The sequence below is a fragment of the Bradyrhizobium sp. 23 genome, assembly GCF_023073295.1.
Lineage (GTDB): Bacteria > Pseudomonadota > Alphaproteobacteria > Rhizobiales > Xanthobacteraceae > Bradyrhizobium > Bradyrhizobium canariense_D.
Window position 1 is genome coordinate 1 of the sequence record NZ_JADPJF010000039.1, and the last position, 57,671, is coordinate 57,671.

The 57,671-nt window shown below is 58.9% G+C and carries 51 protein-coding genes and 1 pseudogene (1 of these 52 running past the window's edge); 13 read left to right on the forward strand and 39 right to left on the reverse strand.

The features are described 5' to 3' along the window. Positions 1-1,391 precede the first annotated feature (1,391 nt). Both IVB32_RS08600 and gmd read right to left on the reverse strand, forming a co-directional pair. Complete coding sequence (locus IVB32_RS08600; RefSeq protein ID WP_346731095.1) at positions 1,392-2,333, reverse strand: GDP-L-fucose synthase; 942 nt, start codon at positions 2,331-2,333, stop codon at positions 1,392-1,394. Next, a complete protein-coding gene (gene gmd, locus IVB32_RS08605; protein ID WP_247410117.1) occupies positions 2,314-3,384 on the reverse strand; it encodes a GDP-mannose 4,6-dehydratase in 1,071 nt (356 codons plus the stop codon). Before gmd ends, IVB32_RS08600 begins: the two co-directional genes overlap by 20 nt. A 429-nt stretch (positions 3,385-3,813) precedes the next feature. Between gmd and IVB32_RS08610 the strand changes: the two genes are divergently transcribed. Then, positions 3,814-4,416, forward strand: a complete 603-nt coding sequence (locus tag IVB32_RS08610; RefSeq protein ID WP_247410119.1) for a hypothetical protein — start codon at positions 3,814-3,816, stop codon at positions 4,414-4,416. A 312-nt stretch (positions 4,417-4,728) separates the two neighbouring features. After that, positions 4,729-4,980 (forward strand): hypothetical protein, encoded by a 252-nt coding sequence (locus tag IVB32_RS08615; protein ID WP_247410121.1) that lies wholly within the window; start codon positions 4,729-4,731, stop codon positions 4,978-4,980. A 67-nt stretch (positions 4,981-5,047) separates the two neighbouring features. Here the strand turns inward: IVB32_RS08615 and IVB32_RS08620 are convergent, their stop codons facing one another. From IVB32_RS08620 to IVB32_RS08685, 14 genes are all read right to left on the reverse strand, one after another. Continuing rightward, entirely contained in the window at positions 5,048-5,998 is a 951-nt protein-coding gene (locus IVB32_RS08620) for an NAD-dependent epimerase/dehydratase family protein (RefSeq protein WP_247410124.1), read from the reverse strand. A 26-nt stretch (positions 5,999-6,024) separates the two neighbouring features. Continuing rightward, the gene (locus IVB32_RS08625) at positions 6,025-7,191 is read right to left on the reverse strand and encodes a glycosyltransferase family 1 protein (RefSeq protein WP_247410125.1); all 1,167 of its coding nucleotides are present in this window, start codon (positions 7,189-7,191) and stop codon (positions 6,025-6,027) included. Then, positions 7,188-8,108 (reverse strand): SDR family oxidoreductase, encoded by a 921-nt coding sequence (locus IVB32_RS08630; RefSeq protein WP_346731096.1) that lies wholly within the window; start codon positions 8,106-8,108, stop codon positions 7,188-7,190. Before IVB32_RS08630 ends, IVB32_RS08625 begins: the two co-directional genes overlap by 4 nt. Positions 8,109-8,110: 2 nt before the next feature. Continuing rightward, on the reverse strand, positions 8,111-9,007 hold the full coding sequence (locus tag IVB32_RS08635; protein ID WP_247410127.1) for a class I SAM-dependent methyltransferase: 897 nt from the start codon (positions 9,005-9,007) through the stop codon (positions 8,111-8,113). Beyond that, positions 9,004-10,071: a glycosyltransferase gene (locus tag IVB32_RS43015; protein ID WP_247410128.1), complete on the reverse strand. Its 1,068-nt coding sequence runs from the start codon at positions 10,069-10,071 to the stop codon at positions 9,004-9,006. The genes IVB32_RS08635 and IVB32_RS43015 overlap by 4 nt, the downstream gene beginning before the upstream one ends. A gap of 14 nt (positions 10,072-10,085) precedes the next feature. Further along, positions 10,086-10,673 carry an acyltransferase gene (locus IVB32_RS42915; protein ID WP_276576774.1) on the reverse strand — a complete coding sequence of 196 codons (588 nt, stop codon included), beginning with the start codon at positions 10,671-10,673 and terminating at the stop codon, positions 10,086-10,088. A 177-nt stretch (positions 10,674-10,850) separates the two neighbouring features. Further along, on the reverse strand, positions 10,851-12,203 hold the full coding sequence (locus IVB32_RS08650; protein ID WP_247410129.1) for an O-antigen ligase family protein: 1,353 nt from the start codon (positions 12,201-12,203) through the stop codon (positions 10,851-10,853). A gap of 92 nt (positions 12,204-12,295) precedes the next feature. Continuing rightward, positions 12,296-13,477 carry an N-acetyl sugar amidotransferase gene (locus tag IVB32_RS08655; protein WP_247410130.1) on the reverse strand — a complete coding sequence of 394 codons (1,182 nt, stop codon included), beginning with the start codon at positions 13,475-13,477 and terminating at the stop codon, positions 12,296-12,298. Next, positions 13,474-14,241 (reverse strand): HisA/HisF-related TIM barrel protein, encoded by a 768-nt coding sequence (locus IVB32_RS08660; RefSeq protein WP_247410131.1) that lies wholly within the window; start codon positions 14,239-14,241, stop codon positions 13,474-13,476. Before IVB32_RS08660 ends, IVB32_RS08655 begins: the two co-directional genes overlap by 4 nt. Then, positions 14,242-14,856 carry an imidazole glycerol phosphate synthase subunit HisH gene (gene hisH, locus IVB32_RS08665; protein WP_247410132.1) on the reverse strand — a complete coding sequence of 205 codons (615 nt, stop codon included), beginning with the start codon at positions 14,854-14,856 and terminating at the stop codon, positions 14,242-14,244. It abuts the gene before it with no gap. Beyond that, positions 14,856-16,247, reverse strand: a complete 1,392-nt coding sequence (locus IVB32_RS08670; protein ID WP_247410133.1) for an oligosaccharide flippase family protein — start codon at positions 16,245-16,247, stop codon at positions 14,856-14,858. Before IVB32_RS08670 ends, hisH begins: the two co-directional genes overlap by 1 nt. A gap of 31 nt (positions 16,248-16,278) precedes the next feature. Beyond that, positions 16,279-17,388 (reverse strand): DegT/DnrJ/EryC1/StrS family aminotransferase, encoded by a 1,110-nt coding sequence (locus IVB32_RS08675; RefSeq protein ID WP_247410135.1) that lies wholly within the window; start codon positions 17,386-17,388, stop codon positions 16,279-16,281. A 32-nt stretch (positions 17,389-17,420) separates the two neighbouring features. After that, positions 17,421-17,885 (reverse strand): acyltransferase, encoded by a 465-nt coding sequence (locus IVB32_RS08680; protein ID WP_247410137.1) that lies wholly within the window; start codon positions 17,883-17,885, stop codon positions 17,421-17,423. Next, the gene (locus IVB32_RS08685) at positions 17,882-18,943 is read right to left on the reverse strand and encodes a Gfo/Idh/MocA family oxidoreductase (RefSeq protein ID WP_247410139.1); all 1,062 of its coding nucleotides are present in this window, start codon (positions 18,941-18,943) and stop codon (positions 17,882-17,884) included. Before IVB32_RS08685 ends, IVB32_RS08680 begins: the two co-directional genes overlap by 4 nt. Positions 18,944-19,329: 386 nt before the next feature. Here IVB32_RS08685 and IVB32_RS08690 point away from each other — a divergent pair, with 386 nt between their 5' ends. The 3 genes from IVB32_RS08690 to IVB32_RS08700 are packed head-to-tail and all read left to right on the forward strand — an operon-like array spanning position 19,330 to position 22,405. Next, on the forward strand, positions 19,330-20,175 hold the full coding sequence (locus tag IVB32_RS08690; protein ID WP_247410141.1) for an FkbM family methyltransferase: 846 nt from the start codon (positions 19,330-19,332) through the stop codon (positions 20,173-20,175). 18 nt (positions 20,176-20,193) lie between these two features. After that, positions 20,194-21,657, forward strand: coding sequence for a glycosyltransferase (locus tag IVB32_RS08695; protein WP_247410143.1), 1,464 nt, complete (start codon positions 20,194-20,196; stop codon positions 21,655-21,657). 4 nt (positions 21,658-21,661) lie between these two features. After that, positions 21,662-22,405, forward strand: a complete 744-nt coding sequence (locus IVB32_RS08700; RefSeq protein WP_247410145.1) for a class I SAM-dependent methyltransferase — start codon at positions 21,662-21,664, stop codon at positions 22,403-22,405. Positions 22,406-22,636: 231 nt separating this feature from the next. Here IVB32_RS08700 and IVB32_RS08705 read toward each other — a convergent pair whose 3' ends face one another. Together IVB32_RS08705 and IVB32_RS08710 are read right to left on the reverse strand one after the other, a co-directional pair. Beyond that, positions 22,637-24,259, reverse strand: coding sequence for a hypothetical protein (locus tag IVB32_RS08705; RefSeq protein WP_247410146.1), 1,623 nt, complete (start codon positions 24,257-24,259; stop codon positions 22,637-22,639). Between the two features lie 127 nt (positions 24,260-24,386). Then, on the reverse strand, positions 24,387-26,210 hold the full coding sequence (locus IVB32_RS08710) for a hypothetical protein (RefSeq protein ID WP_247410148.1): 1,824 nt from the start codon (positions 26,208-26,210) through the stop codon (positions 24,387-24,389). Between the two features lie 744 nt (positions 26,211-26,954). Between IVB32_RS08710 and IVB32_RS08715 the strand changes: the two genes are divergently transcribed. Further along, positions 26,955-27,134, forward strand: coding sequence for an NAD-dependent epimerase/dehydratase family protein (locus IVB32_RS08715; RefSeq protein WP_247410150.1), 180 nt, complete (start codon positions 26,955-26,957; stop codon positions 27,132-27,134). A 501-nt stretch (positions 27,135-27,635) separates the two neighbouring features. Here IVB32_RS08715 and IVB32_RS08720 read toward each other — a convergent pair. From IVB32_RS08720 to IVB32_RS08765, 10 genes are all read right to left on the reverse strand, one after another. Continuing rightward, positions 27,636-28,013: a hypothetical protein gene (locus IVB32_RS08720; RefSeq protein ID WP_247410152.1), complete on the reverse strand. Its 378-nt coding sequence runs from the start codon at positions 28,011-28,013 to the stop codon at positions 27,636-27,638. 33 nt (positions 28,014-28,046) lie between these two features. Then, complete coding sequence (locus IVB32_RS08725; protein WP_247410154.1) at positions 28,047-29,285, reverse strand: metallophosphoesterase family protein; 1,239 nt, start codon at positions 29,283-29,285, stop codon at positions 28,047-28,049. Further along, positions 29,282-30,325 carry an ATP-grasp domain-containing protein gene (locus IVB32_RS08730; protein ID WP_247410156.1) on the reverse strand — a complete coding sequence of 348 codons (1,044 nt, stop codon included), beginning with the start codon at positions 30,323-30,325 and terminating at the stop codon, positions 29,282-29,284. The genes IVB32_RS08725 and IVB32_RS08730 overlap by 4 nt, the downstream gene beginning before the upstream one ends. 2 nt (positions 30,326-30,327) lie before the next feature. Continuing rightward, complete coding sequence (locus tag IVB32_RS08735) at positions 30,328-30,996, reverse strand: class I SAM-dependent methyltransferase (protein ID WP_247410158.1); 669 nt, start codon at positions 30,994-30,996, stop codon at positions 30,328-30,330. A 13-nt stretch (positions 30,997-31,009) separates the two neighbouring features. Further along, positions 31,010-32,113 carry a class I SAM-dependent methyltransferase gene (locus IVB32_RS08740; RefSeq protein ID WP_247410160.1) on the reverse strand — a complete coding sequence of 368 codons (1,104 nt, stop codon included), beginning with the start codon at positions 32,111-32,113 and terminating at the stop codon, positions 31,010-31,012. Positions 32,114-32,178: 65 nt separating this feature from the next. Continuing rightward, positions 32,179-32,910, reverse strand: coding sequence for a WbqC family protein (locus IVB32_RS08745; RefSeq protein ID WP_247410162.1), 732 nt, complete (start codon positions 32,908-32,910; stop codon positions 32,179-32,181). Beyond that, entirely contained in the window at positions 32,907-33,980 is a 1,074-nt protein-coding gene (locus IVB32_RS08750) for a DegT/DnrJ/EryC1/StrS family aminotransferase (RefSeq protein ID WP_247410164.1), read from the reverse strand. Before IVB32_RS08750 ends, IVB32_RS08745 begins: the two co-directional genes overlap by 4 nt. After that, positions 33,961-34,929 (reverse strand): glycosyltransferase family 2 protein, encoded by a 969-nt coding sequence (locus tag IVB32_RS08755; RefSeq protein WP_247410166.1) that lies wholly within the window; start codon positions 34,927-34,929, stop codon positions 33,961-33,963. Before IVB32_RS08755 ends, IVB32_RS08750 begins: the two co-directional genes overlap by 20 nt. A 13-nt stretch (positions 34,930-34,942) precedes the next feature. After that, complete coding sequence (locus IVB32_RS08760) at positions 34,943-35,977, reverse strand: GDP-mannose 4,6-dehydratase (RefSeq protein WP_247410168.1); 1,035 nt, start codon at positions 35,975-35,977, stop codon at positions 34,943-34,945. Between the two features lie 4 nt (positions 35,978-35,981). After that, positions 35,982-37,145: a DegT/DnrJ/EryC1/StrS family aminotransferase gene (locus tag IVB32_RS08765; RefSeq protein ID WP_247410170.1), complete on the reverse strand. Its 1,164-nt coding sequence runs from the start codon at positions 37,143-37,145 to the stop codon at positions 35,982-35,984. Positions 37,146-37,207: 62 nt separating this feature from the next. On the opposite strand from IVB32_RS08765, the gene IVB32_RS08770 reads away from it, so the two are divergent. Further along, entirely contained in the window at positions 37,208-37,489 is a 282-nt protein-coding gene (locus IVB32_RS08770) for a hypothetical protein (RefSeq protein ID WP_247410172.1), read from the forward strand. 284 nt (positions 37,490-37,773) lie between these two features. On the opposite strand, the gene IVB32_RS08775 is transcribed toward IVB32_RS08770, so the two are convergent. Next, positions 37,774-38,664 carry a class I SAM-dependent methyltransferase gene (locus IVB32_RS08775; protein WP_247410175.1) on the reverse strand — a complete coding sequence of 297 codons (891 nt, stop codon included), beginning with the start codon at positions 38,662-38,664 and terminating at the stop codon, positions 37,774-37,776. A gap of 512 nt (positions 38,665-39,176) precedes the next feature. Then, positions 39,177-41,738: a M10 family metallopeptidase C-terminal domain-containing protein gene (locus IVB32_RS08780; protein ID WP_247410177.1), complete on the reverse strand. Its 2,562-nt coding sequence runs from the start codon at positions 41,736-41,738 to the stop codon at positions 39,177-39,179. A gap of 199 nt (positions 41,739-41,937) precedes the next feature. On the opposite strand from IVB32_RS08780, the gene IVB32_RS08785 reads away from it, so the two are divergent. The 3 genes from IVB32_RS08785 to IVB32_RS08795 all read left to right on the forward strand — a co-directional run bounded on the left by IVB32_RS08785 (position 41,938) and on the right by IVB32_RS08795 (position 44,360). Next, entirely contained in the window at positions 41,938-42,243 is a 306-nt protein-coding gene (locus IVB32_RS08785) for a hypothetical protein (RefSeq protein ID WP_247410178.1), read from the forward strand. Positions 42,244-42,388: 145 nt separating this feature from the next. After that, positions 42,389-43,582 carry a CoA transferase gene (locus IVB32_RS08790; RefSeq protein WP_247410179.1) on the forward strand — a complete coding sequence of 398 codons (1,194 nt, stop codon included), beginning with the start codon at positions 42,389-42,391 and terminating at the stop codon, positions 43,580-43,582. A 388-nt stretch (positions 43,583-43,970) separates the two neighbouring features. Further along, the gene (locus IVB32_RS08795; protein ID WP_247410180.1) at positions 43,971-44,360 is read left to right on the forward strand and encodes a hypothetical protein; all 390 of its coding nucleotides are present in this window, start codon (positions 43,971-43,973) and stop codon (positions 44,358-44,360) included. A 25-nt stretch (positions 44,361-44,385) separates the two neighbouring features. Here IVB32_RS08795 and IVB32_RS08800 read toward each other — a convergent pair whose 3' ends face one another. The 5 genes from IVB32_RS08800 to IVB32_RS08820 form a co-directional block, all read right to left on the reverse strand. Then, a complete protein-coding gene (locus IVB32_RS08800) occupies positions 44,386-45,885 on the reverse strand; it encodes a tripartite tricarboxylate transporter permease (protein ID WP_247410181.1) in 1,500 nt (499 codons plus the stop codon). Between the two features lie 12 nt (positions 45,886-45,897). Further along, positions 45,898-46,440: a tripartite tricarboxylate transporter TctB family protein gene (locus IVB32_RS08805; protein WP_247410182.1), complete on the reverse strand. Its 543-nt coding sequence runs from the start codon at positions 46,438-46,440 to the stop codon at positions 45,898-45,900. A 154-nt stretch (positions 46,441-46,594) separates the two neighbouring features. After that, a complete protein-coding gene (locus IVB32_RS08810; protein WP_247410183.1) occupies positions 46,595-47,569 on the reverse strand; it encodes a tripartite tricarboxylate transporter substrate-binding protein in 975 nt (324 codons plus the stop codon). Between the two features lie 152 nt (positions 47,570-47,721). Further along, positions 47,722-48,519 (reverse strand): enoyl-CoA hydratase/isomerase family protein, encoded by a 798-nt coding sequence (locus tag IVB32_RS08815; RefSeq protein WP_247410184.1) that lies wholly within the window; start codon positions 48,517-48,519, stop codon positions 47,722-47,724. Between the two features lie 93 nt (positions 48,520-48,612). After that, the gene (locus IVB32_RS08820) at positions 48,613-49,812 is read right to left on the reverse strand and encodes an aminotransferase class V-fold PLP-dependent enzyme (protein ID WP_247410185.1); all 1,200 of its coding nucleotides are present in this window, start codon (positions 49,810-49,812) and stop codon (positions 48,613-48,615) included. A gap of 231 nt (positions 49,813-50,043) precedes the next feature. Between IVB32_RS08820 and IVB32_RS08825 the strand changes: the two genes are divergently transcribed. Together IVB32_RS08825 and IVB32_RS08830 are read left to right on the forward strand one after the other, a co-directional pair. Further along, a complete protein-coding gene (locus IVB32_RS08825) occupies positions 50,044-53,055 on the forward strand; it encodes an FAD-binding and (Fe-S)-binding domain-containing protein (protein WP_247410187.1) in 3,012 nt (1,003 codons plus the stop codon). Next, a pseudogene (locus tag IVB32_RS08830) lies at positions 53,048-53,476 on the forward strand (heme-binding protein). Before IVB32_RS08825 ends, IVB32_RS08830 begins: the two are co-directional and overlap by 8 nt. A gap of 220 nt (positions 53,477-53,696) precedes the next feature. On the opposite strand, the gene IVB32_RS42760 reads toward IVB32_RS08830, so the two are convergent. Beyond that, positions 53,697-53,831 (reverse strand): hypothetical protein, encoded by a 135-nt coding sequence (locus IVB32_RS42760; RefSeq protein ID WP_256466567.1) that lies wholly within the window; start codon positions 53,829-53,831, stop codon positions 53,697-53,699. Between the two features lie 335 nt (positions 53,832-54,166). Between IVB32_RS42760 and IVB32_RS42765 the strand changes: the two genes are divergently transcribed. Further along, a complete protein-coding gene (locus tag IVB32_RS42765; protein WP_256466568.1) occupies positions 54,167-54,292 on the forward strand; it encodes a hypothetical protein in 126 nt (41 codons plus the stop codon). A gap of 272 nt (positions 54,293-54,564) precedes the next feature. On the opposite strand, the gene IVB32_RS08835 is transcribed toward IVB32_RS42765, so the two are convergent. From IVB32_RS08835 to hisD, 3 genes are all read right to left on the reverse strand, one after another. Continuing rightward, positions 54,565-55,332, reverse strand: a complete 768-nt coding sequence (locus IVB32_RS08835; protein ID WP_085360051.1) for an SDR family NAD(P)-dependent oxidoreductase — start codon at positions 55,330-55,332, stop codon at positions 54,565-54,567. Next, on the reverse strand, positions 55,329-56,765 hold the full coding sequence (locus tag IVB32_RS08840; RefSeq protein WP_247410189.1) for an MFS transporter: 1,437 nt from the start codon (positions 56,763-56,765) through the stop codon (positions 55,329-55,331). The genes IVB32_RS08835 and IVB32_RS08840 overlap by 4 nt, the downstream gene beginning before the upstream one ends. 90 nt (positions 56,766-56,855) lie before the next feature. Further along, positions 56,856-57,671, reverse strand: the 3' portion of a protein-coding gene (hisD, locus tag IVB32_RS08845) for a histidinol dehydrogenase (protein WP_247410193.1). Its footprint extends 492 nt past the window's final position; the window shows 816 of its 1,308 coding nt (coding positions 493-1,308); its start codon lies off the right edge, out of view — the gene reads right to left on this strand; the stop codon is at positions 56,856-56,858.

The window sequence follows — 57,671 nt, forward strand, 5'->3', positions numbered from 1 at the left end:
ACGGTCCTTCCTTTGTGGCGCCTCTCTACGCGACCACGTTAGGCACTTTTGATGCCGGTTCGAAGGGCCGTTCCACACCATCACCTCTGATGAGTTCAAGCGCCGGCTCGCGTTGGTATCACAAAGGAATCAACCTGATGCAGCGAGCCCTACGTCCGTCCGTCCTGGTTCCTCGCAGGTTTGATGTGGAGAGCGCCGTCTGTGACGGCGCCGCGACCGTGATCACCATCCGTCCCACGAGCGGGACGAGTTTCTGTCCTGGATTCGGAGCCAGTTTTCTGACCACGACTGCACCAAAGTTCCATCAGAGCCCCCTTTGAACGCGATCGGGGTCCCAGTCCAACGCCCATTGACGTGAAACAGCCTTGTACCGCTGTCGGGAAGCTTTTCTTCGTCACCTTGCATCTCTCGATATCAGTGACGCTTTGCATGCTATCATCGAAACATGGAGTGCGCAGCCTAGCTCGGACCGAAAATCAAATAGAGCATGATGAGGCCCACGAGCACGGTCCAGGCAATTGATGTGGCGACAGTGCGTATCTGCGCTGGCATCGACGCCCCTCCCGCAAAAAGGGACCGCTTGCACTGAAGAAACGGCCTCTTGAGCCTGGCTTAAAAAATGTCCGGATGAAATCTCTTCCCCGGGTCGGCCATCATCAAAGGCCGAATTCGGCACCCTGTGAAGTCACAAGCGGTTCGACGATCGACGGAACAATTCTGGTGTTGCGAGAGAGACACACTTGATCATGCAGTATCGTTCAAATGGGCTCTGTTGTATGTCCAACCAGGATCGGTCGGAGATCTCATGTCCTCGATTCGACGGGACCCCACCAGCCATTGCTGCCGTCACTGGTCTGGTACCCTGTTCGCGATCGCAGTCGCTGCAATTGGCAGCCTGTTCATCCATTGCCGACCCCCCGCAGCTTACCCAAACAAGCCCCCCAGATCTATCGGCCCCAACTGTGATCAACTATCTCAAAGCCGCAGCAGCCCAGGCGAAGCTTCAACCACCGCTCGAAATATCGCCACCAATCCCAGCGCCCGCGAACTCGTCCATCCCGTGGATCGTCTGCCTGCGAAGCGGAGCCACGGAGCAGACAAAACGCTGGGCTTACAGTGGTTTCTTCAAAGACAACGAGCTGGATAACTTCCGATATTCAGCCACCGTCGAACGTTGCGAGTCGCAGACCTTCCGTCCGCTTTAAACAACGCGTGCGCGATGGTCTGGAGCTCCGCGCGATCAGAGTCATCTGCTTGGGATCGAAGCCGCCCGAGCTCGACGTCAGTCGACTGTATGGGCCGCGACCTCTGCAACAGCTCCAGCATGGCCAATTGAATAGCGGCTCGCCAGCGAACAGAGGGAACAATGATATGGCGGAGACGGACGCAACCTATCTATGTGACAAGTAGGCCTCGTAAGCACAGTTCACCCCCTCCGTGAGTGACGTCGTCGCGCGCCAGCCGAGATTGGCGAGGCGGCTGACGTCGAGCAGCTTGCGCGGCGTGCCGTCGGGCCGCGAGCTATCGAAGCTGATCTCGCCGCTGTAACCGACGATTTCGGCGACCACGCGCGCGAATTCGGCGATGGTGATATCCTCGCCGGTGCCAATGTTGACCAGCTCGGCACTCGAATAGGTCTTCATCAGATGTACGCAGGCATCCGCCATGTCCTCGACATAAAGGAACTCGCGCCGCGGCGTGCCAGTGCCCCACACGGTGACGCTCTTCGCGTCCGTAACCTTGGCCTCGTGGAAGCGCCGGATCAGGGCCGCCACGACATGGCTCGTTTCGGGGTGATAATTGTCGCCGGGACCGTAGAGATTGGTCGGCATCACGCTGATGAAGTCGCTGCCGTACTGGCTGCGATAGGCCTCGGCCATCTTAATCCCGGCGATCTTGGCGATCGCGTAGGGCTCGTTGGTCGGCTCCAGCGGACCGGTGAGCACAGAGTCCTCGCGCAAGGGCTGTGCGGCGTGCTTCGGGTAGATGCAGGAAGAGCCCAGGAACATCAGCTTCTCGGCGCCGTTCCGATGCGCGGCCTGGATCACGTTGGCCGCGATCGCGATGTTCTCATAAATGAATTCGGCACGCAGCGTGTTGTTGGCGACGATGCCGCCCACCTTTGCCGCGGCGAGGAAGATGACCTGCGGCCGCGTCTTCGCGAACCAGTCGAACACCGCGGCCTGGTTGCAGAGATCGACCTCGCGCCGGTCCACGGTGACGAGCTTGACGTCCTCACGTTCCAGCCGGCGCGCAAGCGCGCTGCCGACCATGCCATGATGGCCGGCAACGTAGACGGTCTTGCCCGTCAGCTCAAACGGCGCGTTTGCCACTTGCCGCGTCCCGTTTTGCGTCCGTCAGATCGCTCGCCATCATCTCCGCGACGAGCTCTGCAAAGCTTCGCTTCGGCGTCCAGCCAAGCACCTCGCGCGCCTTGCTGGCGTCCCCGACGAGGAGATCGACCTCGGTAGGGCGGAAATAGGTCGGATCGATCTTCACCACCGTCTTGCCAGTCTTGGTGTCGACGCCGGTTTCGTCGACGCCCGCGCCGCGCCATGCGATGCGGCGGCCTACTTGGGCGAACGACAGCTCGACCATTTCTCGCACGGAGTGCATCTCGCCGGTGGCGAGCACGAAATCGTCGGGCTTGTCCGCTTGCAGGATCTTGTGCATGCCCTCGACATAGTCGCGCGCATGGCCCCAGTCGCGCTTGGCCGAGAGATTGCCGAGATAGAGCGTCTGCTCCAGCCCGACCTCGATGCGAGCGACAGCGCGCGTGATCTTACGCGTGACGAAGGTCTCGCCGCGGATCGGGCTCTCGTGATTGAACAGGATGCCGTTGCTCGCGAACATGCCATAGGCCTCACGGTAGTTCACCGTGATCCAGTAGCCGTAAAGCTTTGCCACGCCGTAAGGCGAGCGCGGATAGAACGGCGTGGTCTCCTTTTGCGGAATCTCCTGAACCAGACCGTAGAGCTCGGAGGTCGAGGCCTGATAGAACCGCGTCTCTTTTTCCATGCCGAGGATGCGGATCGCTTCCAGCAGGCGCAGCACGCCGATGCCGTCGGCATTGGCGGTGTATTCCGGGCTCTCGAAGCTGACGGCGACGTGGCTCTGGGCCGCAAGATTGTAGATCTCGGTCGGCCGAATCTGCTGCACCAGGCGGATCAGATTCGTAGAGTCCGTCATGTCGCCGTAGTGCATCAGGAATGGCACCTCGCCGACATGCGGGTCCTTGTAAAGATGATCGACCCGGGCGGTGTTGAACGAGGACGAGCGCCGCTTGATGCCGTGCACGACATAGCCAAGTGACAACAGATGCTCGGCCAGATAGGCACCGTCTTGGCCGGTCACGCCGGAGATCAAAGCCACACGCTCCGTCATACGTTCCTTTTCCTCCACTCGGGCAAGGCGTCAATACGATGGCAAATCTGCCGCTGCTACCATTTGAACATTACTGCGCTCTGGTCAACCCGCGGAACCGCCGCCCGATGAACTCACGAGCTACGGAACCGCAGAAAAAAAAGGACGGCCGAGGTCAACAACCAGATTAACTGGGCTAAGCTGATCTCTCAGCTTTACTCGAAGAGAAATGGCACGTTTCGAAACCGGTTGGAGATCTGAAGATTTGAGAGACGGCCCCGAGCGAGGCCTAAGACCCCGATACGTGCCGAGAGAACTGGCGCTGGCATTCGGCGATTCAGCACAGGTTGCAAGAAGTGTCATGATCCTCAAGGAACGTCCTCAGACCTGCTCAAAGCGGAATTGCGGCAGCAGCTTTCTTGGTTGAAGTTATGGTGATAGGGATACACAATGCGATGGGTATGGGTTGTGATAGCTCTAATCGTCTCGAACTTGGCGACGGGTTACTTCGTCAATAAAAACTCGATTCCGAAGATCGATCCTTATCGAGATATGAACGAAGCGATGACGGCAATGTCGCAATCATCTCGATACGTGGTCATTCTCGGCGACAGCGTCACGAAGCGCGCCCGCTGGCCTAAGCAAGTCTGCGGTTACAGTTTAATCAACATGGGCATTGCCGGCGCCAGGGCTTCGACATTTATTCAGTATAGCCAAGAGATGAAGCTTAGAGGCCTGAAGCCGTCGCTTACCGTCGTTGCTTTGGGCACCAATGACGCCCTTCAGATGAAGGGAATCGACTTTGATAGTTCATTCGAGCTATTGCTCCGCAATCTCCATCAGCCCTTATCGCTGGTGACCGCTTTCCAACCTGCGGTCGCGGAGGTCAACAAGAAAATAAGAACTTGGGCGGATCGAGAAGAAGCCCTCGTTATCGAAACGGAAGGCCTCCCGATCCCGACAGATGACGGCATCCACCCCGCTAAGGCCACATTCAACAGTTGGACTGACGTCGTCTTGGCGGGAATACGGAAAGGCCTCGCTTGCCCTTAGATAATCCTGATAATTGAATTGCAGGCGATCAGCGGGGGATTGTCCTAGTCACGGCTTGCGAGCCGTTCGTGTAGGCTACGCTTATCGAATTGGTCCCGGAAAATACGCTGGTAGTGCCGGAGCGGATCCGCGCGCATACGGCTGCACGCTGAGTACCGTCATTGGCTTGAAATGCTGCCTAAACGGCGGTTGAAGTTGGGACGCTGAGGTTCGCCGCGCCAGCAGAAATACTAATAACCTGCGAAGCGTTTACCGAAGTCAGAGAAGGGATTTAGTTGTCCGCCAACCGCTGAACATCATCCGCGCGGCACCGTGTTAAAGCTTGCCCTGCTCGTGCTTGATTACATTTTCGTCGCGTCCAGCATCCGAGGAGGTGTCGCCTTCGGCAACGTGTTGATCGTCTACTCGTTGCTCGAGATCTCCTTTCTCAGCGCGTTAGGCCGAGGCTGCGCTGACGTGGTGGAGAACGGGCTGGGCTGGGTCGTGACGCCGGGCCGCCCCGATCAGCTCGCGGAGGCGGTCCGCGGCGTCGCAGCGCGCGCAGTGGGCCGCAGGGAAGTTTGACCGCGCCGCCGCGATGAACGGCTATGCCGAACAATCTTTCGGCGGTGTCAGCGAGCAGCTGCCAGGCTCACCAAGGCGTGTGGGGCGAGGAAGATGTGCCCACGGCCAGCCGCAACCCCTGCGACATGCTGAGCGGCGGCGTCCAGCCCGTCGAAAGCGCGGCGGAAGTGTCAATCTCCATTGATCCTACCAAGCTGTGGCGCAGCTCCGGCCTTATCGCTTGGAGCGCAAGCGTCAGCACGCTCAATGGCACCGGTAACAGGATGGGGGTCCGGTTCATCGCCTGTCCGATTCGACGGACGAAGGCAGCGGTCGAAATCTGCTCGCTGTCGGAGACCAGATAGATCCCATACGGAGGCGCCGCCGGCAGGCCCAGCAGGTGAACGACAAAGGACGTGAGATTCTGCACGCTGATAAATGCACGCTTGTTATCGACAAGGCCAAGAGGAAGTGGAACTCGTCTTCTGATCGCGCCTGCGAGATGACGGAAGTTGCCGAGCGAATCGCGGCCATACACCAATGGTGGGCGCACCACAGCCACCCGCATCCTAGAGTGAGAGGCCAGACGCTGCAGGGCGGTCTCAGCCGCCGCCTTGGATTGTCCGTAAACGCCGCGCGGCACCACCTCGTCTTCTGGCGTGAACGGGCCTCGCCCGTCGGTCGAGCTTCCATTGACCAGAATCGTGCTCAGGAACACGAACTCGGACACCCCCGCCCGCGCGGCTGCTTGCGCCAATTGTATTGTGCCTTGGGTATTCACCGCGTCGTAAAGCTCACTGGCGTGCTCTTCATTGCGGTGGTGCACCCGGGCCGCCAGATGGATCACCGAATCCACTCCCGCAACCGCCGCGGCCCAATCGGTGGTCGGTCCGATGGAACCGACCACGACATCGTCCCCCCGGTCCCGTCCGTCGCGCAAGGCCCGGCGCACGTGATAACCCATGCTATCAAGCAAGGAGACCAGATTGCGCCCGATAAATCCAGTTGCACCGGTGACGAGAACGACCCGTGGATTCATGGCCGCGCGCACTCCATGGGTACCGGTCAATGTGGATGTGCTCGGACGACCTGCTTGATGGTCGAGACGAAACTTTCGGCAAATTCCCGCACGCGCTCGCCCACTTGATCGTTCATCTCGCGCGCGACGAAGGCAGAATGCTCAAAATCTCGAAGGTGGGCGGCGAGCGCGGCGGCATCATCCGTGCCGAAATAACGCGCCCGCTGTTCTGCCTGTTCACGGTGCACGTCGATGTCAGACAGTATCATCGGGACGCCGAACGATTTGGCTTCCTCGACCGTTGTGCTCCAACCTTCGAAGCGCGACGGATTGATCAGCGCTGTGCTGGCGCGCAGAAGGGCGTAGACATCGCCGAGCGGGATCATGCCGAGATATCGGAACTGCTGCGCCAGACCACGGTCCGCCGCTTCGCGCAGAATTTGCTCAAGATATTCCGGTTCATGCGGATCGCCCCCCCCGGATGCCACGACGACCGGCCGGACGTCGTGCTGCGCAAGCGAAGCAAGTGCGTCCAGAACGATCCAGTGATTTTTGTGGCGCCAAAACTGGTTGGGAACATAGAAGTACGTTCTCGGCAAATCGTACTTCTGAATCACCTCAACCGGATCCAGCTTGAGCAGCTCGGCCGAAGGCTCGCAGGCGAACCTCACGACCGCGGTTCGGCCCTTCGTACGCGGGTAGTAGGAAAGGCAATCCCGCTCGGCACTGCGGCTGCTCAGAACGATGGTGCGGCCGGACAGGACCTGCAGCTGAAAACCCAATTCACGTCGTCGTCTTGCGTTACTGGAGAACAGGTGCGGCAAGTGCCGATGCTGAAAATCAGGGATCCAGGCAACGGTCGGATAGGGAGTTTTCCAGCCGAAGAACCGAGCGTTCTCCCATACCGCATCGATCCGATGACTGCGAAAGGTGGAGATCGCACCGCGATCCTGCGCGAACATGGTCGGCAGCAATGAGGTTAACGCGGGGCGATCGAAATTTGCGGAGCAGACGATCTCAGCAGCCGGGACCTGTCTGATCAGGGCGAGTTCGCGGGCGTCGTGACCTTCGCTCGCAAACACCACGGCTGTGATAGCGCTCGGGCAGTATTTCGCAAGCGCATGGAACAGGTTCAGTTGATAGTTATATCCACCCGCCCAAGCCTTGCGAGAAATCAAAGTGAAGGCGAGCCGGATGGTGCGAACGTCACTCAATGGTCCTGTCCCTTGAACCAGCTTACATACTGAGCAATACCGTCCGGAACCGGGATGCGCCAACTGAAGGGAATTTCGGACAGCTGACCCGCATCGGCGACAAGGCTGAAAGGATCGCCCGCACGGACCAGACCCGAAAAACGCGCGGGAATATCGCCGCCCCAGGCTTTCGTTACCAAACGGACAATCTCCGCGACGCTGGTCGGAACGCCGCTGCCGCCATTCAACACCTTCAGGGGCACCCCGTCAGTTCGCGCGAGCCCCGCAAGCAGCCGCACGACATCCCGTACATCGATCCAGTCACGCGCTTCGTTGCCGGTGCCGTCGAGCACGAGTTCGCGCCGGCCTTGTTCAAGCCGCACGCAGAGGTCCCACAACAGCTGTTTGCGCAACGCGGGACCGTAGACCGAAAACAATCGGAGGATGGTCGCGCGGATGCCGAACGAATCCGAGTAGCTGCGGCAAAGCTGCTCCATGATCAGCTTGTGATGACCATAGGGCGACATCGGCTGCGTTTCGGCCTCCTCCGAAATCGCGCCGGCATGATGGGCGCCATAGACCGCCGCGCTGGACGCAACGATCAGCCGACAGTCCGGCGCGGAGCCTCGCAACCATTCTAGCAATCGGGCCGTACTCGAAACGGTGCGCGAAAAATCCTCGAAGGGTTGCGCGATGGATAATCCAACCGATGATCCGCCTGCAAGGTGGAAAATTGTCGATGGCAACCCAGACCGGCCCGCGAGCGCGTTGAGATTAGCTGCGTCGATCTCACCGTTCAGCCATTCGCTCAAACCGATGCGTTCGCGGTCAGTATCTTCGATAGAGCCGTGGCCGATGCCATGGACGGCGCACCCTTGATCCGCCAACACCCGAACCAGGTGTCGACCAATGAACCCACTGGCGCCGGTTACCCACATTATCATGATCGCGCCTTGCGGCAGATAAACGAATAGAGTCGCCCCGGGCGGTTATCGAAACGCTCCGCCACGGATAGCAATGAGGTGAAGACGCGCTTTGATCCAAGTGCGACGCGCCAGAGAGGCCTCATTGGAATTTTGCGCGAGAGTTCTTCCACGATGGCATCACGCAGACTATCTATTGTGTATGGGAAGAGATTGATTGGACTCTTTAGTGGTGGAAGAATCTCGACACTATCAAAACCTGCACCACTGAGCGCGCTTATATATCGATCAAGAAGAAATGCGTGCTCCCCACCATAGAGGTGGTGCAGCGGATGCTGATCGAGAAATTGCCTAAGATCAGCTTCCTTGCTGATCACATGCTCGCGCGCTGCGATAAACATTCCACCCGGCCGTAGTACGCGATACGTTTCGCGGCACGCGCTTTCGAGATCGCGGGTATGATGCAGGACGGCGCGCGCAAACACCGCATCGAAAGTGTCATTAGCAAACGGCAAGCGTTCGGAAACTTCCTCGACTACATTAATTTGCAGCCCGGCCTCGGCGGCGAGCGCTCGAATAGCCGCAGCGCCAACGATCTCGCTGGGATCAGGTTCTAGCGCCGTGACACTGAACCCTTCGCGCGCTAGCGCATAGCTAGCGATGCCCCGTCCGGCCCCCACGTCCAGTGCGGCGCCAGTCCGTCCGTCCAGGATCTGCGAGACAGCCTGCCATTCATCGCTAGAGAAATAGCGCTCTGCTGCTGCGATCAGGGGATCATCGTAAAACGCATCCAAAACAAGCTGCCGCTGATTCGGCTGGTTGCGTAGCCAGACCACAGCGTTTTCCCACGTCTGAAAGCGGGTGGAATCCGCTACGTCAATCTTTACACTTGGTAGCCCTTGGGAACCGGTCATACCAATTCTCGAAATTTCGTCCATTGCCGCTGCTTGCTATAGCGGTCTTTCACCATGGCGCAACCCGCCTGGGCGATAGATGCTGCCAAAGGTACGTCAGCGGCCAGCTTTTGGATTAATTCCGGTATTTGATGAGGAGAAGAATAGGTCAACATTGTTTCGCCCGAAACAAAGCCGTCCGGATAGCGCCCCGCATCCGTGAGCAGGACTGCGCCACAACCCGTTGCCTCAAAGCATCTCATATTCCCGCGATCTTCCCCCGCCATATCTACTGCGCCGTTGAATACGATTCGGGTTTTCGCGAACGCCGCGTAGACGTCTCGACCATACAGCGGACCTGAGCGGACGGTCCGTATTTCCTCCGGATGGCGGTAAGAACCAAGGCCAGGAAAGAGAGGCATAGAGTTAGCGACTCTCGTAAGACGTGAATCTTCAAGATAGAAGCGCGCTCGGATACCCGGCGTCGATGCGGCTGCCTTTAGTGCTTCGGCCCGCTTCAAGTGATGGCGTGAAAATCCGCCGACGAAAACAAGATCAAACTCAGGACGCCGCGCCGAAGCATAAACATCCATCACGGGATCATGCGCAGGGAAGAAATAGGCCGTCCTGCAGCCTTTCTGTTGCCAGTCGTCGAGTATCGATGGAAAATTGCACACAATAAGGTCATACTTCGTGAGATTGATGCTCCCAGAAGGTGCGGCCCTCCAACCGATTGTTTTTTTTACGCAGCCGGGCAGCTTGGCAACGAACCCACTGTCGAATCTCATGGGGTCGAGATTATAAAAGACTTCAGTGCGGTGATGCTCGATCTGCGCAAGTAGAATTTGTTCAAGGCTGTCCGTTCTCAGGCCGTTCTCCCTCGCCCAAAGCATCTGCAATTGCTCATCATCACCATTGGTATAGAACGCTTCTGGGCTATCTGACAGAATTGGCAAAAGGATATGAGAGGCAGTAAACCTTGTATCCAAAAACTGAGCTCGTCCGGCGGCAAAGGTGTGGTACGGCACTTTCGGACGGTGCTTACGGAAACCGCGTGACAAACCGTTATTTTGAAATAAGCGCACCTGATGATCAACTCTTAGGGGGCCAAATTTGGTGAAGCGCTTAATTCGCGTACGACTCGAGCCGGATTCCCAACTGCCACAGCATACGGCGGAATGTCACGAGTAACGACCGAACATGCTCCGACGACAGCTCCTTCGCCAATGGTAACTCCTTTTAGAATGCTCACGTTGAATCCGATCCATGCCTTGTCCCTGACGACAACCGGTGCGTGTGCGACCTGTTTCCAGTTCTTTTGACTTTTTTTCCAGTCACGAACGTCGTTGCGGCGTTTTTCCCAATCGACGCTGTGGGAATCGTGATCAACGATCGTAATCCCCCACGACATGATCACATCATCACCGATGACGACACTCCGATAGCAGACGAGATTGCTCCTCCCTATGAAAGTTCGACTTCCGATTCGAACCTCGCCACCCTCGTCTTCGAAATTGATGTTCGCATGGACGATCGATTGATCCCCGACCAAAAGTCGATTTCCCGCGATACCCGCAATCCGCCGCCAAGTCAGCGCTGTTTCGCGGCCAATCAGGATTCTTCCTGAACTCCAGCCGCGCCAGCCAAGCGCCTTATCAATTAGTCCATTTATTAACGCTTGTACCATTCGTTCCAAAGGCCCTCAAAGCGGACATGTGACCAACTCTCAATACGATCAGCGTCGGCGGCCCTGTGAATCCCGAACGCAGCAACGCACGCAATTGGACGCCAAAATTAGCTAGATGGCCGGACATCCCCAGAAGATGCAAACCGCCCTTTCAAATTATTATTACAACTTTGCCTCCTATGGGAATTGAGTTTCACACTTCGGGCCACTCAATTTCAACGTTGCTTTTTCCGGTGATATGTTCCGCCATCGCGCAATGCCGCCGGAGATCGCGCCGATAGTGAGAAAAAATGTAAGCTCCCGGCTTAGTGTGCCATGGGCCAGCCCCAACAACGCGGCAAAACCGAAAGTTGCGATCAGGAACATCAATGGCGGAAGCTCAGCCGGATCGGTCCTTCTAATCAGCCCCGGCAGGAATAAAAAGGGGAACAATGTCAATGCTAACAAAGCGGCGCCACCAAGCCAGCCCGCCTCGATCAGTCCTTGCAAATAGATATTGTGGACCTGATGACCTTTTACGCATGTGAGCTTTTTGAAGCTGTCCAACCCCAGCCCAAAAAAACCAGACCTAGGCACCAAATAGAAGGCGTCCTGGTACAAGGCTCGCCGAATTGAAACCGAGTTGTAGGTACTCACCTCGCCTCTGCAGCTAGGCGGCAATTGCTCCGGAACAGGAATGCCGCTAGCGGGATTAACAATCCGCTTCAAGATTCCGGAATTCGACGACGACAGGATTAATTCCGGCGTCTTCGTGAACGCGACTTCCCGCAGGCTCGCCGACGACTCATCGGCTTCGTCAAGCGCGGCGGTCGCGAAATTATACACACTTTCATATCGAACTATGAGCCCGCTAGAAATCCCGAGAAGGACAATAGCCATTATCATAGCGAGGCGCCACGTGCGCGCGCGGTCCCGCATGCCGATGGAAACGACCATCATGAATCCTATCGACACAAAGACCACAACAAACGTATAACGCACCAGCGATGCAACGAACAAAGTAGTTGCCAGATAAACTAATATCATCAAAGGCCAGGATTGTATCTTTCGGTCCGCTCGAGAATACACGAATCCAAAGATCAGCGGTCCCAACGTCATAGCAAACAAGTTCACGGCGTGTTCAAACCCAAAGACGATCGGCCGCTTTTCTGCAACTCCCCACACTCTATAGAGCTCGGGAATGGTAGCGGCACATGTCAGAGCAACAACTCCGACAGAGGCAATAAGTGCGTAGCGCGAAAGCGCCGCCAATTTCTCCAGACTGGTCAGTCGTCCTGCGACATACGCAAGAATGCCGCACACAGCGAATAACGCGGCTTCTTTGAGTTCTGTAAAATTCCAATACTTCACACCGGCGACCACAATCGAAATTAAAATGACAAAAAACAGACCATCCAGCACTGATAAATGAAAAGGAGACCGACTCAGGAACCCTAGGCTGCAAAGACCAATCACTAGAAAAGCCAGTACCGAGCCGGTCGCAAGGGAGTTGCCCGACAAACCCAACCAGCCGAAGATGAGCAGAAGCATCGGGAATATCACAAGCGCGATCGCAAACAAAATTGACGGCGCCCTTAGCAGCCACTTGTCGCCGTTCAAATTCTTTGAACGAGGATCATGCATTATTCTGACCTGTCGTTCTGTGCAGGATTTGCCGGTTCTGCGAATGCATTTCGGATTTTCTTCAAAGCATTCCGGAGCGTGGTGTTGAGCTGATACAGGGCCTTATTGCTTGCGTAATCCTCATGGCGTGCCAGCGGCAACTCAATCAGGCGGTCAAGCTCGAGGACCGTTATACCCAGCTTCTTTGCGATATATTTTTTGTCACGGGATGCCTGTTCAATTGTCGTCATCGGAGCGCTAAGCTCTTTCAGGGCTTCGTCGCGGGAGATTTGCCCAGAGACGATCAACGCCGAATAGTGCAGGCGCCGCTTGTCAAAGCCATAGCGCGCCGGCAGATAAATTTCCTGATAGAATTTTGTAAATCGGCTTTCCTGATGCTTGCTCCCATAGTCGACGAAGCCGTAAGTCTCGATCAACTCCCGCTTCGCCGCTTCCTTGTCGTACGGCAGAAAATTCAGAGGTTTCACTATTTGAATTTGCTTGCGAATGCGGGTCAGCCACAGATAGTTCATTGACCCGATCAGCGGAAATGACTTAAGGGGCCTCGAACCATGTGCTGCGTGGATAGCACGGAGATTGCGTGCATCCATAGCCGGGTAGCCACCCTGCGGAATATGAACGCTTTCGCTGCTGAAGTTGACGCCGCTGAGAAAGTAGTGCTGTTCGAATTTTGTGGCGAGGCGATAGAGTGTAGAAAAAAATGCGTGATCCTGCGGGACATCCTGATTGAGGACGGATGCTTTGAGGTAGGCAAGCTGAAGATCCCGCATTTCTTCCCACTCGACCACGTAAGTATGCAGGTCAATATCAAGCTTGCGAACCAACAATTCAATATTTCGCACCGCGGCCTCGGTGTTCCACCCACCATCGACGTGAACCGCCAGAATCCGCAGGCCGAAGTCGCGCCGAAGTAAATGTGCGAGATAAGCGCTGTCCACCCCGCCACTTAGACCAATCATCACGTCGTAGGGCTTGTCCGCCATTTCCCGTTTGATCTGCTCGATCTTCGCATCGAGCCGGCTTCTGCCTTCCGGCGTCGGCCACCATTCGTGAGGCTTGCGCGCCAGCGCATCCCGACAGCAGAGACACTGCCCGTTTCCATCGAACAAAACGCCGGAATTGCTATTGTCCATTACGCAGAATGAGCACACGTGGTATTTTACGGCTTTGTTCCCCATCATCGTTGCGTCTTTGCGGACTGGCGCGACTCTAGATCGCGCATCGATGGATAGGTTATGAGAACGGCTCGCAACCGACCGATAAAAACGAACGCACTTCCCGACGCTACCGCACTTGCTCCCGCGCGCAGACCTTCGAGCAGATGTTCCAGATTGCCAGCGCCGCCGAGCGCCACAACCGGCAAATCGACAGCGGCCGACACCCTCGATATCAGTTGAGTATCATAGCCTTGTCGCTCGCCGTCGCGGTCAATGCTTTGCAGCATGATCTCACCGGCACCAGCTTGCTCGATCATTTCTGCGTACGTCACCGGATCAATCGATGTAAGGGTCCGACCGCGGTCCAAGGCCACGCGCCATCCATCGTTCACACGCCTGCAATCGATGCACGCAGCCACTGCCTGGGATCCGAAACTGCCCGCTAGCTCCTTGATTAATGTGGCTTCCGCGGCGGCACGACCGATGACCACCTTTTCGACACCGGCTGCCAGAATTGGAGCCACGTCAGCAGCTGATCTGATTCCCCCGCCATAACTCATCGGCATAAAGCATTCGCTGGCAAGTTCCGAAATAACGCCGAGATCAGGAGATCGGCCCTCTTGCGATGCGTCGATGTCCAGCACGCAAATTTCGTCGACTTCCTTTTCGTTGAAGATGCGGATGACGTTGAAAGGGTCGCCGATATATACTTCTTCACTGAATTGCCGCGTCTTCACCAGACGCTTCCTGCTATCCAACAACAACACCGGAACGAGGCGCGAACGCATTTATCGCGTTCTTTCGATAAAATTGCGCAGCAGCTTCATTCCGGACCGGTGGCTCTTCTCGGGATGAAACTGAACGCCGTAAATGTTATCGCGCTGAATCGCGCAAACCACGGCTTCATCAAATTCATAGGTCCCGGCGACGTCAGCCTGATTGTCACAGCGCATTTTGTAGCTATGCGTAAAATAGAACCTGAACTCGGCCCCAGCGTCGAATAGCCGTGCCGTTGGTGCGGGATGAATGTCAGCCCATCCCATGAACGGCACCTTGAGACGTGCAGCGGGATTAGGCCTCATTCTGATGGTGTCTGCGGCAATCCAGCCAAGGCCGGCCAAGACACCTTCTTCACTGCGGCGGCCCAACAGTTGCATGCCGAGGCAAACCCCGAGTAGTGGAACCTTGCGGCTCATTACAGCATTCTCGAGCGACGGCAACAGCCTCGAACTCGACAGCCGCTGCATCGCGGCATCGAACGCGCCGACCCCCGGAAGCACCAAATGGCTGGCTTCGCGAACCTCCGAAGGATTATCCGTAATCCTGGCATCGAACCCGATGAAATCCAGCATATTCACAATGGCGCCGGGATTACCAACCCCATAATTGACGATCGTAATCATTACGCGCCTCTGCGCGCGATCAGAAAGACGGCAATGCCTGCCAAAGCCACCAAAGTCGCGCCGGTCAACAAGACTTGAAATTGTGTCAGGATCAAAGATAGCACGACCAAAAATAGATATGTCGAAATGATTATTGCAATGGCGCCCAACAATGAGAAAACGAGACCAACGCGGGGCCACCCCGCGACCCGGTAGCACGTCCAAAGGAACCACAAATAGCTAGCCGACAACGCGACACACTGCAGGAATACAGCCGTCATCAGAGATGAGCCGGCGCCGAGCGCTCCCCAAAGCGCCCCGATCGAACTGAGCCCGGCGATTACTTCAACCTTGAGGTTCACGTCCTGACGTCCGACTGCGTCGAGCAACCGGTCCATCCAATTGGTGATCGTGAACAATGCCGCCGGGAACACGAGCATGGCTGCCAACTGGCCCGCCCCCCGCCACCGCGGACCTAGCAATGTTTCCGCCAAGGCGTCATTGCCGAAAGCGACAAAGCCGATCGCGGGGCCGCTTGCCAGCAAGAAAGATCGCACCAAACGGTCAATTGCGGCACCCTGGGCTTCTAGCCCTTCAGAGGCGGTCCGGTGGAAGAACACTGGCCTAAGCGCTGCGCTCGTCAATCCAGACGGGAAGTGAGTCAGGCGCCAGGCCTGACTGTAAAGCCCGACCGCTGCCGATGGAGCGAACAGGCCGATAATAAAGATGGGCGCGCGCTCACGCAGCAACGAAAGAATTGTAAAGGGAAGGGAGATTTTTGGAAAGCGCCGGTTCCTTTGCAGCATTGAAAGCATTTTATCGAATTTGAGTAGTTTCGGGTCGGGCCGATGAGTTGACCGCATGACGATCCAAACATTGAACATCAGGGCGGCGGCCTGCCCCGCGACGCTACCGGTAACCAACCAAGAGCCATGTCCGAACAGCCCTCCACCTAGTTGCACCAGGTTGGTGACTATCGCGTTCAGAACAACACCGATCGAGATTTTGGCGAATGCCCCTTCCCTCATCAACCAACCCTGGAAAACCACCCCGAGACCGACCAGCAAAAGCCAGCACCAGCCCATCGCCGCCGATAGGCCATCGATCCCAAGAGTTTCGAGATATCCTGCAGAAAAAACGATGGCGAATCCTGCGGCGACGGAACACGAAATCACCACGGCCACCACGGCGAACAGCAACTGCTCGGCTGCCCTGGGGTCGCGCTCCATAACCAAAGCCAAATCGAACCGCAACGAAGCGAGCGACCCGGCCCCAATTGCAATCACCTGGATCACGGCCCAAGCGCCGAAATCCTCCGGCGTATACAGCCGGAATAGTACCGGCACCAGAGCCAGCGTAAGCGCCTGCGACAGAACCGGCCCTATACCGGACGAGAGCAGACTTTGCGCCAACCCCCCTTGCGGTACCCGCGTCTGCAATTCGCTAACTTTCAGCAAAGGCGCGGATGAGGTTCACAACAGTATGTTGCTGATCGCGGGTGATTTCCGCAAACATCGGCAGCGACAAAATGCGGCTCTGCTGCCGATAGGCATTGGGAAACTGCTGAGGACGATGAGCGAATCGGCTATATGCCGAGAGAAACGGCAATGCCGTCGGATAATTGACTGCCGTTTGCACGCCATTAGCGCCGAGAAAAGCTGCCAGCTGGTCGCGCCGCGGATGCTGAACGGTATAAAGATGATACACATGCTCCCGTCCGGCCGCGACTCGGGGCACCTCAATGTCCTCGATCTGATTCAAACCTGCATCGAACACAGCAGCCGCAGCTTGGCGCGCCCGCGTCCACTGCGGGAGATGGGGCAGCTTAGCCAACAGAATCGCCGCCTGCAGACCGTCGAGGCGGCTATTGATACCCTCGATGACGTGCTGATGCTTGGTTAGGCCGCCGTGCCGCGCAAGCATTGCCATTCCGCCGGCGAGTTCCGGATCATTAGTCACGATCGCGCCCGCATCTCCCATCGCGCCCAGATTTTTCCCCGGGTAAAAGGAATAGGTCGCCGCATTCCCAAAGGTGCCGACTAGGCGACCTTTATAGCGAGCGAGATGAGCCTGGGCGCAATCCTCCACAACCCATAAATTATGTTTGCGAGCGATCGCCATGATCGCATCCATGTCTGCCGGTTGCCCATAGAGGTGCACAGGAATTATCCCGACAGTCCGAGGCGTTATGGCGCTCTCGACCGCTACCGGGTCAATCGTGTAGGTGTCCTCATCCGTATCACAAAACACCACGGTGGCGCCAGCATGGGTGATCATCGCTGACGTGCTAATCCATGAATGCGCAGTCGTTATGACCTCATCGCCTGCGCTCACATTGAGTGCTGCCATGGCTACGTAAAGCGCGTCAGTGCCATTGGCGCATGAGACGCAGTGATTGGCTTCAACGGCGGCGGCAAATGCCGTTTCGAACGAGTCTACATATGCCCCCCTGATGAAAGCGCTGTCCTGAATCACAGCCGCAATTGCGCTATCAATATCTGCTTTGATCGATTGATACTGGAGATTGAGGTCCGCGAAAGGTACTGTCAGCATATGATTCCTAACTGGGTTGACCCCGATCACCCTTACTTGCGCGCTAACCTGCGCGCGGGATTTCCGGCGTACGTACCGGAGACGGTTATGTCCTTTGTAACCACGGCGCCGGCGCCGATCACCACATCGTCGCAGATGCGAACCGGAAGAATTGTGGCATTTGAGCCAATCGACACGCGGTTGCCAATGCTGGTTGCGCGCCAGATTTCTTTTTGACCCCGCGCCGGGGCTCCAATGGAGAAGGTGTCATTAATGAACATTACGCCATGACCGATGAAGCAGTCCTCGCCGATAGAGACCATCTCACAAATGAAGGCATGGGATTGAACCCGAGTCCGCGCCCCGATACGCGCAGTTTTCTGGATCTCGGTAAATGGTCCGATGAAGCAATCATCACAAATCTCGCATCCGTAGAGATTGCAAGGTTCGATAATTTTGACACGCGCGCCAAAGGTAACATCCTTCACACTGATATGCTGGACGTCTAATGAGGTCATGGGACCACCCCGAGACGGCAAAGACGCGGGCTAAATTGCAATGAAACTTCCTTACCCGTTTCAATCGACTCGTAGAGAGCTGATATTAATTCAAGGCTTTTACGGCCTTGAAACCCATCAACGAGCGCTGGACTTTGATTCTCCAAGCAATCAACAACATGCTCATAGTAAGCCTGATGACCGAAACCATAAACGTTAGGTGGATTCACCGAGTAGTTCGCAACGACTTCCTTATCCGAGTCGAGCTCGTCTACAAAACGCCAATGCCTGATCTGATTTACGGCAAATCCCGCAATTTCAACTGCTCCCTTTTCTCCCAAGATTGAGAGCGAGCCTTCCAAATCCTTTGGTCGCACGGCTGTGGTCGCTTCGATAACCCCTAACGCGCCACTCCGAAATTTCAATGTTGCAATCGCGGTATCTTCAGCCTCGATCTTGACCAGCGCTGTAGTTGCGCGGGCATGCACGCTAACAACGTCGCCAAAAAACCATTCGAGCATGTCGATGTGATGGCTGGCCTGATTTGCAAGAACCCCGCCGTCGTACGCCCATGTACCGCGCCAAGCGTCTTGGTCGTAGTATAACTGGTCGCGACACCACCGAACGCGTACCGTACCTAGAACAAGACGCCCGAACCTGCCAGCGTCGAGAGCCTCACGAGCTTTCACCACCGGAACATTAAACCTATTCTGTTTAACGACGAATAGCTTGACACCGGCCGCGTCGCAGGCCTCGATCATTGCATCCGCATCCTCCAACCGCAGAGCCATGGGCTTCTCAACAACCAAGTGTTTCCCGGCCTTTGCGACAGCGATCGCATGAGTCGGATGCGACCCGCTCGGCGTGAGAATTGACACGACGTCGATTTCTGGCCGCGCCAGCAACTCTGCTAGATCATAGTACGCCGGAACATCATATCGGGAACCGATCGCATCCGCCCTTTCGCGAATTACGTCACAGACGCCGGCTAATTTTGCACCCTTGATGTGCCCACCACCGAGCAAATCAGAATGTCGTTTTGCGATGCGCCCGCATCCAAGAAGGGCGATCCCGATCATGGACAACGACCCGTATTCACTCCACGCACATCCAGTCGCAACGATCCAGTCATAAATCTGCCCTCTCTGTCGGAAGTCGGAACGAAAATCCTGTGGAAGCAGGTTGTGTAACAGCTAATATTCTTGTCATGCAAGGGAACATAAGGCTGGTTTTCAGCCATGAATTGGCAAGAGCGGTCGACGGAGGCCGCCCGACCAAGTTGTATCTTGGCAACGGCCAGCTCTCACAGATGCGGTCTTGGCCCCCTCTCGCAGACCTAATTCTGACTGGCCTCGATGTTCTCTGCTGTTCAAAAGTCAAAACTTTTCGATTTCTTTCGCTCTCAGCCGTGTTGTTTTTGCCGAAAAACCCTTATGTGTTCTGGCTCAAATCCCTTGGAATGTTCATGAAAACGGCCAACAAAATTGCCATCGCGAGAGCTCTGCATTATTTGGTCCGATCCGGCCGGGGCGTTGTGGGTCGGCCGGACATCGGTAAATTTTCAAGGCGGGGCGTGGTGTACGAACTGGACCTTTCGCAAGGAATCGATTTTGCCATTTACCTGGGCGGCATGTTCGAGCGGAGCACCGCAGTCGCGTTGGCCAAGCTTACAGAGCCGTCGTCCCTCGTGCTGGATATTGGCGCCAATATTGGGGCGCACACGCTAACGCTGGCGGGTCTCGTCGGCCCGAGCGGCCGGGTAATGGCATTCGAACCGACAGATTTTGCCTTCCGCAAGCTTCGGCGCAATCTGGATCTCAATCCATCGCTTGCCTCTTGGGTGGAGGCGTTCCATTGCTTCCTGACGGCTAACGATGGGGACAGCGTACCGAACGCCGTCTACTCAAGCTGGCCCCTCGCAGCCGAGACCGGGTTGCATGCCAAACATCTTGGTCGCCAAATGCAGACAGAGTTCGCACAGGCGCGAAGTCTCGACAGCATTCTGAACGAACGTGCGGACCGCAAGGTGCAGTTGGTCAAGCTTGATGTCGACGGCTACGAGTGTGATGTTCTTCGTGGCGCAACCTCCATGCTTCGCAATGCGCGCCCCATCTTTGTGATGGAATTGGCGCCTTATGTGCTCGAGGAGCGAGGCGCTTCGTTGGATCAGCTTCTTTCTTACTTCATTCCGAATGGCTATGCTTTTTATGATGAGCGCTCACAGAAGCGGTTGCCGTCGGCGGCGAAAGAATTGCAAAAACTGGTTGCCGACGGCGAAAGCATGAACGTGATCGCGCGCGCCGCCCGATAATTTGACGCCGAGGCCCCAATGTCTTTCCTGCAATCCGGTCTTCCATCGCAATTTGACAATTCGCGTAAAAAAGAATTCGTCGAATACACCGAAGCTCATTTGGATGAACAGGGTCGCCGGAACAGGTTCAATGCCGCTTATCGCGACGATGATTGGAAATTCATGCGATTTCTAATCCCCCCCGGTAAGCGGGTGTTGGAACTAGGCTGCGGCCGCGGAGATTTGCTCGCCGCGCTTGAGCCGTCGTACGGCGTCGGCGTCGATTTCGGCGCCAAGACCGTAGCGAAGGCCCATGAGCTGCATCCCGATCTTCATTTTGTCTTTGGAGATGCAGAAGACCCTGCGACGCTGACCTCGATCAAAGGCCCGTTCGATTACATAGTGATCGCCGATACTATCGGCATGTTCGAGGATATCGATGGCACACTAAAATTGGTGCATGATCTGTGCGCCCCGTCAACTAGGATAATCATCTCTTATTATTCCCGCTTATGGGAGCCGATCCTAAAGCTAGCTGAAGCGTTACGTCTGCGGAATAAACCACCGAAGATCAATTACGTCGCCACGGCCGACTTCGTGAACCTGATGGATCTGGCGGATTTCGAAATGATCAGTCAGGAGCAACGGCAACTGATCCCTTTCCGGTGGTTCGGATTTGGGTCGTTCATCAATCGATACATTGCTCCGTTGCCCGGGGTCCGGCGGCTATGTCTGCGGACCTACATCGTCGGGCGTCCGGTGCGGCAATTTCTTGATCGAAAATTCTCCGCGAGCATTCTCATTCCCTGTCGCAACGAGATAGGCAATATCGAAAACGCGATTTTGCGGATGCCTAGATTTGGTAGCTCACAGGAAATCCTGTTCGTCGAGGGGAATTCCAGTGATGGCACATTCGAAGAATGCGAACGCGTCCGCAACGCTTATAAGGATAGCTGGGATATCAAGGTCCTGAAACAGGATGGCAAGGGTAAGGGAGACGCGGTACGGAAAGGTTTTGCGGCGGCGACGGGTGACGTCCTGATGATTCTCGACGCGGACCTCACGATGCCACCGGAGGCGCTACCTAAATACCACACAGTGATCGAGACGGGAAAGGCAGAATTCGTGAATGGGACCCGACTAATTTATCCCATGGAGCAAGATGCGATGCGCCCGCTCAATCTGATTGCCAACAGATTCTTCGCCTATCTGTTCAGCTATCTCGTTAACACCAGACTGACGGATACGCTCTGCGGCACCAAGGTATTGTTACGCAAAGATTACGAAGCGCTGGCGCGAGAACGCGCTTTTTTCGGAAACTTCGATCCTTTTGGCGATTTCGATCTAATCTTTGGTGCAGCGAAACAGAATCTCAAGATCATCGAGACGCCCGTGCACTACAAGGCGCGCACTTTTGGCGAGACCCAGATCTCACGCTTTCGCGACGGATGGCTGCTCTTGAAAATGGTATGGTTTGCATACCGCAAGCTCAAAGCAGTTTGACAGCATGAGCGCTTCCGCCTTCGATCAACGCCAAATTAATCATCGCAGCCAATGGGAGAAGAAGGAATCGGTCCGACTACTGTATCGGGATTTTCATCGACAACTGCTCGAGAATTGTCCTGATGGCAGTGTTCTGGATATCGGTGGAGGAACGGCCCACGTCAAGGATTTCAGGCCTGACATAGTCTCTACAGACATTCTGTTCTTTCCGGGTATCGACGTCGTAGCCGATGCACACCGGTTGCCGTTTCGAGATGGGTCTTTCACCGGCGTGGTAATGCTTGACGTCCTGCATCATCTGGAGCGTCCGATTGAATTTCTCCAGGAGGCTTCGCGCGTGCTCAAACCAGGCGGACGCCTCGCGATGATCGAGCCGGCGATGACTACCATCGCTCGCAGATTCTACCATTATTTTCACGCCGAGCCGGTAGATATGAATGCCGACCCATTTGCGCCGATTACAATCAACCCTAACCGGGATCCATTCGACGCAAATCAGGCAATTCCAAGCCTTTTGTTCGGGACGCCGGCAGCCCGCAGGCGAGTTGAAAAAGTACTTCCTTGGTTGCGCGTCCGAAATCTTAAGTGGCTAAGCTTGTTTGCATATCCATTGAGCGGAGGATTTCAGAGTTGGTCCTTAATGCCTCCGGCGCTCGTTCGCTCCACGTTGGCTTTCGAGGAGAAAGTACCGGAAGCAATTCGAAGGCAAATTGCGTTTCGAATGATGGTCGTCCTGGAGCGCCTCTAGCGATAGACATTCGACCGGGAGATATCATGTCGGCCACCAGGTGGAGATTGAGCTTACTAAGCCACATCCACGAAAATGCTGATCCGGACTCACAGATCGCAGCATCGGCAGCCACAACGGCTTTTTCGACAGCGAAGAGCGGAGGTCCTGCTAACCAATTCGGCGGCCGCGCAAATCGATTGCTGGCAATGATACCCGCCACGTCACGCTGACTGCGCAATCAAGGCACCTCTAGGTGCTATTGTACGTATCAAGAAGCTTGCGGCACGAAATGCCCAGCGTATAGACATGAATACGATCAATTACACAGCGATCAGGCTTCAGCTCGAGTAAGCCGCTCGATGTCTCCGACGTAAGCTCGTTGAATGTGCGCACCACAACGCACGGATACTCCTGGAAGAGCTGCTCATAGGAGTATGGCTGAAAGTTTTTAAAAAGGCCGTTCCGATAGAGGTCGTGATCCAGCAAAGCGTTCTTGAAAGACCTCACGTAACTATCAGAGAACCTCTTCACCATTTCTGGAGTTGCCAACGTGAATATGTCCCCGAAACTCAACGGATGCTCGGGCGCTCGAACAAACATGCCGGTGACATTCGCGCATGATCCGGCCGCGCTCAATATAGTATTGGACAGCTTCGCCCCAATTTGATCTTGAGCAATCTGCTCCACTGCATCGTTCCGCGCTCGAACAATTGTCGTGCCACAAATTGCAACGCAGAAAAAGATGGCGGCTTTTGTTATAAATTGCGGCGCCACGCGAGGAAAAAGCCGCCGAATCTCTATAACCGCGAGAACGACTACTCCGCTCGTAGCAGCCCAATTGGCAAGCATGTAATGAAGGTTGAAATGCTTCGCGGTAGCAAGAAGATGCGCGCACATCGCAAGAAATGACGCAACCAGCGTAATGCTGATTGGATCAAGGAAGCTCCTGCTCTTGATCATCCTCGACAATGCTAGAATAGCTCCAGCTGAGAATATGCCAAAGATGATCGGTTCGGCAACAACGATCGCCTTCATGTTGAGCCAAAACGTATCGCCATCAATTAAACCTGCCTCTCCATGGCCGTACTGTCCCTTGTGGCTCGCGATAGAATAAAGCCAGGCATAGCCGTCATATAGTACACGAGGATGAAACAGGAAGTGAATCACGTAAAATGCCGAAACTGCGACCACACCGGACACTGCAAGCGCCAAGCGATTTCTAAGCAACGCCGCAATACCCACAACAGCCAGAGGCATGTACAGAAATTTTGATGACATTCCGAAAGCACATACTAAACCCAATACGAGTCCCAATCGAGTAGATGGCGGCTGGTCGCCCAGCGCTGCCTTCAGAATTAGAGCCATCCCGAGAATGACACTTGAAACCAAAAGACTTTCGGGCATTAGAATGGATGGAAAATGAATCGTCTGGAGGCTGACAAACGGCGCCACCTGAAAGAGCATCGCGGCAATTGAACTACGCGCAGCCCTCTTCACGATCAAACCTGAAACGAATAGCACGCTGGTAAGTATTGCAATCTCTACAGAGCGGGCGGCGTAAATGATGCTGTCAATGTTCTTGAGGCCAGATCCTATTATGTCTGTTTGACCATCAATCAGGGCCCATAGCTTGAATATGCTGCCTACAAGAAGCAGCGTTGTCGTGCCGGGGTGCTGAAAGAGTTGGAACGAATAGCCGCCGGCCCAAGCGAGACCGTTCATCGCATAAGCGTATTCTGGATCGACCTCTCTTCCCCACGGCGCTGTGCTGGAGCAATACAGAAGAGCCGTTGCGAGAAACATCAGGGGGATCGGAAAGACCGAATACCACGAATTACCCTTGCCAATCGACTCATCTGGAAAATAATGCATGCTTGTGGCTCTCGATAGATTCTATAGACGACCCTAGGGCTGACGCTTTACCCAGCAATAACGAGTACCGGATGTGCCGGAGCAAGCGCTTGGTGTAACATGACATCACCAAGAGAAAGAGACGCCATCAGCGCAGGCTTTTACAAGCCGCTGCGGCTATGTCTGGTGCCCTTTTTGGCTTCAGCAAATGCTGCCTATAACTCGCCGAGACTGATCCGGTTGTAGAATCGACAACTCCCACCTCGACATAGTCGCGGCTAATGTCAATTCCATAATCCAGCAATACGTCAACAGACAAATGGCGGTGACCATCAGGCTCCGTCAAAACCCAGGCCCGCCCTAACTCATCGCAAGGTACCCGGCTAAGTAGCGCTGCGGTCCAATCGTTACTTCCTGGATAGCCGCCAATAAGCCAAGGTGCGCCGATGGCTTTTGCACCAATGGCATACAAAGCGCCGGGATTTTGTCCGGTGAGGTCAATCATCGGGTCGCCAATCTTGAATCCCGATTCTTTCGCCATGCGGTCAAGCTGGCCGATGTAGTTTGCAGACTGCGCTGATACACGGAGTTCCCCGCCTGAGCGCGCAAATCGAAGCGTACCGGTAAAGTCGTATAGGGATTGGATCTGGCGATATGGATGCTGAATGCCGACATCAATCAGCATCGTTGTTACGATTAGTGACGTCACCGCAATTGGCAGGAGACTCCGCCAAGCTGTCCGTTGGTTTCGAATGCCAAACAGGATCGCGCTTGTCAAAACCCAAAAAACTCCGGCCTCCCCGCCGGCGATCCAGTAATTTCCGCCGGTGCCGAAGGCGTAGACGTGGGGCATTGCTACAAAGTAGACGGCCGAGCTCCAGCGATCTCGGGCGAATAGATGTATCAATTGACCCCGTTCCGCGACCGCTGCGCCGGCCAATCCCCCAAGAAACGTGCACCAGAACAACATCGCCTGAAATGGCGAGCTGTGAAATCGTGGAGATGCAAAACCGAAGACCATGGACACGCAACCCGCGCCAACCGCGATCAATATGCAAGCTCCGAATGTCCGCGAGGTATCCCTCGGCGAACGGATCAAATAGGTCGAAAACGCAACAACAATTGATAGAATAGAAATCCATGCTTGCTCGCTCGGACCAATGCTAAAGCTGTCCGCGCGAAAGATGCGGTCGATGGTATGACCCGCACCTAGACGCGCGGAATCCGCTAAACCTGTTTTGTAATGCTCAATGAAGTCGACGATCGACCCGTCGATCATCCAAATCGTCACCAATCCCAATACAATCGCCCAGGTTGTCGAAAGAAGCAGAAAACGCCAGTTCCACTTCTGCGAGGCGAGAAGATATAAGACGATCACGAAACCCAGCGCCGCGGCGGTTGTCGGCTTCGCCATAAAGGCGAGCCATCCCCCCGTTCCAATTAATATCCATCCCCCCATACTTGCGCGGGAGAACGCGGCGTCTGCGATCATCACACCGATTCCCGCGATGAACAACGCCTGTAATCCGAGTGTGTTGTAGTTCGGTGTGGGAATCCATGTTTGTAGAAATCCGAGCGAACCCGTCGCCAGAATGAACATGATGCCGATGTTAGCCTTCCGACAGTCAAGCCAACTCGATCCGTCGTCGGTCTTGATCGATTTTACCACCGAAAGACATAACAGCCATGCGAGAAGAACGGTAATGAGAATATTCGCCTGCCGCAGTCGTGGAATATCTTCTCCCATCAACCAATAGATCGGGTGATAGATAAACCCGAACTGGGAGATCGAAATTGGGTAGTCCCACGGACGCGCAATCCAGGCAATGTCGAGGCTCTCGTCGGTGAGATCGAGGCCGTATCTGCTCAGCCAGAGCATCTTTCCGATCAACGTGGCACTCGCGATGATGCCAATGGCAAGGGCTAGGCGTTCTGCTTGTCGTGCTACCAAAGGTCTCAACTTTCGGTCCATTGGATCGTCGCTAAGCGGTTCCGAGGGCGGCTATCCGATCAGCCTCGGAATAGCGCCAATTCTGCATAGCAGCGGCGAGAGTTGTGGACGGAGATTCTTAGGAATGTTTCAAACGTAAAGTCTCTCTCGATCAAGCACCGCCAAACGAATCAATGTTCGGTCAATCGTATTTCGCACATAGCGCATCTATCCCGATCAGGCTCGATCGAAAGCCAAAGAATTTTTTTACCACAATAGCATGACTGCATAATGGCGGTATGGATGCCGAATGGACCTGTTGTTGACATGCACTGCCCGCGTAATTTGAAAAAGCTTATGGAAGGTCAGATATTGTCACACTTGGTGGATCGCAGTCTAGTTGCAGCCAGCACCGCTCCTAACGAGATCGCACGATGACGGCTGCGTCGCGCCAATTGGAGCGTTTCCCGAAAGCTACAACAGCAACTGCTCAAGCCGAGGCTGGAAGCACTTTCTGCCTGCGAAAGCCAGAGCTGCCGTGAATTAAGCGGGCCTTTTCCGAGACCGAAAGGCCTGCGCCGTGGCCATGTTTGCTACCGGCAATGGAAGCTATAAACTCAGAATCCGCCGTATTCGGTGCATCTGGCCACCTCATAGACTTGTTGCGCCTTGCGCATAAGAGCGTGGGAAACCTCGCATTAGTATCGGGCTATCAATCCCGCTAAAGCTGCTTTTGCAGGTTAACAACGCATGCTACCAAGGCCAACATCGCGTACAGGGATATCGATGCACAGCGTACTAATCACGGGCGGCGCCGGCTTTATCGGCCAGAACCTGGTGCATGCGTGGCGCGCCGCACGGCCGGCCGACCGCCTGACCGTGGTCGATGCTATGACCTATGCAGCCAACATTCGAACTCTGGAGTCGATGATTGCCCGACTTCTCAGCTACTACGGCAGAGTCTGACTTCTCCGGGTCGTACATCGGCGGCTACGGCTCCTCGCCTTCCCACCGCGGACCGTCCGCCCAAGGGGGCGTTCGGCCGACCCGGAGATCTCCCGGTTCCCGTGCGAGGAGCGTGCGTGCATGCCAGGTTCTTCGACCACGCCGGGTCACCCAAGCGCTTGCGATGACGCTCTTGGGCATGTTGCCTTCCGCTACACAGACAGCGTCGGCACCCGGAATCAGTTTTCTATCGCGGCTCAATGGTTGGCCTGCACGTCCCCTGCCGACGCTTCGCCGGCATCCTCGCGGAGGCCTGCGCACGGCTTGGGGTCGATGCGGTTCGCTATTCCATCATCGTAGTGGACTTGCACCACCTACTCCTTGCCGGTCTCCCGGCGCACCTGTGTTACGAACGCACATCCAGAATTAAAGCACTCGGGCGACGTAGACCATGGCGGCTTGGAGAGACAGCCGTCTTTGATATGGAGGTCGCAATATAGTTATTGTCGGACGGCAATTAAATTAACGGCTGGCAGAATAGCCCAACACCGCCACGCCAGCCATGACGAGAAATGTCCCCGCCAGCTGTAGCACGGACATTCGTTCGTTCAGAAACATCGTGCTGCCTATCACCACCAACGGGAACGTTGCGCCAAGAATGGGGTAAGTCTGGTTAAGGGGCAACCGCGACATCGCAACAAACCAGGCTCCACCGGCCGTGAAGACTAAGACCGCGACGAGAACGAGCCATGGATTGATAGCCATGCGAAAAACCCAGAAGACCAGTTCAGGCAACTGCGCGGCGGGCGGCTGAACCTTGGCGATTTGCCACTTTACGATTATCTGACCGATCACGGTGAGCAAAATAGTCACGGTGACCATGGTCCAACCGAGCAGCATCGCTTGCTTCTCCCAGGGAATGCGCCGGCACGCTCAGGGTACGCCGACGACAGAATGAGACGGCCAGACGGCACCGAGCGCGATCTTCTCTCCCGCCGCGATTCGGCTATGCCCGCCGATGACTGAGCCCGGCTTGAAGCTAGCATAGGCGCCGACCGCAGTGTGATGAGACAGCATCACATGCGGCCACACGGAAACCCCATCCTCCAGCACGCAGTGCGGTCCGACATAGGCACCGGCATCGACGATGTTGCCAAAGCCGAGCCGCGCGGTCGGCGAGACAACAGCGGCGGGATGGATCAGTCGAGCAGGGCGAACGCCCGCGCACCAAACGCGTTCCGTGATTGTGCGCCGGGTCTCATTTTCGCCAATTGCGACGGCCACGTCCACCACATTTTCGGCATCGGCGATTTCAGCAAGCCGGGCAAGCGGACCGAGAACTGGGGCTTCAGCAAATCGTCCGGATACGCGGTCGTCAACGAAGCCGATCAGTTCAAGGTCGGACCTGCAGCGGATCAGCTCCGCAATCATTTCGCCGTAGATATCCGCACCGGCAATCAACACGCGCGTTCGCGGCGGAGTACCCGTAAAGCCGACCCACCGGCCGCTTGCAAGGCAGTTGAAATAGCGCTCGTCATATCCGAGCACCCGCATTAGGGCCTCTATAGGTGCCGGATCGTAATCCACGCGAAACATTTCCACTTTGCGCGCGGCCACGTCCAAGATCATCGCCTGAGCCCGACGGTCGCCATCGACTGGCAGCCCCACGGCTCCCGGATTGAGCACCGCATAGTTGGCTTCGATTTCGGCGACCGGACGGTGGGTGTTGCCAAACACGACGATGCGGCCCGCCGCGTAAGCGCGCACGCTTTCATCGATGATTCTGACCTTTTCGTTCACAGGATCGTTCGGGCCGCCATGGCAGATCGAGAGTTGGCGGCTGTCCACGTCGAGATCTGCGCGAGCAGGTAAGGCAGCGAGCCAAGCGCTCGTCTCGGCGCTAACGAGCCGCCGCTGAATTTGCAGGGAACGGGTCGCGGCGGAACTGTTCCGGATCGGCCGGCCGCTCAGCAGCGCGTCCTCATGGTTACCTCGCACACAAATCGCATTGAGACGCCGCAGACATGTGACGACCTCATTGATCATTGGTAGATGGCCGGCGATGTCACCGGCACAGATCCAGCCGTCAACTTTATCACCAATCGCAGAGACGACCGCCTCGAGAGCCGGTAGGTTGCCATGGACGTCCGCGACAACGGCCAAACGGGTCATCTCTCTCCCTTCCAAACCGAAAGATCGCGTGCCACCAGGACTCGATATTCATCCTCCTCGAGATACTGCTCGGACCAGTGTCGCAGCACGGCTCCCGGGCGGGCCGCGACAGGTGCGGGGTCCTCGCCAAACACCAGTTCGCGGATTGCGAGCTCCGGTTCGTTGACGCCAAAATATGCGCGAATGGGCGTGGTGCTGCTGAAGCGAGGATTGACTTCAAAGGCGACCGGCCCGCGGGCCGTCATTCGCAACTGCACGTTTACCGATCCGACTGCACCAAGGGCGGCCGCGACCTTGATAGCATAGGCCTCAATGACAGGATGAGGCCTTAGCACTCCCTTATACGTCAGGCCGAAGTTCAACTCACGCCGAATCACTGTGGTCGACACAGTTCGCCCGTTACGCATACGATAGAGGCCGATTGTGTATTCTTGGTCATCGGGTAGAAGACATTCCTGCACGACGTTGCCCGCCCGTATATGGGGAGCAAGCGCCGCATCGTCTTGGATTCGGAACAAACCGCGGGCTGCCGAGCCCCGGCGCGGCTTGACGATGATGGGATAGCCGACCCGCCCAGCGAGCGCTAACACCTCGTTGCGATCCTCACCAGCCGCCGAGGCGGGGTGATCGAGCCCGGCCGACTTGAGAGCCAAGGCCGTCAGGTACTTGTCGTCAGCAATCCGCAGCACTTCAGCCGTGTTGACAGCAAAGGTCGTGCCGGTGCGTGCCATGACGTCGTCCAGGTGCGGGCGAATTGCTTCCGGCTCTGCCTCGGTGCCGAAGAACACAATGTCCATGCTCGTTCGAATCAGAAATTCCGAAAATTCTTCCAGATAGCCAGGTGCCCTTACGCGCGGCGCCACGACACTATCTGGCTCCCACGTCAGACCAGCGGAGAACGGGGCCGCGTCCATTACCCAGATGCGCAGCGGAAGTGTCGAAAGCTTGAGCGCCTTGTAGATATTCTGGCCGAGAGGATTGCCCATGCCGGTGACAAGCACCCGAACGGGGGTCGAACTCGACGCGGTACGGCGGGTCATCGTCAGTACGCCTCGCGTGCCTCGGCATCATCCGGAATGACGAGGCCCGGGCCCTTACGTAAGATTAGCGTGTGCTCGAAGGGGAGATAATCGTGCCGCAGTTCAACGAACCTGGTCAGCGTCTTTGCGTAGGAAAAGTTGGTCTCGGGTGTGAAATAATGGAGTTCGGGATCCTGCCAGTCGACATAGGTTGACATGAAGTCGATCACCAGCCCGACCCGCACGACGTCAAAGAACCGCGCGATGGCCGCGCGGGCAACCGCCTCGTTGTCTGCGGTGTCATATTTGTTGTTGAACACCTGGGACATGAATGCCACGTCCGGCCGCAAGTCGGCCAACGAATCCTCGAAGATATCCATAGCGAGGAAGCGTCCTTCCGGAAACGCCTTCCGATTGGCCTCTAGGAACGGTTCGACGATATCGATGCCCGTATAAGATGCCGGTACAACTCCGCGCCGGCGCAGGAAGCGGTAGAACATTGCGAGGCCGCAGCCAACATCGAGAATGTGCAGGCCATTGAGGTCGAACGCCTCGGCATGGACCGCATGGCGGACCCACTGCTTGCCCGTGCCGCCGGATTTCAGGGCATCGACAGTGAGACCGTGCTCTGCGATTCGGCTTTCGTAAAGACCGGTGACGCGTCGACGCTCGCTGTCTGACAAATGATCCATTACGTCTCCATCGTCACTCGGGTTCCAACCAGAATACAAGGCGCCGGGCGATCAGCCCGAGAGTTTGCTTGACTTGATCATGGTAGCGTGGGTGCACTGCGATGAATACCGGAACTTCAGGATGACGAGCAAGCCAATCCCTGCCGGCGACCGGAATTCCCTGGACCCCCTTGCCTTGACGGCCGGCAGCATCGTCGATCAATTGCAGGATCGGTCGATGCGCGAGATCTGTATAGGTGTGCAAAAGGCCGAACACTTCGCCCGCGCCAAACACCGCCAACGGGCCATCGCCGATTTTCGCGAGCAGCCGGTTGACCTCGTTGAAACGCGCGAGCCACACGTCACGATTGGCGACTTGCAAGTGACCGGCATTCGCAGGTGAGCCAGAATTCGAAGGCTGGTCCAAGTGCTCGGCCGGCGTTGGCTCACATACGATCAGCCCGAACCCTTGCACGATCGAATGTCCGCTTTCGCTCGTAAGGGGATGCCAACCCGCACGCCTGGCAACCGCGGCCAGATGGTGTGCGGTGAAATGCCAGACGTGATCCTCGAAGAACAGATCATAACCACCGTCCTCCTGGATGGGTACGACGATGACGGCGCGGCCGCCATGATGACTGACGAGCCGCAATGCCATGAGGAAACCGATCGGATCCTCCACATGTTCGAGCACGCCGAAGCAGACGATGAGGTCCGCCTCCGGCAGGGGAGGACATCCAGACCCGACGGCCTGCTGAACCACGTGCAATCCTCGTTCGCGGGCGAGCGCGACGGCCGGGCGACTCACCTCGGTGCCGCGCACAAGAGCATGTGGGAAAAGGTCCGCAAGCCGGGCCAGCAGATTGCCCTGACCGCATCCGACCTCGAGCACCGCGGCTGGAGCCTCGCCCAAATGAGGCCGCAACCAATCCAGGATCGCTTGCGAACGCGGTACCGGGCCCGCAGCGGTGAAATAAATGTGTTCCTCGCCGCCGCTCGTATTGAGCGCGTAGTGCTGTTCGTAATCCAACACCGCGGCAGCGCCGTGTAACGTTTCATTTGAGGCAAGACCGCAGCGACCGCAGACGATCTTGCGCAGGGGTCTTTGAAGGCGACGAAGATCGGTCGTCAGCGACAAGGTGCCCGCCTCCCGATCGAGTAGCGGACGCCAGTCCGAAGCAGCGCAAGCGGGGCAGCTCCGGGTCATCCGATCTGCCGACTGCGGGGAGGAAGGTCGGTGGGTGCGGGACTGCCGAGCAGGATGTCGCGGGCACGTTCAGAGCCGCAATTGAATATCGCGTCCAGCGCCGACAGGTGGCTGAGGAAAGGACCGTCGCCAACTTGTTCGTATGGCACCGGACGATAATCCTGAAAGATCACCGTTATCCCCGCGGCACGAAACCGGTCGAGATCGATGAAAGCCGCCGCCGCGGCACCATCGTAAAGTATGTCGGCTCCAAAGTGACGACAGATATCAATAAGCTTCTGGTTCTTGTCCGTGGATTTCTCGAGCACCGACGATGAGAAGGCAGTTGGGGTATCAATATCCAGGGTCTTGCAAAGAAATTCCGTCGCGGCCACGTCCAGGTCCATTAGCAGATGGTAGTTTCGCGCGAACATGTCCTGCAGAGCGGGAAATAAGGTATCAAAGGCTGAGGCCTTGCCGTACCACGACTTCAGGCGCTGCAGCATCTTCTTTTGCCAGTCGGGTTGCGTGGCGATCGGCACGTCGCGGATGAGTGCGTTACCGGAAAATTGCACCGGTACGGTCAGGAACTCGATCTGCCCTTTGGAGCTCTTGAAACGATTGCGATTGCGCCAATCCTGCTTCGTGTATTGCACGTCGTCGAGGTAGACAAACAGGTCCGCTCGCGCGATCTGCTCTAGGTAACCGAGCCACGGCAGGAAACTTGGCTGAATAGTCGAGAGGATCATGCGGCGGGCCTCTCCAGAACGCGCAAAATGAGATCCGCCGTGGCGTCCACGGCTTCCGGCGTGATGGTCTCGTCGACCCATAGATTAACGACACGAGAGGCGAAATGCTCTGCGCCGGGATATGATTCAGCGCCGGCCGTTTCGCCAACGAACTGGGCGGCGATCGGAGGATACCAAGTGCTGCAGGGCACGCCCGCGCAACGCAGGGCGACGACTAGCGTGTCGCGGCGGGCCGTATCGACCAGGACGTTGAACCGCCACGGCGCGTTGCCCTCCGAGGCTGCTACGGGGCGCGCACCGCCTCCCTTCAACCGCTGCCGCCACCGCGCAGCCATTGACCGCCTTCGTTCAAGACCAGCAGGAAGTGCGGCGAGCGCGTCCGCGATCGCTACTATTCTCGAAGGTCCGATGCGCATGGCTACGAAGGCGCGATATCCCTCGTAGACACGCCTCAGATCCGCCGGTGTGCTCAAACGATCGCTGCGCAAGGCGCGAACTGCTGCCTCCATGTCGGCGTCGGCGCGGCGCTCGGATTCGTCGGCCAATGGCCTAGTTTCGAGCCAACCGGCCATGGCTTCGATGACGGCAGGATCATTTGCCGTCACGGCACCGCCGCCGCCTGCGTCCACAATCTTGCCGGGACCGAATGAATAGATAGCGGCATCGCCGAAGATCCCCACTGGACGCGAATTCCAGACAGCACCAACAGCGTTGCAGCAATCTTCAATCAGCCGCATTCCGCGGGCGGCGGCGAACGCAGCGAACGCGTCGATTGCAACTGGCATCCCGAAATTGTGGACCGCCAAAATGGCACCGCAACGCGGTTGCCAGGCAGCGGCAATGTCCTCAAGGCGAGCATTGCCCGTATCCGGATCGACATCGTGAAAAACCGGTCGCACGCCTGCCCATATCAGTCCGGCAACCGCGATGGGACACAAATTAACCGGCACCAGAATGTCATGCCCGGCTAACCCGAAACCGTGCGCCGCCGCCATCAGGGCAGCGGTGCCGCGCGAAGCAACAAGAGCAGAACGACCGTCGATCAACCCTTCAAGCGCCGGGATCGTCATGGATTGACTCCAATTGCCCACGGAATCGCAGGTTTACGTTGATGCGCTCGACCTTGTACGCGACGACTCCAACTAGAATGAATTGCAGCCCGACAATGACGATGAGAATGAAGAACAAAAGCCAATTCGTTCGCAGGGGATGCTGGAGCACTATGCCTGCCGCTACGACACCAGCAAGCCCACTAGTTCCGATCAGGACGTTCAGGCAACCCAGCGCCATCAATGACAGAATCGTCGTCGTGCCAGCGGAGAAATTCAGGATAGCGAGGAGAAGGACATGCACGAGCCGCAAAAATCCGTAGCGGCTGCGGCGGCCCTCTTCGGCCTGTACCTCCACGGGTACTTCCACGACCTTCGCACGCAGGAAACTGACAAGAAGTGGCACGTTCTGCGCCAACACGTCGGCGCGCAGGATATCTTGCACGGTGTTCCGACGGAACAATCGGAAGGTGGTCGCGGGGTCGCTGAGGTTTGATCCGGTAAGTCTGTTGACGAGGATAGTGACAAGCCGCGACCCGAAATCTCGATGAGCTGCACTGTTGCGGCGTGCGCGGGCACCGGCGATCACATCGGCCTGTGGGTTGGCAAACGCCGTCTCGACCAGCGCTCGGATGTTGGACGGCGGCACCTGCTCGTCGGCATCGGCAACGACAACAAGCTCACCCCGCGCAGCCCGTAGCCCGACCACCGTCGCGATGTGCTGTCCCGCGTTGAGTCTTAGACGCACCACCCGTAACTCCGGCACGGTTTGCTCCGCCGCGCGTAGGATCGTCGGGGTCTCGTCGGTGCTGCCGTCGTCGACCACGACGATTTCGAATCTTCTACCGAGATCGCGAAGCGCTGTGGCCGCGCGATAGACGACACCGGCGATGTCGGCCCCCTCGTTGTAGGCTGGCATGACGAGGGTCAGTTCGACCGATCCTCTGGCGATTCCCGTCTCGTCCGCCATGACAATGTCATCCTCAGAGGAAGCGCTTGAAATCGAACGTACGCGCGATCGCTTCCAGCTCGCAATCGAACACGCGCGTCGGCGCCCAACCAAGTGCCCGGATTCGTGCATCATCGAGGCTGTATCGTCGATCTTGCCCCGAACGATCTTCCACGAATGTCCATGCTTTCTCTTCAGGAACAGAGAAGAAACTAGCAAGGCGGCGCAGGATTCCGATGTTCGCAATGTGCAGGTCACCGGCGACGTTGTAGATGGTGTTGGGTTGGCCGCCTGCGATTACGGTCAACACGGCTTCAACCGCATCCTGCACATGCAGCCAGCACCGCTGATAGCTGCCGTCGCCGTGCAGGATGGCGGGCTTGCCTCGCGATAAACGCGCGCAGCTCTTGGGAATCAGCTTTTCCGGATACTGGTGCGGCCCATAATTGTTGGTGGGGCGGACGATGTTCGTGTCCAGGCGATAGGTACGAGCCCAACTCATCACCAGCATGTCTGCTGCAGCCTTAGTAGCGGCGTAGGGGTTTGACGGACAGAGGCGGCCGGTCTCGGTATGGGCGCCCGCGTCGATGTCGCCATAGACCTCGTCGGTGCTGATCTGGATGAAGCGCGGCCGGTCGCCTGGCTGCTTCATACGTGCAAGCTCCAGTAGGTGCTGCACGCCGAGGATGTTGGTTTGACAGAACTGCTCGTTGCTCGCGATTGAGTTGTCGACGTGGGACTCGGCGGCGAAGTTCACGATGACATCGCATTCAGGCAGGTGATCGAGTCGGGCAATGTCCTGCTGAATAAGGCGGTAATTGGCCCAACCCTCGAACTCGTCCTTGATCGTGCGGTCGGCCGCATAATTCACGGAATCGATATTAGTGACCCAGTGACGCAGCTCTAGACACCGCTGGACGAAGTGTTTGCCGATGAAGCCGAGGCCGCCAGTCACGAGGATGACAAGACGAGATCCGGCACCCGTCATAGTGTCCGGCTCAAGGGGCTCGCGGCAGTTCTCGAAGATTGGAGCCCGCGGCGGAATTATTTGGTCGGTTGCGAAATCCATGGGGTCAGGACTGCTGCGCATTTTTGAGCAGCGGGTAGATCAACCGCCGCACTGTATCGATGACGTGATCCTGCTCGTCACGGGTCAGGGAGACGTAAAGCGGCAGCGTCAACGTGCCGGCTCCCCATTCCGCGCTGATTGGATGATCGGAACTCGTATATCCGTAGCGCTCCGCGTAATAAGTCGCCGTGGGCACCGAGCGGTAGTGCACGCCGATACCAATCCCGGCTTCATTGAGGATATCGATAGCCGTATCCCGGATCGCGCCGACGTGGATCAAGAACATGTGCTCGGCGCCGACTGTGCCAGGCTCCGAAGCGACCAGCCGCAACGGTCCGTCCGCAAACCCCGCGCGATAATGCTCGACCAAGTCTTTCCGTACCTGCAAACGGCGCTCCACGGCGGCGATTTGGGGCGGCAGAAGTGCCGCCAGCAGATCCGGCAGGTTCGCCTTGACGCCGAGGCATAGCATATCCCAATGCCGGTACCTGCTTTTCTGGTAACGGTTAATCGCCGTAGCGTCCATGCCATGGAGGCGAGTTTGCTGGAGACGTTCGTACAGCGCGGGATCGCGGCACGTGATGGCGCCGCCCTCGCCGCAGGCCACGTTTTTCGTCGTGTAGAACGAAAATACGGCGGCATCCGACCACACGCCCGGGCGTTCACCATCACGCGTGCCTTCGAAGCAATGCGCGCAGTCCTCGACGATTCGCACGTCGGGACGATCGCGCAGCACTTCCCGCATCCCGCGCACGTCGCACATCTGACCGTAGAGATGCACTGGAATAATCGCCTTGGTGCGCGGCGTGAGTGCCGCTGCGACCGCTGCCGGAGTCATCAGGAGCGTGTCGGGGTCGACATCGACGAAAATCGGCTTCGCCCCCAACAACTCCACGACGTTGGCGCTGGCGATGAAAGTCATCGCTGGTACGATAACCTCGTCACCATGTTTCACGCCGAGCGCCAGCAGCACCGCCAGAGCACCATTGGTCCAGCTGTTGGTCAACAGCGCGTGGGGAATACCGTGGAATGTGGCGATCTGCGCTTCGACTTCCCGACCAACCGGTCCAGACGTCAGGAACGGCGTTGCGAGAACGCGAGCCATAGCCTCGCTATCCGCGGCTGTGAGATCATGACGATAGAAGGGAACGTTCAGGAAGTCGAGCATTCGGCTTTTTCACCGGAGTTACAGTTCATCAAGCAATGAGTATACGGCAAGCGAAGGAGGTCGTGGCGGATTGCGACCTCGACGTGGGGAAAAACACGTTCGCCCAACCCGCGATAACCGGGCTCGTCCCGCACCGCCTGTCCGGAGTCGCGATTGATGAGAAACCGGGCGATCGGATGCTGCCCGGGCGCGCGGCACGGATCCAGTGTAAAGACGCGCCCTCTCGGCGCGAGCAAATCGTCGGCGAGACGGAGCGCAGTGAGGGCTTCATCGTCACTCAGGTGATGCAGCAGGCCGAGCATAATGACGAGATCAAAGCCTTTGCTCTGCTGCTGCCGCGCTAAGGAAAAGTCACCACAAAGGAATGTGCCTCTGCTCCCATGTGCAGCAATGGCCGCTTCAATATGCCGGGCGTTGGCGTCAATACCAGTGTACTCACACTGTGGGGGCAACTGGTGAAGCACATCTGCGGGGCCACAACCGAGATCAAGTATGCGACCTGTCGCTGGAGGGCGCATGAACATGTCGACCATACGCTGCCGTGCGCCGGGACCACCGAGCGCATCCTGCAGGGCGCTATACAATTGCGGGAACCCCACAAGACGGTAGGCGCCTGATGTGCGTTGACTCACGATGTGACCATCGGCTTGCGGAAAATGGCTGTCATCGGTGTCAGCAGATCGGGCGGCACCTGGCTCAAGAGCGCTAATAACCCCATGGACCGTGCCGCTCGCAAGACTGCGCCGATCGCCTTGCCGGAAGCGTTCCCGAGATGGCGAGCACTAAAGATCGGATCGGCAATCAGCCTTTCGATTTGCCCGGCCATTTGGCCACGTACTAGCTCGATCTCGAGGCCGTTGCGGTGTGCCAGGCGCCGTAGCCGGCGTGCTGTGACGAAGTTGAGGCTATCCCAGACGAGCTTCTGCGCGGTAATGCGCGCCGGGAACAGCCGCTTCGTCAAAGTCGGGGCGAAGGGTACCAAGGGAATATTGAGGTGCGGTTCATAGGGGAATGTGTAATTGGGGCAGCAATGCAACATGGTGCCACCAGGGACCAGAACCGTGGCCATTGCAGCCATCGCACGGTCGAGGTCGGCGACATGTTCGAGAACGTTGAATGAAAACAAAAAGTCGAAGGTGCCATGCTGGGCGGGATCTAGATCCTCCGCCCCAATTGTCAATCGGTCCGGCGGGACGCGGCCCGAGCAGGCCGCGATTTCTGTCGCCAACTTTGCAAAGACATCGAAAGGACCGGCGGTCGGCTCCAGTTGTTTCACGTTCACGTTCCGCCGCGCCAGCCATAGCGAGACAAAACCAAGCCCACTTCCGATCTCTAATACTTTCATATCGGGCTTGATACGTTGTTCGACGATCGGGGTATACGTTCTCGCCTCATTCGCGAACATTTCGATCAGAAACCGGCACTGACCGGGCGCGAACCCAACTTTTTCGGCCGCCGCTAAAACGAAAGTATCCGATTCAAACCGGGAAAGGAACGCAGCCAGATCCTCAGTTTCCATCCTTCCCCTCGCTCGATGCCCGGCCCCGGGAAAGACAGGTCGATCTCAGTCGATCTATCACTGGAGTGGCTCTGCAGCAGTTTGTCCGAGTGCTATAGATGACCAAAACGGGTTGAGCAACCCGCGATCGCCCCGTGCTCTGCGAGTGGGACTAGCCGCGCGCTGAAGCTGAGGATCTCCCCAAGCGTCCCACTCTGATCACGCATATGTTCAATTTCTTGGGCTGACGTAGTCTAGATCCGGCATTCGCAAACGCACAGCTTGATGGAAGGAAATTATCAGATCAAAACATGAACAAGGGCAGTGATAGGCTCTGCCGCAGGTGCCTCCGGGCCGGAGCGTCTTCGACCTTGGATTGGCCGGAATCAAACGCTGGATGGTATTGTCTTGAAACAGTTCCCCTTGAGCTCGAAATATGGGAACACTGTCGCTCCTACTCAAGTAGCCCGCAAGCCCATAGTGCCCTTGGCCCTCGGGCTGCAACCTTCTCGATCCGCGCACACCGTGGCGGTTCAGTGATGGAGAATAAAGCCGGCGAGCAGCTCTTGATAGAGAGCGGATTGATGTCCACTGAGATCAGGGATGAGCTCGCTGGTGCTCTCCGCCGACCCCGATTCGGCGTGGCCGTCCGATTGCTGCAAGAAGTCGAAGCTTTCCGATTTTGATTGCGCCGCGCCGCCCACTCCAAAGGCGAAGCTTTGTCCAGTGACCGTTGCAACCTGCTGAGGAGTAATCGACTGAGCAGGAGGAACTCCGATAATCCCGTCGCCATTCAGGTCTTGATGGAAGCCGGTCTCGAGATTTTGAAGCGTGGTGGTGTTGCCTGGGCCCGGCATGTAGAAATTACCCCTATAGTTGCCGCTGGTGTCCGTGCTCCAGACTGAATATTGGCCCATGGCTTCGTTCTTCCAAGCCACCTCGTAGCCGCCTGAAACTGCCTCAACCCCGATAGGCGTGTAGCCGCCGAACTGGCCGACCGTGACGGCCGCACCCTCGTATTTCAGTACCGGACCCGTCCCGCCGGCAACGGGACTAAGGAGATAATTGTTTCCCGACAGGACCAGCGCGGTCGTTCCAATCGCCTCGATTACGGACTGAACGACACCGATGGTCCCATCACCATTCAGGTCCTGATGGAAGCTGGCCTCAAGCGTTTCCAACGCAGTGGTGTTGCCCGGACCCGGCATGTAGAAATTGCCGGTGTAGTTACCGCTCGCGTCCGTGCTCCAGACCGAATACTGGCCGGTGGTCGCATTCTTCCAGGCCACCTCATAGCCGTTCGTTACCGCCTCCGCGCCAATCGGAGTATAGTTGCCGAATTCGACCCCGGTGACCGCCGACCCCTGATACGTCAATGTGGGTCCGCTGCCACCGCCAATAGGATCGAGCAAATAATGGTTGCCGAAGAGGTCCAGTTCAGTCGAACCAACCGCCTCGATGACGACGGGCGCGGGCGGTCCGATCACACCGTCCCCATTCAGATCTTGATGGAAGCTGGTTTCCAAGTTCTCGAACGCCGCGTCGTTTCCTGACCCCGGCATGTAGAAATTGCCGGTGTAGTTGCCGCTTGTGTCCGTGCTCCAGACCGAATACTGGCTCGTCGCCGTGTTCTTCCAAGCGATCTCATAACCGTTTGCCACAGCTTCTACGCCAATCGGCGTATAGCCGCCGAATTCTTCCATCACCGCGGCGGAGCCGCCATACTTCAGTAGCGGTCCCGTCCCACCGGCGACGGGGTTGAGACAGTAGCTGTTGCCGGACTGCACGAGTTCGGTCGCGCCGCCCGCCTCGATCACCGCGTTTATCGCGAAGGTGGTACTGGCGACCGTGCCGTTGGCAAACTGGAGATTTTCCAGCCCTAGGACGGTGTCGGTGCCGTCAGGCGATTCAGAGCGCTGATCGGCCAGAGTATAGGTCTGAGTGCTCGAATTGTACGATATGGCGTAGTTGAACTCATTGCCCGAATACACCGCTGTGTCCATGCCTGCGCCACCGTCGATGGTGTCGTTGCCGCCGCCGCCGGTGAGCGTATCGTTGCCGGAGCCGCCGTTCAGGACGTTGGCGATTACGTTGCCGATGAGGGTATCGTTGCCCGAGCCGCCGGTCGCGTTTTCGATCAGCGAACGCGCGTCACTGTTGTAGAGGTAGGCATTGTAGACGTTGCCCGACGCGTAATGGCCGTTTCCTAGGTTGGCCAGTTGAACCGACGAGAACACCGACGACGCACCTGGATTGAGATTGATGCTCAGGTTCGTCGTGTAGTTCGACAGGTCGTAGGTATCGACGCCGCCACCATCCCAGATCGTCTCGTAGATGCGATTGGCCGAGCCACCAGCAGCGCCATTGTCGGCCGGCTGGCCGCCGCCGTTGATGAACTCCTGCCCGGTGGTCGGGCTCCATGTATAGACGGTGGCCCCGCCCTGGGTGTTGTAGTTCGCGCCGTACATGGTCTGCAGCGCTAGGATATCGTTGGCCATATAGGTCTGCGGATATCCATAGGCTTCGTTGGTGTAGCCGCTCGTCGTGGAAGCACCAACATAGCTGCGATAGCTCATGACGGTGTATTCGCTGTCGTCATGCGCGCTCGGCACGGCGACATTGGCGGGGCCGCCCGCTTCCTGGCTGTGCTTGAGGCCGAAGGCATGGCCGAGCTCGTGCAGGGCGGTGGTGAAATAGTAATTGCCGAGTGCGGCGAGTGAGTAATTGTACTGAGTTCCGAACCAGATATCGCCGCCGGACGCGTAGTTGCCGGGGTAATAGGCGTAGGAGGTCGGATTGGCCGAAGGCGATTGCGCGACCATGATGTCGGCGCCGTTCGTCCCGGCGTACTGGACATTGGCGTTGGTGTAGCCGAGGATCAGCCCGATCGCGTAATTGATCGCCGCCTGCATCTGGATCGGTGCCGATGCAAAACCCGCCGTGGTCGGCTCACTGCTTCCGCCGCTGTAAGGATTGGCATAGTCGCTCGCAGCGTCAGGAAAGCTGTAGCTGATCGTGCCGGACCATTTCGAGCCTGACAGCAGGCCATCGATCTCAGCGTTGTTGGTGGCACTTACGTTGACGGCGGTGGCCAAGGGAATCTCCGAAGCAGCAAACCCCGTTCGATTCGGGGCCCGGACAGGTGATTCTAGCTTGAGAGCTAAACGTTTGGTTTAAATTGGGCGGCCGAAGCCGCACCTCTTCCATAAGGCCGTGTTAGCTATCAAATTCCGTAGTCATACGGGCCGGACGAGGGTCCGGGTTCCGGCTGCTCGCGTGATTGCGAGGAAAATCATGAAACTGCGTCCACTCTCGGCCGGTCTGTTCGGCGCCCTGGTCGTGCTCGCCGGGCTGGATCATCTACCCTTCGGAGGACTGCCCGTCAGGATCGGGAAAGCCAACGCAGACGACGACGGCAAGGCGGTGGCACGCGCGCCCTCGGTCCCAGCCGCCCGCGATCCCTCCGCCGCTGTGGCGGAGGAATACGAAGCCGCCCGACGAAAGGGAACCCGCGAGGCCTTCGAGCTGTTCATTGCACGGCATGGCGATAGCCCACTAGCCGAGCGGGCGCGCGGCGAGCTGACACGCCTGCCGCGCTGATCCCTTTCACGCAGCGCAGCACACGGCGTGGGGCTAGACCCGTCAGGCATTGCATTTTGGCAGCCGGCATCCGCGCCGGCACAGACTTGCCGCATGGTCGTTCGGCACTATGGTAGGCCCGCAATCTGTCCCGGAGCCTTTCACGATGCCCTTTCCGCATGCCTCGGAAGCCCTGTCGCGCTTCACCGTGCTCGATCTGACCCGCGTCCGGTCCGGGCCCACCTGCGTGCGGCAGCTCGCCGACTGGGGCGCCAACGTCGTCAAGATCGATGCGCTCACCGAGGATGTCGGCGGCGAGCAGCCGGGCGGGCCGCGGCGGGGCTCCGACTTCCAGAATCTGCATCGCAACAAGCGGGCGATGACGCTGAACCTGAAGGACGAGCGCGGGCTCGCCGTGTTCAAGCGCCTCGCCGCCAAGGCCGACGTTGTGGTTGAGAATTTCCGCCCCGACGTGAAGAAGAAGCTCGGCATCGACTATGAGAGCCTCGCCAGGATCAATCCGCGTATCGTCTACGGCAGCATCTCCGGCTTCGGCCAGGACGGGCCCTACCACAAGCGGCCGGGCTTCGATCAGATCGCGCAAGGCATGGGCGGGCTGATGTCGATCACGGGCGCGCCGGGCGAAGGCCCGATGCGGGTCGGCATTCCGGTCGCCGACCTCACCGCCGGTCTATTCTGTGCCATGGGCATTCTCACCGCACTGCTGGAGCGCGAGGTCTCTGGCAAGGGCCAGTGGGTGCAGACCTCGCTGCTGCAGGCCCAGATCTTCATGCTCGACTTCCAGGCCGCGCGCTGGCTGATGGAAAAGGAGGTGGCCAAACAGGCCGGCAACAACCACCCGACCAGCATTCCGACCGGCGTGTTCAAGACCTCGGACGGCTACATCAACATCGCCACCACGGGCGGCCGGATCTGGGCGCGCTGCGCGCAGGCGATCGGCGCGCCGGAACTCTACAGCCATCCCGACTATCTGACCGCGCCGGCCCGCTCCAAGAACCGCGACGCGCTCAATGCCGAGATCGAGAAGCGTACCTTGAGGAAGTCCACCGAGACCTGGGTCCGTGAACTCAACGAGGCCGGCGTGCCCTGTGGGCCGATCTACGCCATCGACCAGATGTTCGAAGACGAGCAGGTCAAGCATCTCGGCATCGCGCAGGAGGTGCCCAACGACGATGATCGCGACATCCGCCTGGTCGGCCAGCCGGTGACGCTGTCGCGCACGCCGAGCAGGATGGTGGCGCGGCCGCCGGAATTCGGCGAGCAGACCGACGAAGTGCTCGCAGAATTCGGTTTTGATCAAGAAGAAATTGTAGCTCTCAGGGCGGCGAGGGTCGTGTAGATTCAAAGTGAGCGCGCAGAAAGCGACATGAAAAAGCACGCGAAAGCACCCTCGTCTCAGGTCGCCTAGTGAACGCGCTCGCGCACAGTCCGGTACCCGGCGCGTGTCGCCTTGGAACAAGGTGGTCAGCAAACGGAAGACGCTCGTTCAGCCTGCGTTTACTGACCGGCTCCTCGTTAAAGGTCGCGAGTTCACAATTGTGTTTGGGGGACGCACCCTGGGGACGGCCTTGTGCTTATGGGTGAGGCCGTGCTTTTGTGGGGCGGATGCTCGAGCGGTACGGTCCGGTATGATTCTAAGTACACACGCGATTGTTGGCGGCGCCATCGCTTATATGTTGCCCTCCCATCCAATCGTGGTCGCTGTCGCAGGATTTGCGAGCCATTTTGTGATCGATGCAATTCCACATTGGGACTATCCCCTTCAAGCAATCTCAGTTCGCAAGAATGCCGATAACCGACTGTTGAAGGCGGATCGTCGTTTGTGGATGGACCTGCTCACGATTGCGACCGATGCATCGACTGGATTCGCCGTGGCGATCCTTCTATTTTACCCAAGCGCGCCGATTTGGGTGATCGCCCTGGGGGCAGCCGCCGGCATGCTGCCCGACCCGCTCCAGTTCGTGCATAGCCTCTACAAGCGAGAACCGCTAGTGACGCTTCAACGCTTCCATGTCTGGATACACACTAAACGTAGGCTGAACTGGCAGATTGGTATCGTGTCGCAGGCCGCCTTCGCCGCCCTCGTTGCGGCAACCACGCTAGTCGCGAAGCAATAAGCGAATAGAAGACGATGCGGCTTTTCTATCGCCTCCTCGATTTTAGATGTCCGAGGAGACGGTCGATCACAGGCCAAAACAGCAGCACGATCGCCAACGTCGTAATCGAGCCGACCAGGCCGTTCGACCAGAACACCTTGAGGTCGCCGCCGGCGCCGATCATCGACAGTCGGAAGGCATCCTCGGCGCGGTTGCCGAGCACGAGCGCCAGCGTGAACGGTGCGAGCGGAATGCCGATCTTCTTGAAGACGTAGCCCATGACGCCGAAGCCGAGCATCAGCCAGATATCGAACATCGCGTTCTGGATCGCATAGGCGCCGATCGCGCAGGACACCACGATCATCGGCGCCACCGCGGCGAACGGCACGCGCAGGATCGAGGCGAAGATCGGCACCGTCGTCAGCACCAGCACAAGGCCGACGACATTGCCGAGATACATCGAGGCGATCAGGCCCCAGACGAAATCCTTGTGCTCGACGAACAGCAGCGGTCCCGGATTGAGCCCCCACACCATCAAGCCGCCGAGCAGGATCGCGGCGGTGCCGGAGCCGGGAATGCCGAGCGCCAGCATCGGCAGCAGCGCCGCGGTGCCGGAGGCATGCGCCGCCGTCTCCGGCGCGAACACCCCCTCGATGCGGCCCTTGCCGAAGCTCTCGGGATCCTTGGAGAAACGCTTGGCGAGATTGTAGCCCATGAAGGAGGCGGCGATCGCGCCGCCCGGGGTAATGCCGAGCCAGCAGCCGATGAAGGAGGAGCGCAGCAGCGTCACCCAGTATTTCGGCAGGTCCTTCCACACGCTCAGCACGACGCGCAACGAAATGCTCGCCGGGTGTCCGCGCAGCGCCAGGCGCTCCTCCATCGTCAGCAGGATCTCGCTGATGCCGAACAGGCCGATGACGGCGACGAGGAAGTTGATGCCGCGCAAAAGCTCGGACGAGCCGAAGGTCATGCGCAGATTGCCTGACACCGTGTCCATGCCGATGCCGGCGAGCAACAGCCCCAGCGACATCGAGATGACGGTCTTGTGCTTGGCCTCGCGCCCGAGCCCGACGAAGGAGCAAAAGGTCAGCAGATACACCGCGAAGAACTCGGGCGGGCCGAACTTCAAGGCAAAGGACGAGATCATCGGGGCGAGGAAGGTGATCAGGAGCACGGCGACCAGCGAGCCGATGAAAGAGGACGTGAACGCCGCGGTCAGCGCCTCCGCCGCCCTGCCCTGCTGTGCCATCGGATAGCCATCGAAAGTGGTCGCGACCGACCAGGCCTCGCCGGGGATGTTGAACAGGATCGAGGTGATCGCGCCGCCGAACAGCGCGCCCCAATAGATGCAGGACAGCATCACGATCGCCGAGGTCGGATCCATCGTGAAGGTGAGCGGCAGCAGGATCGCAACGCCGTTGGGGCCGCCAAGGCCGGGCAGGACGCCGACGAAGATGCCGAGCACCAGCCCGACCATCATCAGCGCGAGCGTCTTCCACGTCAGCAGGACGGCGAAGCCGTGAAGCAACAGGCCGAAAGCTTCCATCGCGGGCCCGCCTTAGTGGCCGAAGGCCGCTTCGAGCGGCCCTTTCGGCATGATGACGTCGAAGGCGATGTCGAAGGTGACGAACATGATCGCCGTGAATACAATAGCGGTGAGCAGCGACTTCCACAGCGCGATCTTGCCGACGAGGCGCATGAAGGCCGCGATCAGCAGGAAGCTCGCGACATAGAGGCCAAGATACTGCGTCGTCAGGCAGAACAGCAGCGTCGGCACGAACACGGCCATCACGCGGCGGGCCTGCGCGCGCGTGACGAAGGTTTCGGGCGCGGCGCGGTGCGCGACCAGCGCCGCGATCAGGCCGTAGAGGCTGCCGCCGCCGAGAATGACGGAGAGATAGAACGGGAAATAGCCGGGCTCCGGCCCGGTCGAATCCCAGGAGGCGCCGGTGCGCCAGTTGTCGTAGCCGAGCGTGGCGGCCAGCGCGAGCAACAGGAGGCAGACGAATATCTCGATCGTCCCGGAGGAGACGACGGAAGGCGAGTCGTCTTCGGGCGCGGTCGGATCGTCGACGACGATTTCAAGATCGGTTTGGGACATGCTCTGCCAGGTCAAAATTGCGCTGCCATCACCCGCCTATGCGCAATTGCGCCTAGGAGCGGATGATCCAGTACGCGGTGCAGAAGCCGTCTTTCGTCGATCTCTGTGCAATACTGGATGCCCCGGTTCGCCGGGGCATGACGTGGAGATGTGATTATTTCGCGACGAATCCGGCTTCCGTCATCAGCGACTTGTTGACTGCATCGTCCTCCTCGAGGAATTGCACCATGTCCTTGCCGGTGAGGAAGATCGGCTTCAGCGCCTGCTTTTCCATGTAATCCTTGTATTCCGCGGTCTGCGTCACCTTGTGGAACAGCTCGACATAGAACGCCTGCTGTTCAGCGGTGACCTTGCCGGGCAGGAACATCGCGCGCAGCATCAGATACTGCACATCGACGCCCTCCTCCTTGCAGGTCGGGATGTCGGCCCAGGACTGCGTCTCGGTCACCTTGCTGGTGTAGGAGATTCGCTCCTTGTCGAACACGCAGAGCGGACGGACCTGGCCCGCGCGCCAGACTTCGAGATTTTCGGACGGATTGTTGACGTTGGATTCGGTGTGGTTGCCGACGAGTTGGGTCGCGGCCTCGCCGCCGGACTTGTAGGGCAGATAGGAGAATTTCGCGCCGGTCTTCTGCTCGAGGAACACGGTCAGCACGTGATCCTCGCGCTTGGAGCCGGTGCCGCCCATCTTGAACGGCGCGGGTGCCGCCTTCGCGGCGGCGACGAACTCCTTCACCGTCTTGGGGCCGGCGCTGTTGTCCCACAGCACGAACTGGTCGAGCGCGATCACCGAGACCGGAGTCAGCTCACGCCAGTTGAACGGGATCTTTGCCGACAGCGGCAGCATGTAGATCAGCGAATAGGCGATCAGCACCTTGTTGGGGTCGCCCTCGCTGGACTTCATGTACATCAGCGCTTCGGCGCCGGAAGCCCCGCCCTTAAGCGAGACCACAATCGGCTGCTTCATCAGGTTGTTCTTCTGGATGGCGGCCTGCATCATCCGCGCCATCTGGTCGGAGGCGCCACCCGCGCCCGCCGCGACCACGATCTCGACCGGCTTGGTCGGCTCCCAGCCGGCAAAGGCCGGCGTGCTCAACGATAGCGCTGCTGCGAGGCCAACAGCTTGCATTAGAATTCGCACGAGTTTCGTCCCCGGGTTATTGTTGGCTTTGTTTGCCAGGAATTTATCGACGCATTGTGCGGACTAATATCGGCCAGTTCAAGCAGGCGGGCATCCCGCTGCCTATGACTTTCGGCTGACGAAGCCAAGCCGGAGATGCGCTACTTGCCCTTCCAGTTCGGCGTGCGCTTGTTGAGGAAGGCGTCCATCCCCTCGCGGAAATCTTCGCTCATATAGGCCTTGAGGATCAGATCCTCGCCCTCTTCGCGCGACAGCGTGCGGCGGATGCGGCGCACTGCCTCCTTGGTCGCTTCAAGTGTCAGCGGGGCGTGGCTCGCCACGAGCTTTGCGGTCTCGTCGGCGCGGCGCTGCAGCGTCTCGACGTCAGGCACGATTTCGTTGAGGAGCCCAAGGGCCAGTGCTTCCGGCGCCTCGACGAGGCGTGCCTTGAAGATCAGATCCTTGGTGCGGGCGGGGCCGACCAGCGAGACGACGCGGCTGATATTCGACATCGACAGGCAGTTGCCGAGCGTGCGCGCGATCGGAAAACCGATGCGCGTCGCTTCAGTCCCGATGCGGAGGTCGCAGCAGGCCGCAATGCCGGCGCCGCCGCCGGTGCAGGCCCCCGCGATCGCCGCGATCACAGGCACGCGGCACTGCTCCAGCGTGCCGAGCACGCGGTCGATGCGGGCCTCATAGTCGAGCGCATCCTGCGCGGTTTTGAACGCACGGAATTGAGAAATGTCGGTGCCGGAGGCAAACGCCTTGTCGCCGGCGCCGGTCAGGATCAGCGCCTTGATCGAACGGTCGGCGTTGATCTCCTGGCAGATCTCCGCCATGCGCTCGTACATGGCGAAGGTCAGTGCGTTGCGCGCCTGCGGGCGGTTGAAGGTGATCCGCGCGATGCCGTCCGTGACGGAGTAGAGCAGGTCTTCATTGGCAGTCGTCGGTGCGTTCATCGCGCGCTCTCTTTTCTCTAAGTTCGTTCAGGCGAACCGCCCCTAGGCCACCTGCGCCTTTAAGCGACCTGACCCTTTAGGCCACCTGAGCCTTTAAGCGACCTGAGCCTTGGCCATCGGCACCGCGTCGCGTCCTTTCAGGACGTCCATGGCCGCCAACACGCCGCCGCTCCGGTGCGGAATCTTTGCAAGATCGAGGCCCATCTCGACGCCGGCGAGCGTGCCCATCAGCATCAGATCATTGAAATGGCCGATATGGCCGATGCGGAACACCTTGCCCTTGACCTTGTTCAGGCCGGTGCCGAGCGACATATCGAAGTTTTCCAGCACCACCTTGCGGAAGGCGTCGGCGTCATGTCCGTCCGGCACGCGCACGCCGGTCAGCGCCGGCGAATGTGCGGCGGGATCGGCGCACTGCGTCTCCAGGCCCCAGACCTTGATCGCGGCACGCGTCGCCGCGCTGTGGCGCTCGTGGCGAGTCCAGACGTTTTCGAGCCCCTCCTCTTCCAGCATCTTGATCGCCTCGCGCAGGCCGTACAGCAAATTGGTGGCGGGCGTATAGGGGAAGGTGCCGAGCTTGTTGAAGTTGATGACCTCCTGCCAGTCCCAATAGGAGCGCATGCCGGGGTTGGCCTTGGCCACCGCGAGCGCCTTCTCCGAGACGGCGTTGAAACCGAGGCCCGGCGGCAGCATCAGGCCCTTCTGCGAGCCCGCGACCGAGATGTCGATGCCCCATGCATCGTGCTCATATTCCATCGAGCCGAGGCCGGAGATGGTGTCGACCATCAGCAGCGCCGGATGCTTGACCCGGTCGAGCAGCTTGCGCACTTCAAGCGGCGGCGTCACGCAACCGGTCGAGGTTTCGTTGTGGACGACGCAAACCGCCTTGATCGTGTGCTGCTTGTCGGCGGCAAGGCGCTTCTCGATCTCGGCGAGGTCGGCGCCATGGCGCCAGTCGCTCGGGATGAAGTCGACGTCGAGCTTGAACTTGTCGGCGATGCCGCGCCACAGCACGGCGAATTGGCCGGTCTCGCACATCAGGACCTTGTCGCCGGGCGCGAGCACGTTGACCATCGCAGCTTCCCAGGCGCCGGTGCCGGACGAGGGGAAGATGATCACGGGCTGCTTGGTGCGGAACACCCGCTGCATGCCCGCGAGGACGGCGAAACCGAGCTCAGCGAACTCCGGACCGCGATGGTCCGGCGTCGGCATGTCCATCGCGCGCAGCACCCGGTCGGGCACGTTGGTCGGTCCTGGAATCTGTAGGAAATGCCTTCCAGTATGCACGGTCATCGGCGTCCTTCCCGGTCTTTGAGTCTGTCTTGGAGTCTGTCTTGGCTTTGAGCCCAGCTTGACTTCGGGCCTGTTGGCCTGAAGGGGGCTGCGCGAGCCGCTCGAATATCACTATTCGCCGGGCTTGTCCCTCGCCGGGCGGGGTCCGTCAATGCACAAGAAGCAGGGCTCGCCTTGCCAAGGGCCGTGACCGGAGGCAAGACGGGGGCGGCGAACAGGCAAGAGCGGACCATGGCGGCGGAAGTGCCCGGGAAATCACAGGAATCGGCCAAAAAGGACGGCCTCGCGGCACGTCTGGCCCGGGAAATCACCGGCGACGTCCTGTTCGACGGTTTCAGCCGCGGCCGCTACGCCACCGACGCCTCGTTCTATCAGATCGTGCCCGCTGGCGTGGTCGTGCCCAAGACCATGGAAGAGGCCCTCAAGGCGCTGGCGATCGCGCGCGACGAGGGACTGAAGGTCACCCCTCGCGGCGGCGGCACCTCGCAATGCGGCCAGACCGTCAATGACGGGCTCGTTGTCGATCTCTCCAAGCACCTGAACCGGATCCTGTCACTCGACGTCGAAGGGCGGACCTGCGTGGTCGAGCCCGGCATCGTGCTCGACGACCTCAACCGCCAGCTGAAGAAACACGGCCTCTGGTTTCCGGTCGACGTCTCCACGGCCTCGCGCGCCACCATCGGCGGCATGGCCGGCAATAATTCCTGCGGCGGCCGTAGCTTGCGCTACGGCACCATGCGCGACAACACGCTGTCGATGGAAGCCGCGCTCGCCGATGGCATCATCGGCCATTACGGCGAGGTATCGCGCGATCTCTCCGATCTCGATGCGAACGACAGCGCGCGCCCCCTGTTCCGCGACATGCTCGATCTCGGCGCCCGCGAGGCCGAGGAGATCGCCGCGCGCTTCCCAAAGGTGCAGCGCCGTGTCGGCGGCTACAATCTCGATGCACTGGTGCCGCGCAACGCGCGCAACAACATGGCGCATCTGCTGGTCGGCTCGGAAGGCACCCTGGCCTTCACCACCAAGGTCGAGCTGAAGCTCTGGCCCGTGATCCGCAACAAGGCGCTCGGCGTCTGCCATTTTGGCAGCTTCTACGAGGCGATGGATGCGGCCCAGCATCTGGTCAAGCTGAAGCCGATCGCGGTCGAGCTGGTCGACCGCACCATGCTCGCGCTCGGCCGCGACATCGCGATGTTCCGCCCCATCATCGCAGCCGCCATCAAGGGCGATCCGGACGCCGTGCTGGTCGTCGAATTCGCCGAAGAGGATCAGGCGGACAACCTCGTACGCCTCAAGCAGCTCGGCGAGCTGATGGGCGATCTCGGCTTCGACTGGAATAACGACAGGCGCAAATGGGGCGGCGTGGTGGAGATCACCGAGCCGGCGCTGCAGGGCGGGATTGCCGATTTCCGCGCCGCTGGCCTCAACGTCATGATGTCGATGAAGCAGGAGGGCAAGCCGGTCTCTTTCGTCGAAGACTGCGCCGTGCCGCTGCCGCATCTCGCCGACTACACCGCACGCTTGAACGAGGTCTTCGCCAAACACGGCACCAGCGGTACGATGTACGCGCACGCCTCCGAAGGCTGTCTGCATGTGCGGCCCGTGCTGAACCTGAAGCTGGAGAAGGACGTCAAGGCGATGCGGGCCATCGCTGAGGAAGCCTTCGAACTGGTGCGCGAATACAAGGGCTCGCATTCCGGCGAGCACGGCGACGGCCTGGTGCGCTCCGAATTCCACGCAACGATGTTCGGCGAGCGCCTGGTCGCCGACTTCAAGGAAGTGAAGCAACGCTTCGATCCCGACGGGATGCTCAATCCCGGCAAGATCGTCGACGCTCCCAGAATGGACGACCGCTCGCTGTTTCGCTTCAAACCGGACTATCGCGTCGCTGAGCTCAAGACAAAACTCGACTGGTCTGCTTATCCCGGGGCCGGCGGCGGTTTTCAGGGCGCGGTCGAGATGTGCAACAACAACGGCGCCTGCCGCAAGCTCGAGGGCGGCGTGATGTGTCCGTCCTACCGCGCGACGCGCAACGAGAAGGACGTGACGCGAGGGCGCGCCAACACTTTGCGGCTCGCGATCTCCGGCCAGCTCGGCGCGGGCGCACTTTCCTCCGACGAGATGATGGAGACGCTGAAGCTCTGCGTGTCCTGCAAGGCCTGCCGCCACGAATGCCCAACCGGCGTCGACATGGCCAAGATGAAGATCGAGGTGCTCGCCGCGCGCGCGGCCTCGCACGGCCTGACCTTGCGTGACCGCCTGGTCGGCTACCTCCCGCGCTATGCCGGCCTCGCGTCGCGCTTCGCGCTGCTGGCGAATTTCCGCAACCATAGCCCGCTGCTGCGGAAGCTGTTCGAGCGCTTTGCCGGCATCAGCGCCCGCCGCGCGCTGCCCGCGTTTCGCAGCGACGTGTTCGTGCCGCCGGCCGAGGCGGTCGGGCCGGAAACCGGTCGCGAGGTCGTGCTGTTCGCGGACACCTTCAATCGCATCTATGAACGCGAAAATCTCGACGCCGCATTGCGCGTGCTCGCGGCCGGCGGCTACCGCGTGCATCTGCCGAAACCCGCAAGCGGTGGCCGTCCGCTATGCTGCGGCCGGACCTTCCTGTCCGCCGGTCTCGTCGACGAAGCCAAAGTCGAGCTCGATCGTCTTGTCGCCGCCTTCGCGCCCTTTGCCGCGCGCGGCGTCCCGATCGTCGGGCTCGAGCCGAGCTGCCTTTTGACCCTGCGCGACGAGCTCACCTCGCTGCGCCAGGACAACGACGCCAAGGCCGTCGGCGCCCACGCGCTGACCTTCGAGGAATTCCTGGTGCGCGAGGCCGAGGCCGGCCGGCTGCAACTGCCGCTCGGCGCCGTTGCCGACAAAGCCCTGGTGCACGGCCATTGCCATCAAAAATCGTTTGGCGCCTTCAAGCCGGTCGAGCAGGTGCTGCGCCTCATCCCTCGCCTTGAGGTCGAGACCATCGAGTCGAGCTGCTGCGGCATGGCCGGCGCCTTCGGTTATGGCGCGGACACCTACGATGCCTCGATCGAGATGGCCGAGCTCTCGCTGCTACCCGCCATGCGGCGCGCGGACCAGAATACGCTCGTCGTTGCCGACGGCACCTCTTGCCGTCACCAGATCCACGACGGCGCCCAACGCGAGGCGCTTCACGTCGCGCGCGTGCTGGCGATGAGCCTCGATCGTGCCGAGACCCAATCCACAATCCCTCTCATTGCAAAGGAAACCAGCCATGGCTGACCTCACCCTCGACACCGCCCGCAAGATTCTCGACGCCGCCTTCGCGAAATCCACGGAGCTGAAGCTGAAGCCGCTGGTCGTCACCATCCTCGACGCCCGAGGGGTGCTCAAGATCGCCGCGGCGCAGGACGGCACCAGCCTGATGCGCGCGGAGATCGCGCACGGCAAGGCCTAGGGCGCACTCGCATTGGGCATGGGCTCGCGCGCCCTGTTCCAGCGCGCGCAGGAGCAGGCGTATTTCATCGACGCCGTGAACACCATGGCCAAGGGCGCGCTGGTGCCGGTCCCCGGCGGCGTGCTGATCATGGACTGCGCCACGCTGCTAGGCGCGGTAGGCGTCTCCGGCGACACCTCCGACAATGACGAGGCGTGCGCGGTGGCCGGCATCCAGGCCGCGGGGTTGAAGGCCAACGCGGGATAGCGATCATCCACGAACCCGAAGCTCGCACGCTCGCCAAGACCTTGTGGAGTGGGCCGCGGGGGTTGCTTGTCGGGGGTTGGAGTCACTAGACCGCTACCGCTTTTCCCCACATGACGCAAATCTGCGATATTTCATGCGATCTTGCGCCTAAGCGGTGAGTTTAGCCGGGACGCACGGGGCGGCGGTGCGCGAACATTCCCGATTCGCGGCTAGTATGGCTCTAGCGACGACGCTTGCTCAGGTGCAGGTAGTTGGGATCGAACGCGGCGAACTGCTCAAGGCGCCGGCGGTCCAGGATAGTGAGCCGCTTGCCGGTCAGCGTGAGAAGACCATCATCCAAGGGCTGCTGCAGCATCCCGATTCACGTGGACGCTGGACAGGCCCAGCGTGTCCCCGAGCTCCGCTGCGTGGCCCGAAAATCGGAGCTGTCGCCGCTCGCTGCACCACGCTCGCGAGACGCAGGTGCAGTTCGCAGAACAGATGTGCTATCCGTCTGTCGGGAGGCCGCCTACCGATGCCGACCAGCCACTCGCGCATGACGGCCTCGTCGACGAGAGTCGCCCACCACAGCGCTCGAGTGAGCGTTCCGCCTCCCGATGTGAGTTCCTCGATGACGTGCCTCGGGAGGAAGGCGATCTGGCAAGGCGTGAGCGTGCCAATCGCATGATCCATCTCGCCGAGGATGGAGACGTGCAGATCGCAAATGTCGCCTGGCACAAGCCACGCCATGATCTGGCGATCGCCGCTCGGCAGGAGCTTGTAGCGGCACGCGAAGCCGGACAGGACCAGGTGAACGTCCGCGATGCGTCTTCGTAGCCCCGATCGTTCTTGCCTAGTAGGCCAGCTTGCTGAACTTCTCGCAATCCCCGTCCGACGGCTCCGCCCCGATCCTGATTTGCTAATGAAAGGTTCTACGTGATCCCTTTCGTGTCGTCGGGCGGTCGCAAAGCAACCCACGTTAGGGGGCCGCGGTGTGAAGTTCCGTTACAAGGGCTGATCACTGTTCTCTGAGCGCAGGCGCTGGTGCTGGGGGCATGCCGCCGCCTGGGGGAAGGGAGCTTCGAAGCTTTCTTCGGTCGCATCGCGGACTAATCCGCCGTCCATCCACCGTCGACGATAAGCGATGAGCCGGTCATTAGTGCAGACGCATCGGAGGCGAGAAACACGATCGCTCCCATCAAATCCTCGACCGTGCCCATGCGTCCCAGCTTAATCCTGGAAAGGACGTCCGCCTTGAAATCGGAGTCCTCGAACAAGCGTCTCGTCATTGGGGTCTCGATGAAGGTTGGGCACAGGGTGTTGACTCGAACGCCATGGGGAGCGAACTCAACTGCAGCCGATCGCGAGAACCCCTCTATAGCCCATTTGCTTGCACAGTAGATCGACCGGCGCGCCGCCCCGACGTGCCCCATCTGGGACGACATGTTGATGATCGAGCCGGAGCGGTTTGCCTCCATGAGCCTTTTGGCGACCGTCTGTACGACGAAGAATGCCGCCCGCACGTTGAGACCGATGACGGCGTCAAAATCGTCGACCGTCACAGCTACCATGGGCATCGGACGGTTGGTGCCGGCATTGTTGACTAGAATGTCAAAAGGCTCGCTGGATCTGATCTTCTGACACGCCTGCTCCACGTCCAGGACATCCAGAACCATGGTATCGGCCGACAAGCCTTGCGCGCGCAAGCTTCCACAGAGAACGTCGAGCTCGTCGCCGGTGCGGGCCGCAAGCGTGACGTGCGCTCCCGCAGTTGCCAAGGCGACAGCGGCCGCCTCCCCGATTCCCCTGCCAGCGCCGGTGACTAGGGCGCGCCTGCCATCGAGCCGGAATGAGGGTGTCTGTGGGAGAGATTTCATGAGCTGGGTCCTTGCACACTCGCGGAGGGAACCGGAGCGCGCTCGGGCGAAGTCGAGCTGAGCGCCTGTAGCTCCCACTCGAGCTCCTCAATCGTGCGCCCCTTTGTTTCGATTCCGAAAACCGCGAATGCCAGACCCGCCAGCGCGTACCAGCAGGCGAAGTAGATGAACGCGGTGGAGAACGAGATGCCGGAAGTTGCGGGAACGACATCCGACGACGCCCCGACGATGAACGCTAAGCCCATCGGGCCGATCACCTTGCCCAACCCACCGAAACCGTACGCGGCACCCATCCCGGTCGCTCTGAGCGCCGTAGGCCAGACTTCGGCCGAATACGGACCGACGACAGCAAACCCCCCTTCCCCGAACAGGAAGGCGAGCGCCAGCATTCCGACGAAAGCGACCAGGACCGAAGCCAGCGCATCGCCGAACAGAGCCGCGGCCAGCAGCATTGCCGCTGCGCCGAACGTGGAGATCAGTCCCGCGGGGCGCCGTCCCATCTTTTCGGATAGAACAGAGAAGCCGACTCGCCCGAGCAAGGCGGCGCTGGTCACGAAGATCATGTAGAACGCGGCGGAGGTAGGCGGCACGTGGAGAATCTGCACGAGCAACGTCGGCGCCCACAATGTGAGGCCATAGTAGCCGGTCTGCATCCCAAGGTTTAAAAGGAACGACAACGCGACGCTGCGCGGATATCTTAGCAGCGCGCCGAATCCAGGTATATTTTCGGGCGCGGTGTCTATTGTCGAAGGCAACTCGGACGGGTCGACCTCGATTGCCCACGCGACCGAGTTTCGGGCTTCAGACGCTCGACCGTTGCGCAGTAGCCATCGCGGGGATTCCGGTATCCAGACGCGCAAGAGAAGCGCCGCCGCACCGAGGCCGACGCAGATGCCCATAAGGCCACGCCAGCCGACCGTGGGAGCAACGAACGCGACCATCGCGGAGCCAAGCAAGAAGCCGAGCGGAACGGCTGCCGTCACGAGGCCGCTCACCTCCCCCCTTCGGGATGCCGGAACGAACTCCTGGATCAAAGGGAGGTCGACGCAATAGAGGCCGCCCGCGCCGAAACCGATGAGGAAGCGGAACCCAGTGAGATAGATCCAACCGTATTCGGCGCTATCCGGCGTGAACACCAAAGCGCCGGTACCCAGCGAAAAAAGAGCTAGCGTGGTCAGGAATACTCTTCGGCGGCCGATCCGATCGGCTAGCCATCCGAAGAACGCAGCTCCTGCCATCGCACCTAGTCCGGACGACAGCAGAATTATCGAGGATGCTCCGAACGTCAGCTTCCATGGCTTCGAAACGAAAGTCAGGACAAAGCCGATTAGGAAATAGTCCAGAAATTCGAGGACCAGTCCGAATGCGCCAGCAAATATCAGCTTCTTCTGATTGAACGTTAGGTCGGAGCGTTGATCAAGAGCAGACAGCATAATGCATCCCATCCCGCCTCGAGGGCGAACAAGTCATTGCGCGATTGATTGAATGGGCCAGGGGTCGACCCCCGGCCTCGACTTTGACGGCTACTCCGCAGCCCGGCCGTAAGGGACATTTCGGCCGCCATAGCGGCGAACACGCACGTTGGCTTGCTCGGCATGCCCGACAAAGCCTTCGAGCATGCACAAGCGCGAGCAGTATTCCCCGATCATAGCGGAGGCCGCGTCGGTCGTGACCCGCTGATACGTCACCGTCTTCATGAACTTGCCGACCCAGAGGCCGCCGGTATAGCGGGCAGCCTTGAGTGTCGGGAGAGTATGATTCGTTCCAATCACCTTATCGCCGTACGCCACGTTGGTGCGCGGTCCGAGAAAAAGGGCGCCATAGTTTGTCATGCGCTCGAGGAAATAATCGGGATCTCTCGTCATGACTTGGACGTGCTCCGAGGCGATCCGATCGGCTTCGGCGACCATCTCCTCGTCGCTTTCACACACGATAACCTCACCGTATTCCACCCAGGCCTTGGATGCGACGTCGGCCGTCGGCAGGATCCGGAGCAGCCTGCCTATCTCATTCATCGTATCCTGCGCGAGCTTGCGGGAGGTGGTTAGCAGGATCGCTGGAGAATTCGGCCCATGCTCCGCCTGGCCAAGGAGGTCGGTCGCGCACAACTCACCATCGACAGTGTCGTCCGCGATAACCAAGGTCTCGGTCGGCCCCGCAAAGAGATCGATTCCGACACGGCCGAAGAGCTGCCGCTTCGCTTCCGCCACAAAGGCGTTGCCAGGGCCGACGAGCATATCGACCGGCGCAATGGAGGCCGTTCCGATCGCCATCGCGCCGACGGCCTGGATGCCGCCCAGACAGTAGATCTCGTCGGCACCGGCAAGGTGCTGAGCCGC

What these genes read in the sequence shown, in the direction of transcription:
- gmd (WP_247410117.1), bottom strand. Translation starts at nt 3,384, where the DNA reads ATGACGGAGCGTGTGGCTTTGATCTCCGGCGTGACCGGCCAAGACGGT.
- IVB32_RS08610 (WP_247410119.1), top strand. Translation starts at nt 3,814, where the DNA reads ATGCGATGGGTATGGGTTGTGATAGCTCTAATCGTCTCGAACTTGGCG.
- IVB32_RS08620 (WP_247410124.1), bottom strand. Translation starts at nt 5,998, where the DNA reads ATGAATCCACGGGTCGTTCTCGTCACCGGTGCAACTGGATTTATCGGG.
- IVB32_RS08630 (WP_346731096.1), bottom strand. Translation starts at nt 8,108, where the DNA reads ATGTGGGTAACCGGCGCCAGTGGGTTCATTGGTCGACACCTGGTTCGG.
- IVB32_RS08635 (WP_247410127.1), bottom strand. Translation starts at nt 9,007, where the DNA reads ATGACCGGTTCCCAAGGGCTACCAAGTGTAAAGATTGACGTAGCGGAT.
- IVB32_RS42915 (WP_276576774.1), bottom strand. Translation starts at nt 10,673, where the DNA reads ATGGTACAAGCGTTAATAAATGGACTAATTGATAAGGCGCTTGGCTGG.
- IVB32_RS08650 (WP_247410129.1), bottom strand. Translation starts at nt 12,203, where the DNA reads ATGCTTCTGCTCATCTTCGGCTGGTTGGGTTTGTCGGGCAACTCCCTT.
- IVB32_RS08655 (WP_247410130.1), bottom strand. Translation starts at nt 13,477, where the DNA reads ATGATGGGGAACAAAGCCGTAAAATACCACGTGTGCTCATTCTGCGTA.
- IVB32_RS08660 (WP_247410131.1), bottom strand. Translation starts at nt 14,241, where the DNA reads ATGCGTTCGCGCCTCGTTCCGGTGTTGTTGTTGGATAGCAGGAAGCGT.
- hisH (WP_247410132.1), bottom strand. Translation starts at nt 14,856, where the DNA reads ATGATTACGATCGTCAATTATGGGGTTGGTAATCCCGGCGCCATTGTG.
- IVB32_RS08675 (WP_247410135.1), bottom strand. Translation starts at nt 17,388, where the DNA reads ATGCTGACAGTACCTTTCGCGGACCTCAATCTCCAGTATCAATCGATC.
- IVB32_RS08680 (WP_247410137.1), bottom strand. Translation starts at nt 17,885, where the DNA reads ATGACCTCATTAGACGTCCAGCATATCAGTGTGAAGGATGTTACCTTT.
- IVB32_RS08685 (WP_247410139.1), bottom strand. Translation starts at nt 18,943, where the DNA reads ATGATCGGGATCGCCCTTCTTGGATGCGGGCGCATCGCAAAACGACAT.
- IVB32_RS08690 (WP_247410141.1), top strand. Translation starts at nt 19,330, where the DNA reads ATGAAAACGGCCAACAAAATTGCCATCGCGAGAGCTCTGCATTATTTG.
- IVB32_RS08695 (WP_247410143.1), top strand. Translation starts at nt 20,194, where the DNA reads ATGTCTTTCCTGCAATCCGGTCTTCCATCGCAATTTGACAATTCGCGT.
- IVB32_RS08700 (WP_247410145.1), top strand. Translation starts at nt 21,662, where the DNA reads ATGAGCGCTTCCGCCTTCGATCAACGCCAAATTAATCATCGCAGCCAA.
- IVB32_RS08705 (WP_247410146.1), bottom strand. Translation starts at nt 24,259, where the DNA reads ATGCATTATTTTCCAGATGAGTCGATTGGCAAGGGTAATTCGTGGTAT.
- IVB32_RS08710 (WP_247410148.1), bottom strand. Translation starts at nt 26,210, where the DNA reads ATGGACCGAAAGTTGAGACCTTTGGTAGCACGACAAGCAGAACGCCTA.
- IVB32_RS08715 (WP_247410150.1), top strand. Translation starts at nt 26,955, where the DNA reads ATGCACAGCGTACTAATCACGGGCGGCGCCGGCTTTATCGGCCAGAAC.
- IVB32_RS08720 (WP_247410152.1), bottom strand. Translation starts at nt 28,013, where the DNA reads ATGCTGCTCGGTTGGACCATGGTCACCGTGACTATTTTGCTCACCGTG.
- IVB32_RS08725 (WP_247410154.1), bottom strand. Translation starts at nt 29,285, where the DNA reads ATGACCCGTTTGGCCGTTGTCGCGGACGTCCATGGCAACCTACCGGCT.
- IVB32_RS08730 (WP_247410156.1), bottom strand. Translation starts at nt 30,325, where the DNA reads ATGACCCGCCGTACCGCGTCGAGTTCGACCCCCGTTCGGGTGCTTGTC.
- IVB32_RS08735 (WP_247410158.1), bottom strand. Translation starts at nt 30,996, where the DNA reads ATGGATCATTTGTCAGACAGCGAGCGTCGACGCGTCACCGGTCTTTAC.
- IVB32_RS08745 (WP_247410162.1), bottom strand. Translation starts at nt 32,910, where the DNA reads ATGATCCTCTCGACTATTCAGCCAAGTTTCCTGCCGTGGCTCGGTTAC.
- IVB32_RS08750 (WP_247410164.1), bottom strand. Translation starts at nt 33,980, where the DNA reads ATGACGATCCCGGCGCTTGAAGGGTTGATCGACGGTCGTTCTGCTCTT.
- IVB32_RS08755 (WP_247410166.1), bottom strand. Translation starts at nt 34,929, where the DNA reads ATGGCGGACGAGACGGGAATCGCCAGAGGATCGGTCGAACTGACCCTC.
- IVB32_RS08760 (WP_247410168.1), bottom strand. Translation starts at nt 35,977, where the DNA reads ATGGATTTCGCAACCGACCAAATAATTCCGCCGCGGGCTCCAATCTTC.
- IVB32_RS08765 (WP_247410170.1), bottom strand. Translation starts at nt 37,145, where the DNA reads ATGCTCGACTTCCTGAACGTTCCCTTCTATCGTCATGATCTCACAGCC.
- IVB32_RS08775 (WP_247410175.1), bottom strand. Translation starts at nt 38,664, where the DNA reads ATGGAAACTGAGGATCTGGCTGCGTTCCTTTCCCGGTTTGAATCGGAT.
- IVB32_RS08785 (WP_247410178.1), top strand. Translation starts at nt 41,938, where the DNA reads ATGAAACTGCGTCCACTCTCGGCCGGTCTGTTCGGCGCCCTGGTCGTG.
- IVB32_RS08790 (WP_247410179.1), top strand. Translation starts at nt 42,389, where the DNA reads ATGCCCTTTCCGCATGCCTCGGAAGCCCTGTCGCGCTTCACCGTGCTC.
- IVB32_RS08800 (WP_247410181.1), bottom strand. Translation starts at nt 45,885, where the DNA reads ATGGAAGCTTTCGGCCTGTTGCTTCACGGCTTCGCCGTCCTGCTGACG.
- IVB32_RS08805 (WP_247410182.1), bottom strand. Translation starts at nt 46,440, where the DNA reads ATGTCCCAAACCGATCTTGAAATCGTCGTCGACGATCCGACCGCGCCC.
- IVB32_RS08810 (WP_247410183.1), bottom strand. Translation starts at nt 47,569, where the DNA reads ATGCAAGCTGTTGGCCTCGCAGCAGCGCTATCGTTGAGCACGCCGGCC.
- IVB32_RS08815 (WP_247410184.1), bottom strand. Translation starts at nt 48,519, where the DNA reads ATGAACGCACCGACGACTGCCAATGAAGACCTGCTCTACTCCGTCACG.
- IVB32_RS08820 (WP_247410185.1), bottom strand. Translation starts at nt 49,812, where the DNA reads ATGACCGTGCATACTGGAAGGCATTTCCTACAGATTCCAGGACCGACC.
- IVB32_RS08825 (WP_247410187.1), top strand. Translation starts at nt 50,044, where the DNA reads ATGGCGGCGGAAGTGCCCGGGAAATCACAGGAATCGGCCAAAAAGGAC.
- IVB32_RS42760 (WP_256466567.1), bottom strand. Translation starts at nt 53,831, where the DNA reads ATGCTGCAGCAGCCCTTGGATGATGGTCTTCTCACGCTGACCGGCAAG.
- IVB32_RS08835 (WP_085360051.1), bottom strand. Translation starts at nt 55,332, where the DNA reads ATGAAATCTCTCCCACAGACACCCTCATTCCGGCTCGATGGCAGGCGC.
- IVB32_RS08840 (WP_247410189.1), bottom strand. Translation starts at nt 56,765, where the DNA reads ATGCTGTCTGCTCTTGATCAACGCTCCGACCTAACGTTCAATCAGAAG.